Below are 57,671 nucleotides of genomic sequence, written 5' to 3'. Positions count from 1 at the left end.
TCCACATTGGTCAAAAGTTCCTTGGCTTCACTCTGAAATTGGTCCCTAAGCCTTATGACCGCTGTCAACAGCATTTCTGAATCGGACTCATCCAATTTTTTCTTCAATTCCACTGTTTTGGTCAAAATGATCGCCCCGTTTTTGATCTGCAGGTAATTGACATAGCCGATTTTGTCATCACTGACGATGGAGAAGATGTCAAGGTTTGTGACATTGGGACTGGTGACGAGTGATTTGGCCTGATACTTCTCCAATAGATCCAATTTGACTTTATAGCGCTGCGCCTTTTCATAGGCGTATTGCTCCGCAGCTTCCTGCATGTTTTGCTTGAAATAAGCTCTCGCAGAGGCCAGGTTCCCTTTTAGAATGTGTTTGGCATGTTCTATGTCTTTTTGATATTCGGCTTCCTCCTGCAAACCCACACAGGGCCCAAGACAGTTGCCAAGATGATACTCTAAGCAAACCTTATACTTGCCCTCGGCAACTTTTGAAGGGCTTAGGTCCAGCTTGCAGGTTCGAATGGTAAAAAGATTCCTGATCAACTCCAATACATTTTTCATACCCCCCACACTGGCAAAAGGCCCAAAATAGGTTCCCTTGGAGGGAATTACGGTGCGTGTGGGGTAAATTCTGGGGAAGTGCTCTTTGGTCAGGAGTATATAAGGATAGGTTTTATCATCCTTCAGTAGAATGTTGTATTTGGGCTGGGTTTCCTTGATCAGATTGTTTTCCAAAAGCAAGGCATCAAATTCGGAATTGACGATGGAGATCTCAATCCGGTCGATTTCCCTGACCATTCTTCTCGTTTTGTGGTTGAGGCCGTTGCCTTTATTGAAATAACTGGCAACCCTTTTTTTTAGATTTTTGGCCTTTCCTACATAGATGAGCACATTGTTTTCATTGAAATATTTGTACACCCCAGGCAATTCTGGGAGCTTGTTGGACTCTTGTGGTTTATAAGAAGGGGCCATCATCATGCTACAAATATAGAAAAAGCCCCTGCAATTCAATTTGGGAAAAGGAACGATTGAGGCTGAAACTTTGTCAATTTATAGTATAGATTATATATTGTTTTAAACTTTCAAATTTTGATTTATGGAAAAGGATACGTTGGAGAAAGTTGTTCAATTGCGCAAAAACTTGCATCAAGAGCCGGAACTGTCCGGGAAGGAAACCAAAACAGCGGAAAAAATCCTTTCATTTTTTGAACCTCTAAAACCTGATCGTACCATTGCCAAGCTGGGGGGGAACGGGGTTGTTTTTCATTTTAAAGGTGATGAAGCAGGTCCGAAAACCCTCTTTCGTGCAGAATTGGATGGTTTACCCATTCCGGAAAAAGGAAAAAGCAGCCATAAAAGCAAATTTGAAGGTCTTTCCCATACCTGCGGCCACGATGGGCACATGGCCATCATTGCAGGCTTGGGCTTATATCTTTCCAAAAACAGACCTCGAAAAGGGGAGGTGGTCCTTTTGTTCCAACCTGCCGAAGAAACCGGAGAGGGAGCAGAAAAAGTATTGGCAGACAAAAAATTCAAAGAACTAGAATTTGATTATGCATTTGCTCTGCATAATCTTCCCGGATATGACAAAAACCAAATCATCCTGAAAAAAGGAACCTTTGCAGCTGCCTCCAAAGGAATGGTGGTTGAGTTGACAGGAAATACTTCCCATGCTGCCCATCCCGAGGATGGCAACAGCCCTGCCGAGGCGATGAGCAAAATGATCGTGGCTCTTCAAAAGCTTCCCGATGCCATGAAGCATTTTTCCTTGATTACGGTTGTTCATGCAGTCTTGGGTGAAATAACTTTTGGCACTACCCCTGGAAAAGCGACCATTAGGGCCACTTTGAGAGCTTTTGATAATGAGGTGATGGAAAAGCTGCAGGATTATGCAGAAAAATTGATGATAAGTATAGCCAAAGACTATGGGTTGACCATTCAGGTGGGCTATACGGAAGAATTTGCCGCAACCATCAATGATCCTGAAGCTTGGAATTTTGCCAATGAGGCAGCCAAAAAACTTAAATTGAAAACCAAACACATCCGAATTCCTTTCCGTTGGTCCGAGGATTTTGGTCAGTTTTCTAAAGTGACGAAAACCTTACTTTTTGGGATCGGATCAGGTAAAAAGCACCCGCAACTCCATGATGGAAATTATGATTTTCCGGATGACATCTTGCCTACAGGCCTCAACCTTTTCACCCAAATCATCGAAGAGATCCACCAATAAATGTTTCTTTTGACCTCTTGTAGTTCCACCTTATAAATTTGTTCCTCCCCTAGAATCATGAAGCACACTTCTTTTATCGAAATCAGTAAATCTGCCTACAAAAAAAACATCCAATTTTTAAGGTCCCTGATTCCGGAACATACCAGCATTTCAGCGGTCATCAAAGGCAATGCCTATGGGCATGGAATTGAGAACATGGTGAAGATTGCAGAATCGGTTGGTTTGAGACATTTCAGTACTTTCAGTGCCGATGAAGCCTTCAGGGCATATCAAGTCAGTACCAAAAAAAGCCAAATCATGATCATGGGGATGATTGACAATGAGGAATTGGAATGGATCATCAAGGATGGGATTAGCTTTTATGTTTTCGAATTTGACCGATTGGAGGCCGCCATTCAATGGTCTAAAAAACTGTCAAAAAAAGCCAAAGTACATGTAGAAGTGGAGACGGGATTTCATCGGACTGGTTTCGAATGGAAAAACCGCGAAAGATTACTCCAAATCCTGCAAAAAAATCAGGAACATCTAGAGCTTAAAGGGCTGTGTACCCACTATGCGGGAGCCGAAAGCATTGGGAATTATGTGAGGGTGCAAAACCAGATCAAAAAATACCTGCAATTCAAAGACTGGTTCTTAGAGAATGACCTCCGATTTGAAATCTACCATACCGCATGCTCGGCCGCTACCTTGACTTATCCTGAAACCATCATGGATATGGTCAGGATTGGTATTGCCTCCTATGGATTTTGGCCCAGTCAGGAAACCTACATGCACAAATTCAAGCAGTTGGATGCAGGAAGCAAAAACCCACTGAAAAGACTGATCAGGTGGAAAAGCAATGTCATGAATATCAAGCAAGTGCCCATGGGAGAATTTATCGGCTACGGGACCAGCTACATGGCTTCCAGAAACATGACCATTGCTTTGGTTCCCATAGGCTATGGTCATGGTTTTAGTAGGGTTTTGAGCAACCTGGGCAAAGTCCTGATCCATGGAAAAATCGTTTCCGTGGTAGGCACTGTGACCATGAATGCCATTTCTGTGGATGTAACGGATCTACCAAGTGTCAAAAAAGGGGATGAGGTGGTCATCATCGGCAAACAAAAAAGCAATGAATTGACGGTTGCGTCCTTTGGGGAATCCACACAGCAACTTAACTATGAACTTTTGACCCGATTGCCAGAAAATATTCCGCGCAAAATCGTTACCTAGGGGATCGGGTGTTTTTTGTGTATATTGCCAGAAATACACCCAAAATGAAATCTTTTTCCAAGTTAACTTTGTGGCTGCTGTGGCCGATGCTGTTTTGTTTTTCCTGTGACATGGAGCGGGCTGATGAACAGCCTAACTCTGTAACTGGGATCACTGAAATCAGATTTACAAAAACGCTCAATCCGGAATTACCGGAGGACATCATTTTGGATGTTTTGGATCTTTCAGAGATATCTCCGATTTTACCTTTGGAAGCCAATATCAAAGCTTTTACAGCAGAAGTGATTTTTCAGGGAGATAGGCTTGAGATCAACGGATCTTCCCAAAACGAAGCCATTTTTGAAGCAGATTTTACCAAACCCATCCAATTATCGGTCATCAAAGCAGGTTCGGCTTCCTCGCCCCTCGCCATCCATGCCAAATACCTTTCGGATATTCCGGTGTTAAAAATTCAGGTCAGAAACAATGCCCCCATTGCTAACAAGGAGGATTATCTAGACGCAACCATGGAAGCTTTTGGAAACGGGCTGTATGAAACCGGTTTGTTCAATGGGTCTGTCAATATCAGAGGTAGGGGAAACTCCACTTGGGGCATGCCCAAAAAACCTTACAAACTCAGATTAAACCAAAGTCAGCCCATTTTTGATTTGCCGGAACACCGGCATTGGGTCTTGTTGGCCAATTATGCGGACAAAACCCTGATGAGGACACATGTGGCTACGTACCTTAGCGAGGGGTTTGGAATGGCCTATACCCCAAGGGAAATACCGGTCGAATTGGTGGTCAATGGGGTGCACCAGGGAAGTTACCAACTGATTGAACAGATCAGGATTGACCCCAATAGATTGAATATTGCTGAAATGACCAATCGAGCTGACCCAAGTCAGATCAGCGGAGGCTATATCATGGAAATTGATCAAAGGGCTGGAGAACCCTTTCATTTTACTACCCCGAGAGGGGCATTGGTAAACTTCAAAAGACCCAGTGAAGTGACCCAAAGCCAATTCGATTATGCCAAAAACTTTATAGAATCAGCTGAATCTGTCCTTTATAGTGATCAATTTGCTGATCCGGAACTGGGTTATCGAAAGTATTACAATGTGGAGGACTTTATCGATTGGTTTTTGGTCAATGAAATCACCAAAAACCAGGATGCCCGGGACTTTAGCAGCATCTATTTTTTCTTGGCCAACAATGACAAATTATCCATGGGTCCTATTTGGGATTTTGATCTCGCCATAGGGAATGTGGATTACAGTGTTGCCCAATATCCAACTGGATGGTGGGTGCGGGGAGGTCCTTGGTTTAGCCGTCTTTTTGAAGATCCTGCATTTAGGGCACAGGTAAAAGAAAGGTGGAATATTCATCAGCCTGTTTTGGCTAAATTACCTGAAGTCATTGATAACCGTGCACTTAAAATGGACTACAGTCAGGCCATGAATTTTGCCATTTGGCCGATTTTGGACACCTATGTCTGGCCAAATCCCGTGGTAACGGGCTCTTATGAGGGAGAGGTACAGTACATTCGGGAATGGTTGGAACAGCGCTTGAATTGGATGGATGGACAGATTCAAATGTGGTAATCCAATTCAATAAAAAATCACCGTTTTATTACCAAAGGCCAGCACTTTCCTTTCCAAATGGTATTTGATGGCTTTTGACAAAACGACTTTTTCCACATCCTGACCAATCTGCACCAAATCAGGAATGGTATTGTGGTGCCTGACCCGGGCTACTTCCTGTTCGATGATAGGACCTGCGTCGAGTTCTTCCGTCACATAGTGGGCAGTTGCCCCAATGATTTTGACACCCCTTTCATAGGCTGCATGATAGGGTTTGGCGCCTACAAAAGCAGGCAAAAAGGAATGGTGGATGTTGATGATCTTGTTTGGGTAAGCTTGGATAAACTTTCCACTGAGGATCTGCATATACCTGGCCAACACGATAAAATCAACTTCATGCTCCTGAAGCAAGTCAAGTTGCTTTTGTTCCTGTTCCGCTTTGTTGTTTTTATCGATGGGAATATGAAAGAATGGAATTCTGAAAGCCTCTACCACCCGTTTTAAATCCGTATGGTTGGAAATCACCAAAGGAATGTGCACCCCAAACTGCCCCGAATAATACCTGCTGAGGATATCAAAAAGGCAATGGGACAATTTAGATACAAAAAGGGCCATTTTCGGTTTGGGGAAGTTAAAGTGCAGATCAAACTGCATCTCAAAGCGGCCTGCTACTTTTTCGGCAAAAAGGCTCGAAATGTCGCTAGGCGGAATCGCAAAACTCTCCAGTTCCCATGCCGCCCGCATAAAAAACATGCCCAGTTCCTGATCCACATGTTGATCTATTTCAAGGATATTCCCTCTGTGGGCAAACAAAAATTCCGAAACAGCGGCCACGATTCCTTTTTGGTCTTTGCACTGTATAAGCAGGATAGCAGTTTTCACTAGGCTCTATTGATAAAATGTAAAGATAAGCGCAGTAAAATTATGGAAAATTTACTGGTTAAGGCAATTTTTTCATTTTGGATAGTGAATACTTTCCAACCCTGATAATCTGTATTCCGTTTCTATTACATGGATTATAAAGACTAATTTGACCATTAATCAAAAAAAGATTAGTTTTAACTGACAGAAATTTTATGCTCTTATCTAGTAAAACAGATTTTTTATTATAAAAACCAAAAGCAAGGAAAAATCAATGAAAACATCAAAGATTGAAGTTGTTGCCAGATTTATACCCATTATTCTGCTAAGTGGAATGCTAATCGCTTGTGAAAAAGAAATTGATGATACGCAATTACCAACCGTAACCACCGTGGAAATAATTGATTTTTTACAAACCAACGCTACAAGTGAGAGTACGATTACCTCAAATGGCGGTAGTGATATCACTGAGCGTGGAGTAAGTTGGAGTACCAGCCAAAATCCTACCATCGATGACTCAAGGACTATCGATGGGTCGGGCGAAGGCGATTTTTTAAGTGAAATAACCGGACTTGAACCGAATACCAAATATTACTTGAGGGCCTATGCCACCAATGTAAAGGGCACAGCCTATGGTGATGAGATTTCTTTTACTACGCTAAGGCCTTTTCCTGAACCTGGAAGCACGGTAAGCGACTTTGATAACCATATTTATCGCCCCTTGGTCATAGGTAGACAAGTTTGGTTAACGGAAAATTTAAAGACTGCTCATTTTAACAATGGGGAGCCTATTATTCAAGAAGCAGGAATTGTAGATGATGCAGGGAGTTGGGATTTCGATGACGATCCTGAAAATGGCATGATCTATGGCAAGCTTTACAATCACTTTGCAGTAACCGATGAAAGGGGCATCTGTCCTGACGGGTATCGGATTCCTACTGAGGAAGAATGGTTCGCATTAATTGATTTTTTGGGTGGCAACAGCATAGCGGGAGGAAAACTTAAGTATCCCGGATTGGAATTCTGGAGCAGTCCTAACGCTGACGCTACCAACGAAAGTGGTTTTTCTGCCTATGGGGCTGGGTTTCGTGAAATTGATGGGTCTTTTCAGGGGCTTGGTGGTGTGGCTTATTTTTGGTCATCAACGGCCGTTCCTACTTCCCTAGAAGCCAGTTCTTTTGTTGTAGGCACTTCAGATCCGACAGCGGGAAGATTTTTCGTCATGAAGCGGGCTGGATTTTCTGTTCGCTGCATCATGGAGCCCTATGATGCAGAGGACTAGGGCTGGAAAACTGAAAGTTTTTTACTCGAAACAAACGAATGGCTTTTCGAATATTTCGTATATTTGATTATTAAAGCAAGTTAATATGTACATTAATGAAAAAACGGAAAGACCATCCAAAGAAGAACAAAAAGTAGCAATGGAATCCTATGATGCCTTAGCCACTGCATTGGACCAAATTCATTCTGATTACCCTGAAATTGAAATTAAAGAAACGAATGAAAAGATAAAGGTTTCCTTGAAGGCATTGCAACTTCTGGCCAAAATACTAAAGGAAACCGGTAAGGGCAAACTGGTATCTATTGTGCCTGTAGCAACGGAAATTACGACTCAAGCAGCTGCAGAAATACTGGGTTGTTCAAGACCACATTTGATAAAACTTCTTGAAAGCGGGGAAATTGCCTTTGCAAAAGTTGGAAAACACAGAAGAATTAAATACCAAGATTTACTAGACTTCAAGAGAAAAATCAAACTAGAGCAACGGAAATTATTGATAGAAATCATGAAGTCAGACGAGGAATCAGGGTTGTATGACTCATAGTGTCAGGTTTACATGCGTTCTTGATACCAATGTAATTTATCCCATAGATATCAGAGATCTACTATTTTGGTTTGCTTCCTATGATCTTTTTACTCCAAAATGGACTAAACATATATTTTTGGAGTGGGAAAACGTCATGAAACATAAGGGTATTCCAGATGAAGAAATTAAAAAGAGACTGAACAAAGCCCAGCTTGCCTTCCCCGATGCCTTGGTCGATAATTATGAGTCACTAGTTGATTCTTTAGTATTGCCAGACGAGAAAGACAGGCATGTTTTAGCGGCTGCAATTAAAACGAATGCAAACATTGTCGTTACAAATAACCTGAAAGATTTTCCCGAAACGTATTTAGCTAGCTTTGGCTTATCGGCAAAAAACGCCGATGATTTTATCACTGATACCATTGACCTAAATAACGACATTGCATTGGAAGCTTTCAGGGCATTGGTAATGAACAGATCCAATCCAAATCTTGATGAATTTGAGATATTGGAGCGATTTCGCAAAAATGGACTGATTGATTCTGCAAATTACTTGCATTCGTTATTGTAAAAAATACATAAGCACGATTTTACATTGGATCCTATATTGGCCATTTTCAGAAAAAATGGAGGAGTTTTATTCAACGAAAACCACGTTTATTCGAGGCAAAAATTGTAACGTTTAATGCTTATTATACAATTGCTGAAACTCCCTTAAATTGAAGACAAAAAATCACAATTGTTAAAGCTATTGGATGGATTGGATGAAAAATTGACTTTCTCTAAAGGGGTAAAGATTGATAAGTGTTCAACTGATTCACCTATCCATGATATCAACATTTGATAGACAAAAAAATTCTCCAAAAAAAACTTCAGAAGGAAGAAGTGCCAATTATGGAATGAAAAATAAGCCCATCGAAAAAAACCATGATAAAGCTAATCTCCAAAGCAGCCATTCAAATTCAAAAACCGGTGGAAGTGGTTTTTGAAGGGATTGTAAATCCCGAAAAAATGACAAGGTATTTCATTTCTGAAAGCAACGGTCGAATGGAAACCGGAAAAGAGCTGATTTGGAAGTTTCCCGAATTTCCGGATCAATTCACTGTTAAAGAAATTAAGATAAAAACCAATCAATCAGTTTCATTTGTTTGGGACCAAGAAACCAAAGTAACGATCATCTTGGAAGAACAATCAGATAGCAGCACCTTGGTAAAGGTAACTGAAGACGGAAAGTCCTTTAATGAAGACAACCTGAAATGGCTGATCAGCAATACAGAAGGCTGGGCAAATTTTCTTGCATGTTTGAAAGCCTATCTGGAATATGGCATATCCCTTCGCAAGGGTGCATTTGATTTTATGAGGCCGAATGGAATCCTTGGAAAGGAATAAAAACGGTCAGTATTTAAAACATTGTTTTATCCATATCGATTTGGAAGGATTATAAAGTTTTTTTTCAATGCTTGTCAAAATATGCTGACCTTTATCCTGGACTCAAACCTATAAATCTATGGAGTGGACCTTCGAAAAAATTATCGGCACAGAGAAAGAACTCCGTGACATCATGGGATACCCCAATGAGGTGGTGATCAGGAAAACAATCAATTACATTGACACGCACTGCAAAAATTTTATTGAAAAATCACCTTTTATTACCGTGGCAACCGCTGACTCAAAAGGTAACTTTGATGTATCACCAAAAGGCGACCCTGCAGGATTTGTAAAAATTTTGAATGATAAGATGCTTGCTATTCCGGATCGACCAGGAAACCGTAAAGCAGATACTTTAAGTAATATCCTTCAGAATCCGAACATAGGTCTGATTTTTTTTATACCGGGTATCAAAGAAACCCTAAGAGTAAATGGTGAAGCCAAAATAGTGACAGATGACAGGGTTTTGGAGTTATTGTCCTGTCAAGGCAAAACACCCTCCCTTGCCATCATTGTGCAGGTAAAAGAGGCCTTCATGCACTGTGCCAAGTGTATCATCCGATCCAACTTGTGGATGAAGACCGATGACAACGTAGAGCGAACAGTATCTTCCTTGGCCAAAACCTTGATTGACCATGCAAAACTCGATATCTCTCAAGAAGAACTAGATGCAAGAATAAAAAATGATGAAAAGACCAATTTGTATTAATTGGATTTAAACCAAAGTTTTGGAGAGGCCCAGCCGGCTTTCTGTCAAAAAAGGGTTTTAATTTTTTTTATTAACTTGTTCTCAGTTGACAGGAAGTTGTATTTTTACCATCTGCACCTCACCTTGACCCTCATCCAAAGGAAAAAGTCAAAAAGGTATTGAAAAAAAATTTAAAACATATTGTATTTCTTGTACCTATCCTGGTTTTTTATGGCATTACACTAAATGCCCAAGATGAAAAAAAGTACAATTTCATCGGCATAAACCCGAGTTTGACAGTTGAGCCATTCTATGAGAAAGGAGAATTGGACATCAATATTTTGCCGCTTGTCTATCAAAGACCCCTAACCAAAAGAATGGACATCAGGTTTACATCGATATTAAATCTTGGGATAAGAAATGAAGGCAATGAAATAAGTCACTTTGGTTTCGAGACCGCGCTGCCCATTTTTTTTAAGTCAAAGGAAGTAGTAAAAGAAAGTTCACAAGGGTTTTTCGTTGCTCCTATAGTAAGCTTTACTAGAAACAGGATAGAAGAGCATAATAATGTTGGACTTTGGATTGAACCTGGCTATAACTTGCTATTTGATAATGATTTTGCCCTATCATTCGGGCTTCAGCTAGGAGGGACTTATTTCGCTTACGACAATGGCCACACTAAGTGGGGAAATCACCTCGGTATCAAAATCATTTTTGGTAGGTGGTTTTAAGTCTAAAATCCAGTTCAAATCAGAGCTAAGCACCTGGGAAAGCAATTCCTTTTACACGCCGATACAAAGAAAGCGCGTATTTATCCGTCATCCCAGAGATAAAATCAATCAGTTCCCTCAACAACATATATGGGTTGCCATGGATGTATTCCTCCTTGACCGGAAAATTTTCGGGAAGCAGTCTCAGGATGCTTTTGTCTTTTCCTGAAAACAGTTTGGTGTCAAAAAAGCGGTGGTATAGGCATTTCGAAAAGACCTCAAGCAGTCCTTCCAAGACCTGAAAACCCGCCGCCTCTTTTTCCAGGACGGATTTGGAACGGTAAATTTTTTGAATGGAAAGTGTGCTGATTTTCTGAAGGGCAGCAGCCGAAGGAATGATGTCGGTCAGTGCTTGATCGAACGTACCTTCTAGCATGGCCCATTCCTCCTGAATAAAGGCCTCCACCACTTCATTCACCAAAGTATTGATGGACATGGCCCTCAATATGGCCAGTTTTTCTGCCTGGGTTCCGTAAGATTGAAGCTTGGTGGGATCCAAAGTGTCTTTCAATATTTCCGATAACAATTCAATGGTTTCCTCCAAACTCACCAATCCCATGGTACAGCCATCTTCCAGATCAATGATACTGTAACAGATGTCATCAGCTGCCTCTACCAAAAAAGCCAAAGGATGCCGCAAATAGCAGTCTTGAGCCACTTCCTGTAGTCCCAACTGAACAGATAAGTCCGCATAAGTGCCTCTTTGATCTGTAAAAAATCCATATTTCTTTTGGCTTCTTCTTTTGGGATCCTGATGGGGGATTTGCGAAGGTCTTGGGTATTTGGTGAAAGCCGCCAAGGTGGCACTGGAAATTTTCAAGCCTTTGTTTTTGGCCACCAACAACCTAAATCCCTGCGCGTTGCCTTCAAATTGGCACATGTCCTGCCATTCTGCTGCTGTCAGGTGTTTTTGCCAAACTTGTCCATAAGGGTGGAATTTAAAGAAGTCGGAAATGGCATCTTCGCCTGCGTGCCCAAAGGGTGGATTGCCGATGTCATGGGTAAGGGATGCTGCGGCCACAATAGCGCCAAAGTCTGATGCGGTCAGGGATTGGTTTAAGAGTTCCGGATATTTTTGGATCAGGTGTTCGCCGGCGGTTTTTCCCAAAGACCTCCCCACACTCGATACCTCCAGGCTATGGGTCAAGCGGGTATGGACAAAATCATGTTCAGGGAGAGGAAACACTTGGGTTTTATCCTGAAGATTTCTGAAAGGAGCTGAAAAAATGATCCTGTCGTAATCCTTTTCAAACTCACTTCTGAAAGAATGCATTTCCTTTCCTTCCATTTGTTTGGGAGCTAATTTTTCCGAGCCCAAAAGTGTATCCCATTTCATCATGCCCAAAAATAGGGATAGGCTGGCTATTATTTAACTTCTAACTGAAAATATTCTGGCTACCTCATGTATGGCACATTCACCTTTGATGTAATTCACCATCCCACTTTTAGTTCTTTCAACTTTTTTAAATATATTGATTAAGATTAATCAATTATTGTAAAAATTAGTAAATGAAAGTTTGGATTTTTGTTTTAGCATGCTTGCTTCATTCCCTTTCTTGGGCCCAACAGGCCTCTGACCGGCAAAATTATGTGGCCTACAGGTCAGACAAGGGTTTGATCATGGATGGAAAGCTGGAAGAAAGCGATTGGCAATTAGCCAACTGGTCTGTGGATTTTGTAGACATAGAAGGGCAGCATAATCCTGCTCCTGCCTATGCAACAAGGATGAAAATGCTCTGGGATGCTGATTACCTTTATCTGGGAATATGGATGGAAGAACCCCACCTATGGGCCAAAATTGAAGAAGATGAGCAGGTAATTTACTACGACCCTGACATAGAAGTGTTTATAGATCCAGATGGGGACACCCATTTCTATTACGAATTGGAGATCAACGCATTGGGAGCAGTTTGGGATTTATTGATGAGCAAACCTTACCGAAATGGGGGAAAGGCCATCAATGGTTGGGACATCAAAGGGTTGAAGAAGGGGATCCATTTGGAGGGCACATTGAATGATCCCACTGATAAAGATGCCTATTGGAGCGTGGAACTGGCTATTCCCTGGAAAGCCCTGTCCCAACAAGGCCCGAACTTTTCAACCCCCAAAGATGGGGAACAATGGAGGATTAATTTTTCAAGAGTGCATTGGGAAGTAAAAATGGTGGACGGGGATTACCAAAAGGTTAGAGACAGTGAAACAGGAAAACCGCTTCCCGAACACAACTGGGTGTGGTCTCCACAAGGATTGATCAACATGCACGTGCCGGAAAACTGGGGTTTTGTTCAATTTGTGGATGCTCCTGTGGGAAGTCAAACTGTTGTTTTTCAGCCCCATCCAGATGAATACATCAAAGACGAGCTAAGGGTACTTTACCACCTTCAGCATGCTTATGCCAAGGAACATGGGCATTTCGCCTTTCAATTGAATGATTTACCCATGCCGAACCAGCCTCTTCGCATTAAACCGGAATTTGAGGTAAGTAAAACCCGCTTCAAAATATCTGCCCCATCCAATAATTCGGGTCAGATTTGGCACATTACAGAAGATAGTCGGATTTGGAAACAATAAATTTAACCATGAAGAAAAGAACCTTTATCAGAAATTTGGGATTGGGTAGCCTTGCACTTACAAGTCCCTGGATGTGGTCAGCCTGTCAAAATGCAAATGCAGATCACGGCACTAAAAACTGGATCTGGATGACTCCCAAAAATGGGCTAAGCAAAGATAATTGGAAAAGAGAGTTGGATAGGATAAAAGCCCATGGTCTGGATGCGGTGCTTTTTGAATCCTATAACGGAAGAAAAGCCAGCTTTGAGACGGATCGCTTGCCCATGGGTGAACCCATTCTTGAAATTTTGATCGAGCATGGCCAAAATATAGGCCTAGAAGTCCATGCCTGGATGTTTTCTATGCCCTGCAATATCCCGGAAATAGCAGAAAAACACCCTGACTGGTTTGCGGTCAATGGATTGGGACAACCATCCCATAGCCATCCCGCCTATGTGGATTATTACAAATTTTTGTGTCCGGCCCATCCGGAAGCCATGGAGTTTGTAAGAGGAACAGTTCAATCTCTCGCGGAAAAAGAAGGGCTTACCGGGGTGCATTTGGACTACATCAGATTACCGGATGTGATCCTAGCCGAAGCCCTTCAGCCCAAGTACAACATCGTTCAGGATAAAGAGTATCCGGAGTATGATTATTGCTATCATGAGCTGACAAGGGAGAAATTCAAAGCCATCAGAGGAATCGATCCCTTGAAAGATCTTGAAGATCCCACTGCCAATCAGGAATGGAAGCAATTCAGGCAGGATCTGATCACTGATTTGGTCAACGACACTTTTGCTCCTGAAATCAAAAGTCGACAAAAACAAGCTACGGCGGCCGTTTTCCCAAATTGGGAAAGTGTAAGGCAAGAGTGGAGCAAGTGGGAATTGGATGCATTTTTGCCGATGCTTTACCATAATTTTTACAATCAGGATATCCAATGGGTTGGAAATTCTCTAAAGGTAGAAATTGCAGCATTGAGTAAAGCAAAGCCCGTCTATGCAGGCTTGTTTGTTCCGGAACTTACACCTGAGGAACTGAATCATGCCATTGAAATCTCCCGAAATGCCGGAGGTGCTGGCATTTCCTTGTTTCAACATTGGAGCATGCAGGAGGGACATTGGGAAGCGGTACAAAAAAAGTGACCGTCGTTTTTTTTCACGAAAGGCGCGAGTGATTTTTGTTTTTTTTAAGCATAAACGCAAAGGGTTTTTAATGGACCATTATAAAAGCTTTACAAAAAATAACACATGTTTGAATAACCAAATAAACAATTCCTCTTTGCGCCTTGGCGTGCAATCCTTTTATTCCCGCAAAAGACGTTTTTCACGCAAAGGCGCAGAGGCGCAAAGGTTTTTTTATTGGACTCCTAGAAAAGCTTATGAATATTAGCGTTTAAAGTACCAAATCAACAATCTCTCTTTGCTCTTTAGCGTACAAAATTTATAGGAAAGAGCATGTCATAAATCTTTTATTGTCCCACCACGTTGTCTAATGGATTAATTGTTGATATTTTTGAATGCAATTTAGAATTAAAGTTTTGAAGAAAATCCTTTCCATTTCTATCGTATTATTGGGCCTTTTGCCTTTGGTTTCCTGTTTTAATGACGAAACCGAAAGGACAAATGCGCTTGTGAGTTTTTTGTTGATAGATGCCCCAGGGGACTTTGATAGGGTTTTTATCGAGGTTTTGGGTGTAGAATGTCAGCCTGCGGGAACGAGAGGGCAGGACAATGCCAATTCTGTGTTTTTTCCCTATTCTTCTTCCAATAAAGAAATTGAAGTATCTGTCTTGGTGGCTGGAAGTAGGGTGTTGATTGGTAGGGGAGAGGTAGGAGTAGGTTTGCTTTCCAGCGTCACCCTCCGACTTGGTGATGCCCATTTTGTAGAGGTTGGAGGAGTAAGGGTACCGCTCACTTTAAGCAATTCTGCCACAAACGAGATAAGGGTGGAAACTGATTTGGTATTGGATCCCGGGATTTCTTATGATATTTTTATTGATTTTGACATTCAACGGTCTATCCAGAGATTTCAGGACAATCGCTTCGAATTGAACCCTCAAATCAGGGTGTTTTTTCGGGGTAATACGGGTGAAATCAGTGGGAGAGTGACCCCGGTTACAGCCATTCCCATCATTTATGCCATTCAGGGACAGGACACCATCAGCACCTCCATCAATGCCACTAACGGCGACTTCCTTTTTATGGGCTTAAAAGAGGGGGATTACTCCTTGTTTTTTGAGCCGCTGCCTACTTTTCTGGATACGCTTTTCACAGTCCCCGTTTCGGAAAACTTCACAACTGAGGTAGAGCCCTTTGTTCTGAGAGCTCTAGGAGAAAATGATGGCAATGGTGATGAAGGAGAAGAAGACGGTGAAGAGGAAGAAGAGGAAGATGAAGATGACCCCGACGAAGGCTGATGACAGGGATCAACTTAGATAGAGACCATTTATACATGTTGAGGGCCCTTGAACTCGCCGAGTGGGGCAGAGGCATGGTCAGCCCCAATCCGCTGGTTGGATGCGTGATTGTTCACCAAGATAAGATCATCGGAGAGGGTTTCCATGAAAAGTATGGGGGACCACATGCAGAACCCAATGCCATAGGTAATGTCAGCGAACCATCGCTCTTATCAGAATCTACCTTGTATGTCACCTTAGAGCCTTGTTCCCATTTTGGGAAAACACCCCCTTGCGCGCCTCTCTTGGTAGAAAGGAGAATCAAAAGAGTGGTCATTGCGACCCTCGACCCCAACCCGCTCGTGGCCGGCAGAGGAATAGAGATGCTTCAAGCTAATGGGATAGAAGTTACGGTGGGAGTCATGGAAGCCAAAGCACGGCATCAAAACAGACGCTTTTTTACTTTCATGCAAGAAAATAGGCCATATGTTTTGTTAAAGTGGGCCCAAACCAGGGATGGTTTTGTAGCGAAGGAAAATTATGATTCCAAGTGGATTTCCAATACCCACAGCAGGCAACTGGTTCACAAATGGCGGGCCGAGGAGGATGCCATCTTGGTAGGAACCCGAACGGCCAAACATGACAATCCTTCCTTGACGGTCCGGGATTGGGATGGACGAAATCCAGTTCGGGTCGTGATAGATACGCGGCTTGAACTGGATCCTGACCTGTCTCTTTTTGATGGAAACCAAGCCACGATTTGCTATAATCTGTTCAAGAATGAAAGTCTTCCCAATCTGGAATTTGTCAAACTTGCGCAGGATTTTTCTATAAAAGACCTGTTGAATGATTTGCATCAAAGAAAAATCCAAAGCATCATGGTGGAAGGGGGCGCTTTTCTTTTACAAAAATTCATCGAAGCCGAACTTTGGGATGAAGCCAGGGTGTTTATTGGTCAGGTTAATTTCGACAAAGGTATTGTTGCCCCCAAGTTGGACCTTCAGAGGGCCAATGAATCCAAAGTTTCAGGTGACCGGCTCCTTACTCTCTATAGAAAAACCAAATAAGCTCAATTGATCAAAAATCCATCATGTCTGAATCTCTGTATTTTCCTGAAAGTGGGCTAAAATCCGATAAATATGAAGCTATTTTGCCTCAGATAGAAGCATTGGTTCAGGGTGAACCTGACCTTACGGCTAATCTGGCCAATGTGGCTGCGGTGCTTAAGGAAGCTTTCGGGTTTTTTTGGGTAGGTTTTTACTTGGTAAAAGAAAATCAACTGGTTCTCGGTCCATTCCAAGGGCCTATTGCCTGCACCCGAATTTCCATGGGCAAAGGCGTTTGCGGAACAGCTTGGAAAGAAAGAAAAACACAATTGGTGCCGGATGTGGATGCTTTTCCCGGCCATATTGCCTGCAGTTCTGCTTCAAAGTCTGAAATAGTGGTTCCAGGTTTTCAGGAGGACACCGTTTGGTGTGTTCTGGATGTGGACAGCGATCAACTCAATGATTTTGATGAAATAGACCAGCAGTACTTGGAAAAGTTGATGTCAAGGTTGGATGAATTGCTTTTTCGCTAATATTTTTCTGGCGGAAAAGAAATCATTTCACCTCCCATTTTTCAATGTATCTAGGTTCAAATGCCTTCATTCGGTCCAACAATTCCACGGGGTCATCAGAGACGATCAGTAGATCCACTTGGGCCTGATGCAGAAAACCGGCTTTAGTGGCATGCCGCAGAAAATCCAATAACTTATCGTAATACCCGTGGATGTTGTATAGGGCCAGGGGTTTTTGGATGTAGCCGAGTTGGTTGAGGGTCATGATTTCAAAAAGCTCCTCCAAGGTGCCGATTCCACCGGCCATGGCGATAAAACCATCCCCTTTTTCAGCCATCAGCCACTTTCGGTCGCGCATGGTTTCTACTATGGTCAATTCGGTGCAGCCCTGATGTGCCACTTCTATGTCCACCAGTTTTTGGGGAATGATGCCAAAGACATTTTTTCCCGCATGAATCATTTCATCCGCCAGAATACCCATTAAACCTACCCGGCCTGCTCCAAAAACCAGATCAAGATCTCTCTTGATCATTTCCTGGGCCAATTGGATGGTCCCTTCTTTGTAAGCGATGTCTTTTCCCGTATTTGACCCACAGTACACCGTGATTTTTTTCATACTTAAATTTTCTTTTAATGGATTAAATATATCCCATTTTTTCCTAATGAAGACCCTTCCAGGAAAAAAACAGATGAAGGTTTGTTATGGTTTTTGATGGGTTTTCTTTAAGATTACTATCAGAAAAGCCCAAATTAACTTAATTTTAAATTATGAAAATTTGTTTTGCCACCAATAACAAAAAAAAGATAGAAGAAGTAGTTGCCGAATTGGGAAGCTCACTGACCATTTTGTCCTTAGCGGATATAGGCTGTACGGAAGAACTACCCGAGACTGGCGCTACCCTTGAAGCCAACGCTCTGGAGAAAGCCCAATATGTAAAAGATAAATACGGCATTGATTGCTTTGCGGATGATACAGGTCTTGAAGTGTATGCATTGGGAGGCGCACCGGGAGTCTATTCTGGGAGGTTTGCCGGTGAACCCAGAAGTGATCAGCGTAACATGGATTTGCTACTGAAAAAACTGGATGGGCTCACTGAGCGGAAAGCAAGATTCAAAACGGTTTTTTCACTTATTTTAGGAAGCAATCATTATTCATTTGAAGGCATTGCAGAAGGGGAAATTACTACCGAAAGATCAGGAGAGGGTGGTTTTGGTTATGATCCTATCTTCAAACCCAATGGAATGGATAAAACTTTTGCCGAGCTAAGCATGCAGGAAAAAAACGAAATCAGTCATCGCGGAATGGCTGTTAGGAAACTGATTTATTTTTTGAGTAAGCTATAGTTTTGCTTGGTATATTGATGAATCTATAGAAAAGGCCAGCCCCAATAAAATAGCAAAGCACATCCCATAAATCTCTCGTATATCGGTCAGAAAGGTAGGGAAGGAAAACCTCAAAGATCAAAGAAATGTAAATTACTCCTACAATAACCTGGGTTTTGGTGAACACAAATAGGGATTTTTGGGGATGGATCCACCTGAAAACCTGAAGGGTGATGCCCAAGATTACCGGCATAGCCAAGAGATCATCCAAGTAGGCATGGACATAGGGGATAAAGAGGCCTTGGATTTTTTCCAAGTACTGATTGATCCAAAAAAGGAGACAGGGGATAAAAAAGAAAGGATTTTTAAGGACCGACATTATCCCGGTAATGCCGCCACGAGCCAGGCCAGAAAAGTCACAATACTCATGTAAATCACATAAAATACATTACCGATTTTTTTGAGGAGCTTGACAAATTCATTGTCATCTTCTTTGATGTAAAAGATCCAGTTTTCCTCATTTACTTTTTTATCGGAGGCACGTTGTTCCTCATACTTCAGGTCTTTTACACCCAAGGTCTTACCACAATGGTCACAGGTATCCCTGCTGTTGAGGTTCCAACTCGACCATTCTCCACAATGAGGACATTTTTTTTCTCCCATCTTCCAAAAATATGGCTTTATAATTCAAGTATCAAATATTTTGACGGGTCTTTGGGTGGATCATTATTGGCAAAAATCAATTTTATATTAAAATTATCTTAACCATGGACAGGAAGTGCTGGCGGGCCAATGGCCAAATTTAACTATCTTTGTACCCTAAATCTAAACCATGAAGCTTTATTCCAATACAGTCGAAGGGGTAATCAATGCCCTCGATGAGATTTTCAATCAGGGCAAATACGCAGACAAGGTGATTGAAAGAACCCTAAAATCCAATAAAAAATGGGGGGCTAGAGACCGCAATTTTGTAGCGGAGAGTATTTATGAAATGGTCAGATGGTGGCGACTGATCAATGAAGTAAGCCTGTCTACTGATCCTTATCACTTGTTTGGCACCTATTGGTTGCTGCAGGGGAATGCCCTGCCTACTTGGGAAGAGTTTAACCGGATCCACGCAGATAGAGTCAAAAGCAACTATGAGGCCATTCAAAGCAGGGCCATTTTACAATCCATTCCTGATTGGATGGATCAAATGGGAGAAAAGCTTCTTGGAGAAAAATGGGATGCAGAGATCAACGCCCTGAATGAACAGGCACAAGTGGTTTTACGCGTCAATACCTTGAAAACTACCCGAGAGGCCCTTAGAAATCAGTTGGCCTCAGAGGGAGTCGAAACTTATGCACCCAATGGATACCCATCTGCTTTGGTTTTGGAAACAAGACAGAATGTTTTTAGAACACAGGCATTCAAAGAGGGGCTTTTTGAAGTTCAGGATGCCTCTTCACAAAAAGTAGCCGTGGCCCTAGAAGTAGAACCAGGGATGCGGGTGATCGACGCCTGTGCAGGAGCAGGCGGTAAATCCCTACACATTGCGACCTTGATGGAAAACAAAGGACGTGTGCTTTCCATGGATGTAGAGGATTGGAAATTGAAAAACACCAAGCTAAGATCCCGAAGAAACGGAATTAGCATCATTGAACCCAAGCTGATAGAAGGATCCAAAACCACCAAGCGATTGAAAGAATCTGCTGATCGCCTACTGCTCGATGTTCCTTGTTCGGGACTCGGCGTCCTAAGGAGGAATCCGGATACCAAATGGAAACTCAGCCCTGAGTCGATTGACGAGGTAAGGGTGCTTCAAAAGGAAATTTTACACAGCTATGTGGATATGTTAAAACCGGGCGGCTTGTTGGTTTATGCCACCTGTAGCATTTTACCCACTGAAAATGAGATGCAAATCGCAGAATTCATGGAGAGTGAAAAAGGACAGGGGTTTGAATTGCTGGGTGATCAGAAGGTTTTGGCGCATGAAAGTGGCTTTGACGGGTTCTATATCGCCCGAATACAAAAAAAATAACCGCTTTTTTTTAAAGGAATTGGAATATCTTTAATTTTAATTCCATGATCTTTTGCTTGTTATGAATCCTGAACTGGTCTTTACCGTTTGTAGCAACATTGCCCTTGTGAGTTGGCTTGTGTTGTTTGTCTTTTATCACAAAGGCTGGGTTTATCCGTTGCTTTTTTCTGTGGTCCTCATCATCTTGTCCCTCTTTTACCTGTATTATATCATTCCCGGCATGACAGGTGATGCAGAAGGAGGCTTTTCCAGCTTAGCGGAAGTGGCTTTGCTATTTGGGAAAAAAGAGGCCTTGCTTGCCGGATGGATTCATTATTTGGCTTTTGATCTGTTTGTGGGCATGTGGATGGCATCAGATAGCCTTAAACTCAAACTGTCGAGGTGGATTTTGTTGCCTTGTTTGATCTTCACTTTTATGCTGGGTCCGGTAGGTTTTCTATTGTATTTCATCATCCGATCTATCAAACAAAAACAGGTATGGCAACCACCTTACACCCATTAAATTTTTTATCTGAGCTTTTCAGGCGAAACACCTTATTGGCTTGGTTTGGAAGTTTGAGTCTGTTGACCTTTTTTGTTCTATTGATTTTGTCTTTCTCGGAAGAACGCACTTTTGCCGGGATCAATATCTGGATCAAACCTATGAAATTCCTCATTTCATTGTGGATTTTTGCATGGACCATGGCTTGGTTGCTTTGGCATTTGCCTCAGAAAAGAAAAATAGGGACAATAAGTTGGGGCATCGTTTTCATATTTTTTGTAGAAATGGCCATCATCATCAGGCAAGCTGCCCGCGGAGTAGGTTCTCACTATAATGTCTCCACTTTTCAGGACATGATATTGTTTCAGATCATGGGTATTGCCATTGTTCTTAATACCTTATTGGTTTTTTGGGCTTTTATGCTCTATGCCAAAGTAGACAATCTGCCCAAAGGCTATCACCTGGCCATCAGGCTTGGGATGTTGATTTTTATTTTGGCAAGTTTTGAAGGTTTTTTCATGACCTCCAACCTAGGTCATACCGTCGGTGCCAAAGATGGTGTAGAAGGCATATTTTTTCTCAACTGGGCCAAAGCCTATGGCGATCTGAGGGTGGCCCATTTCCTCGGATTGCATGCTTTGCAGGTATTGCCTTTGGTCGGGTGGTTTTTTTTCAGACATAAAACCTTGCCCGTATGGATTTTTGGGAGTCTTTATTTTCTGTTTTCTTTTGCCATGCTATGGAATGCCTTGGCAGGGAGGGCTTTTTACGATTGGGGGATTTGAAAGAGTCAGAGCAAGGTTACTAAGCAACTTTAGACTCATTGTCATGGTAAATTTCATGTTGAAATTAAGCCTTCCATATCGATTTGTTTCCATTTCCTTGAAACAAACCAAACTTCCATTAAGCCGCTCACCCAAATAAAATTCCTTTTTTTCTTCTCGACAATGCCTTGTAAGTAATTTATTTTCTTTGGGATTTGATTAGCATATGAAAATGTTTGTATCTTTGACGGGCAAATAGGGTCACCTAACCTGATTTGCTATGAATCTCAATACTGATAAATTTCTTTTCGAAGCGCTCACCTACGATGATGTGCTATTGGTCCCCGGATATTCCGAAGTTTTACCGAGAGAGACCGACACCACCACCTTTCTTACCAAGAATATCCGCCTCAACATCCCTTTGGTGTCCGCCGCCATGGATACGGTGACTGAGGCCGAATTGGCCATTGCTGTGGCATTGGAGGGAGGTCTTGGTTTTATTCACAAGAACATGTCCATCGAAAAACAGGCTGCGCAAGTCCGAAAGGTAAAGCGGTCTCAAAGCGGGATGATTCTGGATCCCATCACCTTGCATGTTGATGCAAAAGTGAGGGATGCAGAACATATCATGAGTGAATACCACATAGGGGGAATCCCTGTGGTGGATGAGGACCGGACCCTGAAAGGCATCATCACCAACAGAGACTTGAGGTTTATCAAAGATCCCAATCGGGATATCAAAGAAATTATGACGGTGGAGAACCTCATCACAGCCAAGGCCGGAATCACCTTGGAACAGGCAGAGGAGATCCTACAGGAATACAAAATTGAAAAACTTCCCATCGTGGATGACAATTATAAGTTGACTGGTCTGATCACCTACAAGGATATCCTGAAGAGGAAAGACAAACCACACGCCTGTAAGGATGAATTCGGTAGATTACGCGTTGGGGCAGCGGTCGGAGTGACTCCGGATATTGTGGAGCGGGTCGAAGCCCTAAAGCAAGCTGGCGTGGATGTGGTGTCCATCGATACGGCTCATGGCCATTCCAAAGGAGTGATCGAAACCTGTAAAAAAATCAAAGCGGCTTTTCCCGACTTGGATGTCATCGTAGGAAACATAGCCACCCCAGAAGCAGCCATTGCTCTGGCAGATGCAGGTGCAGATGCGGTTAAAGTGGGTGTAGGTCCGGGAAGTATCTGTACCACCCGGGTCATTGCAGGGGTAGGGGTACCGCAGCTTTCGGCTGTATTTGAATGTGCCAATGCCCTGAAAGGAAGAAATGTTCCTGTCATTGCTGACGGTGGAGTAAGGTATTCCGGTGATGTGGTAAAAGCCATCGCTGGGGGAGCAAGCTCCATTATGATTGGGTCTCTATTGGCCGGTACTGAAGAGGCCCCGGGAGAGATCATCATCTTTGAAAGCCGAAAATTCAAATCATACCGAGGCATGGGTTCATTGGAAGCCATGGAATCTGGTTCGAAAGACCGGTACTTCCAGGATGCTGAAGACAACATCAAAAAACTGGTACCTGAAGGCATCGTAGGTCGGGTTCCATTCAAGGGTCTGGTTTCTGAGGTCTTGTACCAATTGGTAGGGGGACTTCAGGCGGGAATGGGTTATTGTGGGACCAAAACCATCGAAGACCTGAAAAACAATGGCAAATTTGTCAAAATCACTGCTGCGGGCGTACGGGAATCCCATCCGCATGATGTAAGCGTAACCCGAGAAGCCCCGAACTATAGCCCTAAAATGTAATTGAAAAAACACTAACAAGACAGAGCTAGATTTGATGTCATGCTGAGCCTGCCGAAGCCCGCCTGACTTTCGGGCAGGCATCTCTTCGAAAATACGAAGACTCTTCGCTCACAACCCCTTTCTCCACTTTTGGAGGCAAGGAATTTGAGGTCTTTTTTTGAATAAACAAGCCATACTTAATTTATGAATCATTTCGTTATTTTTGGGCCATGATTGAAATGAGGATCTTTTTGGTTGCCTGTTTATTGGGATTAAACTTACTGGTGGATCTTCAAGCCCAGACCAGTATAGGAATAAAAGGAGGGGTAACCAATTCCTCTTTGTCTTACAGGCACAGCCCAGGAAGTCCATCTGCCCGTACGGGTGCGGTCACCCAGCCCACTTTCTCTTTGGTCATAGAACATTTTGTGGCAAAGAACGCCGGCATACAATTGGAATTCCAGCAAATTACCTTGGGCTTTGTCGAAAGGGACACCCTGATGAGACAAAATGAAAGCCGTTTTGAATACCTAAAAATTCCCATTTTATCTAATTTTTACCTCGGAAACAGAGGAAGGTTTCACATCAAACTTGGACCTCATTTTGGGTTTTTGACCAATGCCACAGACATCAGCCGGGAATGGGAAAGCACATTTCCTCCTATATTGCCTGAATATGGGACCCCGGAGGTAGCTCCAAAAAATATGATGTATGGATTGACCGCTGGAGTTGGCATTTCCAACTTATTTGGGAAAAGCACGCTTCAGGCTGAACTGAGGTATTCCTATGAATTTGGGAGGCAGGAAAACCTGAACCGGATCTTTGACATGAATTTCACCAATACCGAATTGACGATTTCCTATTTGTTTCAGGTTTTGAAGTAGTTTTTTGAGATTAACTAAAACAGATATCCTGGTTTCCCTTTCTCTGATATCCGCTGCTATTTACTTTCAGCTTTCACCTTCGAGCTTCCAGCTGTTTCTCTGATATCCAGTTCTCTGTTCTCTCTTCTTTCACCTTCGAGCTTTCAGCTTTTCCTCGGATATCCAGTTTTCTGTTCTCTCTACTTTCACCTTTCACGCTAGAGCTTTCAGCATTTCCTCTGATATCCGGTTCTCTCTGCTTTCAGCTTTTACCTTCGAGCTTTGAGCTTTTCCTCCGATATCCAGTTCTCTGTTCTCTCTTCTTTCACCTTCGAGCTTTCAGCTTTTCCTCTGATATCCAGTTTTCTGTTCTCTCTACTTTCACCTTTCACGCTAGAGCTTTCAGCATTTCCTCTGATATCCGGTTCTCTCTGCTTTCAGCTTTTACCTTCGAGCTTTGAGCTTTTCCTCCGATATCCAGTTCTCTGTTCTCTCTTCTTTCACCTTCGAGCTTTCAGCTTTTCCTCTGATATCCAGTTTTCTGTTCTCTCTACTTTCACCTTTCACGCTAGAGCTTTCAGCATTTCCTCTGATATCCGGTTCTCTCTGCTTTCAGCTTTTACCTTCGAGCTTTGAGCTTTTCCTCCGATATCCAGTTCTCACTACTTTTACCTTTCACTTTCGAGCTTTCAGCTTTTCCTCTGATATCCAGTTTTCTGTTCTCTCTACTTTCACCTTTCACGCTAGAGCTTTCAGCATTTCCTCTGATATCCGGTTCTCTCTACTTTCAGCTTTCACCTTCGAGCTTTGAGCTTTTCCTCCGATATCCAGTTCTCTCTACTTTCACCTTTCAGCTTTCACCTTCGAGCTTTCAGCTTTTCCTCTGATATCCAGTTCTCTCTACTTTCACCTTTCACCTTTGAGCTTCCAGCTTTTCCTCCGATATCAAGTTCATCATTCAGCCACAGTCGCGGTAAGCGGATTGGATTGTCTGATCAGTCCATCGGGTAACTCTCCTTCCGTGCTGGCCACCACGGTACATACCGTCGCATCTCCGGTCACATTGACTACCGTTCTGAACATGTCCAGGATCCTATCCGGTGCAATGATGAGGGCTATGCCTGCTGCAGGTACTCCGATGGATTCCAAAACAATGATCAGCATGATCAGACCTGCACCCGGTACCCCCGCTGAGCCTATAGAGGCTAGGGTGGCTGTCAGGACAATCATCAGCTGTTGGGTCAAAGTCAATTCCATCCCCAAAGCCTGAGCGATAAAAACGGCTGCCACTCCCTGATAAAGGCTGGTGCCATCCATATTGATGGTAGCCCCAAGAGGAAGGACAAAACTGCTCACCTCTTCCGATACACCCAATTCTTCCTCCACCTGTTTCATGGTGACCGGAAGCGTTGCCGAACTGGAACTGGTACTGAAAGCCAACAGTTGGGCAGGCCGGATGGCTTTGAAAAAATCGATGTATCGGACTTTGGTAAACAATTTCAAAATACCAGGATAGATCCCCATGATCATCAACAACAAGCCTCCAATAACCACCAAACTGTATTTTAGCAACGCGAGCAAAAGGTCAACTGCAGAATCGGGGTCATCTCCCGTGATTTCCACAATCAATGAAGCCATCAAAGCAAAAACCCCATAGGGGGCAATCATCATGATGTAATTGACTATCTGTATGATCAGGTCATTGAAACCATCAAAAAAAGCAATCACTGGGGCGGCTTTTTCTTTGGGGATCTGCAATAAACCAATACCGGCAATGATGGCAAAAAAGACCACCTGAAGCATGCTGGTATTGTCTGTAGTAGCTAAAAAGAAATTTTGCGGGACCATATCCACCAAGGGTTGTAGTGGGCCTTGTTCCTTGAGCTCAGCCGCTTGTCCCATTTTGGTACCTACATCTCCTTCGAACTGAGCCATCAATTTTTCCCGTGTTTCATCAGGTAGGCTGTTTCCCGGCTTGAACAGGTTGACTAAGCCCAAACCCAAGGACACGGCAATAATGGTGGTAATCATGTAAGTGGCGATGGTTTTGCCCCCAATTCGGCTTAACTTGGAAATATCGCCCAAATTAGAGACCCCTACAATCAAGGAAGCCAACACCAAGGGGACGGCAATCATTTTTAGGGCATTGATAAAAATAGTGCCTACGGGCTTGATGAAGTTGATGGTGAAATCTTTAGAGAAACCAAACTTGACTACTACCAGTCCGAAGATCAGGCCCAATACCAAGCCGATGATGATTTGTGTATGAAGGGGTATTTTTTTCAACATATCTGGGAATTTAGTCAGGCTTTTATAGTTTGCTCAATCTGTTCAACAAGAGATAGTCTGCCAATACAAGGGCCGTCATGGCCTCCACAATCGGTACAGCTCGAGGCACAACGCAGGGGTCATGCCGACCTTTTCCTGATACCACCACAGTTTCACCAGCTTCATTGACACTCTCTTGGTCTTGCATGATGGTAGCCACAGGTTTAAAAGCTACCCTGAAATAAATGTCTTCTCCATTGGAAATCCCTCCCTGAATCCCTCCTGAATGGTTGGTCCGAGTGCGGACGGTATCGCCCTCCTGATAAAAGGCATCGTTGTGTTGGGAACCTCGCATGCGTACTCCTTCAAAGCCGCTACCGTATTCAAAACCTTTAACCGCATTGATGCTCAACATGGCTTTTCCCAATTCTGCATGCAGGCGATCAAACACAGGCTCTCCCAATCCGGGAGGGACCTGCTTGGCCACACAGCTTACCACACCGCCAACGGTGTCTCTGCTCTTTCGGATATCATCGATATAATCAATCATTGCCTCAGCTACCTTGGGATCGGGGCAACGAACAATGTTGCTTTCTGTTAGGCTTAAATCAAGTTCACCGTAAGCCTTATCCAAAACAATATCCCCGGTCTGACTGACATAAGCATGGATGGAAACGCCAAAATGTTTCAGCAGCATTTTAGCAACCGCTCCAGCCGCTACTCTGGCGGCTGTTTCCCTGGCACTGCTTCTTCCGCCGCCCCGATAATCCCGGATCCCATATTTCTCAAAATAGGTATAATCCGCATGGGAGGGTCTGAATTTATCTGCGATGTGGGAATAGTCTTTGCTTTTCTGATCCGTATTGTGGATAATGATGGAAATGGGAGTTCCCATGCTTTTCCCTTCAAAAACCCCGGAAAGAATCTGAAAATCGTCCTCCTCTTTTCTTTGTGTGGTGATTTTGGATTGGCCAGGTTTCCTCCTTTGGAGTTCTTCTCTGATAAAATTTTCATCTATCGAAAGGCCCGCAGGACAACCATCAATGATGACACCCAGCCCTTTTCCGTGAGATTCACCGAAGGTACTTATCCTAAAAACCCGCCCAAATGTATTCCCCATTATTTTCTTTTCACAAGCAAGATGACCAGCAAAATCACTGAACCAAGTAACAGCAAATTAATAAAGGCCGAAAAATAATACTTATATCTTGGGTTTAAAAGCTTATTGTCCTCTACTTCTATCAAATCATAGATCCCCCCTAGTCTAGTAGAGGAAATCGACTGGTTAAGTTTGCTCTCTCCCTCCGCAAGTACAACTGCCATTGGTCTCAGGGTGTCATAGCGTTCCTGTGTCGGATTGAAGAAAATAAATTCCAGGTTTTTGGCCAGCTGGTGTTCACCTGGCTCATTGATAGTCATGAAGTAATTGAATTCTTTGATCCCCCTGACCTTGCCCATTCCCCGGTTGATTTCTTGTCGCACATTAGGATCGTATGTGTTAAGTTTTTGACCTTGGATCAATCTCGGCTTTCCAATGGCGTTGATGTTTCCCTCTCCTGTGATGCCAAAATTATAGGTAAAACCCTCTCCGGTGCCCACTTCCTTTTGGGTGAAATTTTCCCTGAGCCGATAATCTCCCACACTCACTTCGTTTTTGAGCGGATGGGGTGGGAGTGGCTTCACTTTTACTGTTTTTGAAGAAGAGTAGAATGTCTTAAAGTCTTCCTGTCGGTTGCTTCCAAAGAAAGACGGGTTTTTGGCCACACGGTATTTGATCATCTCCCATCCGATCTGCGGAAGTTCTATTTCACCCTCTGAGAAGGGATAAAATGTAGCCTCATATACCTTGAATTTGGTCCAGCGTTTTCCATTGATTTCCACCGCTTCGGGTTGGATGTTGAAAATGTTGAAATTTTCCTCCCAAACATTGCTGGGTTTGATTTTTTTGAGAATGGATTCCAGCTGCTTGCCCGGTTCATGGAAGTTGAAGGGGGCTTGATTGGTTTCAGACATGAAAAATGCGAGTGAGACATTGAAGCCTTCGCCCACATATACCTCATTTTTGTCCAGCGACATGGAAAAAAACGCCTCATCTTCCAACTCTATATATTCCGGAGCCTCACCTCGTCCAAAAAAGTCATCAAAAGGATCCTGGCTTCTTGATCTGGACTGACCGGAAGCGGGATCCGTAATGGTGATGTTTTTTCCGGCTGAAGTATGATCCTCCCCGTTGATTTTGATGGTAAAAGTACCCAATGTATATTGACCTTTTCGTATGGGTTTGTAATACTGCATGATGCTGTTTGAACTGCTCATCTGTCCATTGATGAGGTTCATGGAGGAGGACTGGGAGATGCCCTGTTTTTGGAATCCGGGGATTTCAGGAAATTGATCGTAGGACTTTACTTTCTCATTGGAAATCGTTACTTTTATAAAGAACGTCTCATTGAGTGCCACTTCACTAGGACCCAATTCTACCCTAACTTCCTGTGCCAAGCAACAGGGAGCAATAAGCAAGAAAAAAAATGATAATAAAATGAGATAATATTTCGTTATTTCCATGACAGCGTCTTCACAATATTAAACGCAAATTAACAAGTATATTTTATAGGCAACAAATGTGAAGATAGTTCGTATTTTAAAAAAACGTGTTATTTATTGTTAAACTTTAAAAACCCTAAATCATGATAGAATATGTTAAGACCATCTTGATGAAAGTTAGTTTTGACGGAAGGCTCTTCGAGAAAGAGTTGCGCAAAGGGTTGAATCTCCTGGTTCCGGCTGAGATTCAGGAATTCAAAGAATGGTGTTACAAGACTTTTTCAAAAATTTATGAACCAGTGCTCAACAAATACTTTGTAAAGCTCGCAGTATAATACAAGAACCCCGAAGCCTCGGGGTTTTTTTATAAGCAACAATTCATTTTTTAAAGACCCCAATATTGTCTACTCTCCTTTGTTGAATTTGATATTTCGTCTTAGCCCTTCAAACTTGCTTCTTTTTACCGCAGAATGCTGAAAAACCTTATCAAAGGTTTCTTTGGTCAGCTCTTCCCAATCTTTGTTCTTAAAATTTTCCAGTTCTGGGTGGGGTAAGAACCCCGATTCCTGATGGGGCTTTGAAAACCGGTTCCAAGGACATACGTCCTGACAGATGTCACATCCGAATACCCAGTTTTCAAATTTTCCTTTCATCTCTGAAGGAAGGGCATCTTTGAGCTCTATGGTAAAATAAGAGATGCACTTAGAAGCATCTACTACCTGATTGGCGACAATAGCATCAGTGGGACAGGCATCCAAGCATCGCGTGCAGGTTCCGCAATAGTCTTTCGTGATCGGAGCATCAGGACTGACTTCCAGATCAATGATCAGTTCAGCAAGAAAAAAGAAGCTGCCTATTTTTGGATTTAGCAAAAGGCTGTTTTTTCCCAACCAACCCAAACCTGACCGTTGTGCCCATTGCCGCTCCATCACGGGAGCTGAGTCCACAAAAGCCCTTCCTGCAATTTCCCCAATGCTTTCCCTCAAAGCCTCCAAAAAACGCTTCAGCTTATCTTTAATCACAAAATGATAATCATCCCCATAGGCATATTTGGCCAATTTGTAATCAGAAGAAGACTCGGGTAATTTGTTTTTAGGGTAATAATTATAAACCAAACTGACCACTGTCTTGGCTCCATCCACCAAGAGGGTAGGATCAAGCCTTTTGTCGAAGTGATTGGCCATGTAGGCCATTTTGCCTTGGTAGTTTCGATTAAGCCATGCTTCAAGCCGGGGGGCTTCCTCTTCCAGAAACTCGGCTTTGGCAATGCCGCAAAGCTCAAATCCCAGTGCCTTGGCCTGGGCTTTGATGATCTGGGCATATTTTGCTGAATTTAAGTGCAATTAGATAAGGTAATGGTGGGGAGAAATAAGGTTTGAACCGCTTAGGAACCAAATAGACTTCCTGTACCTGCTCCAAAATTGGGTTTGATATTGAGGTGATTGAAGGCCATTTCAGTGGCCATTCTTCCCCTTGCTGTCCTTTTGATATATCCTTCCTGAATCAGGAAAGGCTCGTAAACCTCTTCGATGGTCTCTGCTTCTTCCCCACAAGCCGTGGCAATGGTGCTCAGGCCTACGGGGCCACCTTTAAACTTATCTATGATGGTCATCAGGATCCGGTTGTCCATTTCATCAAGACCGTTTTCATCTACATCCAAAGCATTCAAAGCAAATTTGGAGATGGCCAGGTCTATCTGACCGTTTCCCTTGATTTCTGCGAAGTCCCGCGTTCGTCTCAAGAGCATGTTGGCAATTCTTGGTGTACCCCGGCTTCTGCGTGCGATTTCATAGGCGGCAGGCTCCAGAATCGGGGTTTTCAAAATATCCGCTGAACGCAGCACAATGGTGGTGAGAAGTTTTGCATCATAGTATTCCAGTCTTGCGTTGATCCCAAAACGGGCCCTCAAAGGAGAGGTAAGGAGACCCGACCGGGTAGTGGCTCCGACCAGGGTGAAAGGATTGAGAGAAATCTGAACCGATCGGGCATTGGGTCCGGAATCCAGCATAATATCAATCCGATAATCTTCCATGGCCGAATAAAGATATTCTTCCACGACCGGATTGAGCCGGTGAATTTCATCGATAAAAAGCACATCCCCATCCTCGAGATTGGTCAAAAGCCCAGCTAGATCTGAGGGTTTGTCCAAGACTGGTCCAGAGGTAATCTTGATTTCTGAATCCAGTTCATTGGCAATGATGTGACTCAAAGTGGTCTTGCCGAGTCCCGGAGGGCCATGCAGTAGTACATGGTCCAAAGGTTCACCCCTGCGTTTGGCCGCTTGGACGAAAATTTTCAGGTTTTCCACTATTTTAAACTGCCCTGTAAAATCATCAAAACTAAGCGGTCGCAGGGCTTTTTCTACCTCCCTGTCCGAGTCGCTCAACCTCTCGTTTTCCCCACTTAAATAATCTTCTCTCATGATGTACTTTTTCGACGCTTACAAATATAGAAAAATCTTTCCCCCTTCAGACATGTTCCATTTCTTTAAAAGCGGTTCTGCCATCAAATAAAAAAATATGAATTAACTTTCGGAAAAATCGAATTCCCTATGCGTCCAAATGCCAGAAAAAACATCATTTATTCGATCATTCTATTGATCATCGTTTTTATGGTTTACCTATATCGGCAAAATCAAAAACCCCAGGAAACTGTGGAGGTGGTGCCCGATACCAAGATTTCATTTTCTGGGTCTACCATGGGCACTTCCTACAATGTTGTTTATCTGGATGAGAAAAGGAGGAATTTTAAGTCATCTGTCGATTCTCTTCTGGTTGAATTGAACAAGTCATTGTCCACCTACATACCAAATTCCGAAATAAGCCGGTTCAATCAACAGGATAGTTTGGTGTATGCTTCCCCCTTTTTCTTTCCTGTCTTGGAAAAAAGCCGAGACATTTATCAATGGTCTGAAGGGGCTTTTGATCCCACTGTTGGGCCTTTGGTCAATTTATGGGGTTTTGGTCCTGAGGGGCCGGAGAAAAAAGAGGATGCCTCTGTCTATGAGCGACTTAGACTGGTAGGGTTTGACCAATTGGAATTTGACCAAAAAGTTGTCCGCAAAAACAGACAAGGTCTTTACTTAGATTTCAGTGCCATTGCCAAAGGCTATGGAGTAGATTTGGTGGCAGAATTTCTGAAGCAAAAAGGCATCGCAAACATGTTGGTGGAAATCGGAGGTGAATTGGTGGGCAGAGGAGTCAATGACAAAGGTGAAATCTGGAAAGTGGGCATCAATCAGCCTGATGAAGGAGCATTGAGAAATGACCTTTATGCCATTCTTGCTTTGGACAACAAAGGAATGGCCACTTCCGGAAATTACAGGAATTTCTATGAAAAGGACGGAAAGAAGTATTCCCATACGATAGATCCTGCTACCGGTTATCCGGTTCAGCACGAGTTGCTCAGTGCGACTGTTTTGGCCAAAGATTGCATGACCGCAGATGCCATAGCCACCGCCGTGATGGTGATGGGGAAAGAAAAAGCCATTCAGCTCAGGGAAAAAAATCCCGATTTCGATCTTTTCCTAATCTACACCGGAGAAAGTGGAGACCTGGAGTTCTATGCCAATGAGGAGATTAAGCCTTATTTATCTAATTTGCCCAGCCCAAACCAGTAATTCAAAGCACTTAAATCAACGATCCCAATAACAATCCGGTCAAATTCAGCTTATTTAGTAGGATTGTGCCACTCTATAATCAAACAATCAAGGGATAGGCTTATCTTTAGAGCCAAATAATCAACTTCATGCTCACCAATTTTCTGATTTTGTTTTTTTCAGCGTTCCTGGCAGGGCTATTGGCTTATTTTACGCCATCCTGGGAGGAAAAAAACTTCAAACTGGTATTGGTTTTTGCGGGCTCTTATCTTTTTTCCATCACAGTACTGCATATTCTTCCTGAACTTTTTGCCAATCCCAACCATGCCTATTACATGGGACTTTACGTGCTTCTGGGATTTTTATTGCAACAGGTGCTTGAATTTATGTCCTCGGGCATAGAGCATGGCCATATCCACCACCATCAGGGCAGCAGCATCAAAAACTCCGTTTGGACTTTGATGATTGGCTTGTTTTTGCATGCTTTTCTGGAGGGGACTTTGTTGTCTCAGCAACCCAACCTCTCTGGACACCAACACGGTTCAGAGACCCTTTTGATGGGAATAGTCATCCATAAAGCCCCAGCAGCTTTTGCCCTAGTCACCGTATTGTTGTTGAGCCTTAATAAGAAAATGGTATTCTTTCTCTTGGTTGTATTTGCTTTGGCTTCCCCGGCAGGTATGTTAACCAGCAATTTGCTGTATCAAAATGCCATCATCGATCAAGGGGTCATTCAGGTATTGTTCGGGTTGGTAGCCGGTGGGTTCCTCCACATATCGACCACCATATTTTTCGAAAGTAGTCCACACCATAAGTTTCAGCTCAACAAGTTGTTGATCAGCGTTTTGGCAGCTGGTTTAGCGATTTTATCAGAGTATGTGATTTAATGAAAATCATTTCCGCTCCTTTTTAGATCGAGTTTTATTTTTAAAATTCCAAAGTGAATTTTGTATAAATCCTTTTTTGAAATTAGACAATTTGGCTGCTTAGGTTTAAAAATTGCCAAAATTGGCCTTAACTTGTGTTGCTGAAATCAATAAAAAAACCCTCAACATGGAAAACAATAAATTGAAGGCTTATTGGAGACAAAACTTAAAAATACTTCTGATACTCTTATCGATCTGGTTTATAGTATCTTTTGGGTTTGGGATACTTTTGGTCGAACAGCTCAATCAAATTAAAATCGGAGGGTTTAAACTTGGCTTTTGGTTTGCCCAACAAGGTTCCATCTTCGCTTTTGTGATATTGATTTTCGTGTATGTGTTCTTAATGAATAGATTGGATCGGAAATTTGATGTCAATGAATCCTGATTTTTTCAACACCTGATCTTTCTATGGATATTTTAACCTGGACCTACGTATTGGTAGGCTTGTCTTTCGCCCTGTACATAGGTATTGCCATTTATACCCGGGCGGGATCTACCAAAGAATTTTACATCGCAGGAAGTGGTGTTTCACCCTTGGCGAATGGCATGGCCACAGCAGCTGACTGGATGTCCGCCGCCTCTTTTATTTCCATGGCTGGCATTATAGCTTTCTCAGGATACGATGGTTCTGTGTACTTGATGGGTTGGACCGGTGGCTATGTATTATTGGCGCTGTTGCTGGCTCCATACCTAAGAAAATTCGGCAAGTTCACGGTTCCTGATTTTGTAGGAGATAGATATTACTCCAACAAGGCCAGAGTGGTGGCGGTCATTTGTGCCTTATTCATTTCCTTCACCTATGTAGCAGGGCAAATGAGGGGAGTAGGGATTGTTTTTTCCAGATACCTGGAGGTAGACATCAATACCGGTGTGATCATCGGCATGTGCATTGTCTTTTTTTACGCGGTCATGGGGGGGATGAAAGGAATTACTTATACACAGGTTGCCCAATATTGCGTATTGATATTTGCCTATATGGTACCAGCCATATTTGTGTCCATGCAGTTGACAGGTAATCCGATTCCGCAGTTGGGATTAGGGGACACGCTTTCTGATGGAACCTACCTGCTGGATAAATTGGATGGTGTTTTGGTAGATCTGGGTTTCAATGCCTACACTGCAGGAAGGAAGAGCACCATGGACATGTTGGCCATCACCTTGGCCTTGATGGTCGGTACAGCTGGGTTACCCCATGTGATTGTCCGGTTCTTCACCGTGCCCCGCGTCAAGGACGCCAGATTATCCGCGGGTTTTGCTTTGGTTTTCATCGCCATTCTTTATTCCACCGCACCTGCAGTAGCTGTTTTTGGCATATACAATTCCATTGAAACTGTGGCTGGTCAACGCGTAAAAGAACTTCCCGAATGGGTGGCAAACTGGGAAAAAACAAATCTGATCATCATAGAGGATAAAAATCAGGATGGTGTCGTGCAGTTTACTCCGGATATAGAGACCAATGAATTGATCATTGATAAAGACATCATGGTACTGGCCAATCCTGAGATAGCCCGCTTACCAAACTGGGTGGTGGGATTGGTGGCAGCTGGAGGCATGGCGGCTGCCCTTTCCACGGCGGCTGGCTTGCTGTTGGTGATTTCCACCTCGGTATCCAGAGATCTTTTTCGAACCTTCAAACCCTCCATGACAGAAAAAAGAGAATTGCTTATTGCAAGGATCTCGGCTGCAGGAGCAGTGATTTTGGCAGGATACTTTGGCGTAAATCCACCTGGTTTTGTGGCTGAGGTGGTAGCTTTTGCTTTTGGACTTGCGGCGGCTTCTTTTTTCCCTGTGATCATCATGGGGATCTTTTCCACGAGGATCAACAAAGAAGGGGCCATAGCCGGGATGGTTTCTGGACTTGTTTTTACACTTGCGTATATCACCTATTTTAAATTTGGAGTCAACCTTTTCGGTTTATCCCCAAGTGCGGTTGCTGCAGATCATTGGTGGTTTGGGATCTCTCCAGAAGGAATAGGAAGCATAGGCATGCTCATTAATTTCGTGGTATGTTATGTAGTATCCAAATTTACCCCTCCTCCTCCGCAAAAGGTTCAGGATTTGATACAGGACATCCGGATCCCTCGTGGGGCAGGTCAGGCCATAGATCATTGACAGGGTATGGCAGGCTGGAAAGGATAAAAAATGCCTTCGATGGAAATTATTCATATGTCCCATCAAATCCTTGATTTGCCCTTACCTGTTGATATTCAGTTGCAAATAATGGGAAACTCTTGATTTTCCTAGCCAAGCCTTTAAAGACCTTTGGGATACCACTGCGAAAGATGTTCAGAAATTGGTAATTTTAAAGAAGCTTAAACCAAAATTCTAAGTATGGGGTGTTATCTTAAATGTCATTTCCAATAGAAATGAAGCATCAGTCACTTGAACTACTTAACCTTAACCAAACATACTACCTTTAAATCAATTAACTTAACCCATAAAAAAAAATTGTCATGAGTGATAGGTTACATACCCTCAGCGGTTATTTTCATGAGTATCAAAAAAGTGTCACAGAACCTGAAAAATTCTGGGCACGAATAGCGGATTCTTTTCATTGGCAAAAAAGGTGGGATAAAGTGTTGGAATGGAATTTTGATGGACCGGATGTCAAATGGTTTATCAACGGAAAATTAAACATTACCGAGAATATCCTTGAACGGCACCTCTACACCATAGGAGACAGACCTGCCATCATCTGGGAACCCAATGATCCCGAAGAAGAAAGCCGGACGCTTACTTACCGGGAATTGTACCATGAAGTCTGTCGCTTTTCCAATGCATTAAAGGCTAAGGGAATTGGCAAAGGAGATAAAGTGATCATTTACATGCCAATGGTACCCGAAGCCGCTGTGGCGATGTTGGCTTGCGCTAGGATTGGTGCGGTACATTCCGTGGTTTTTGCGGGCTTCTCCAGCAATGCCCTTTCTGACCGGATTTTGGACTGCGGAGCCAAAGCGGTTTTGACTTCGGATGGCAATTTCAGAGGAACCAAGAAAATTGAAATCAAAAAAGTAGTGGACGAGGCCTTGGAAAGGGCTCCCGTAGAAACGGTCATCGTCTACCAAAGAACCCATCAAGAAGTAGTCATGCAATCAGGCCGCGACCATTGGTGGCATGAAGTCATCGCCGAGGAATCCGATACCAACAAGGCTGAAATCATGGACAGCGAGGACTTGCTTTTCATCCTTTACACCTCTGGCTCCACCGGAAAACCCAAAGGTGTGGTACATACTATCGGAGGTTACATGGTATATACCAAATATTCATTTGAAAATGTATTCCAATACTCTCCTGGAGATGTATATTGGTGTACTGCAGACATTGGCTGGATCACCGGCCACTCTTACATTGTTTATGGACCACTATTGGCCGGCGCCACATCTATCATGTTTGAAGGCGTGCCTACTTATCCAGATGCAGGGAGATTTTGGGCAGTGGTAGAGAAGTATAAGGTGAATCAATTCTATACTGCCCCAACTGCCATCAGGGCTTTACAGGCTTATGGTACTGACCCCATTCAGCCCTATGACCTGAGTTCCCTTAAGGTGCTTGGCTCCGTTGGAGAGCCGATCAATGAAGAGGCGTGGCACTGGTACCACACGCATGTGGGCAAAACCAAGTGTCCCATCGTGGATACCTGGTGGCAAACCGAAACCGGGGGCATCATGGTGTCACCCATTGCGGGTATCACCCCAACCAAGCCGGCATATGCTACACTTCCATTACCCGGAGTACAGCTCTGTATTGTCGATCCGGAAGGGAATGAACTTACTGGTAATTCTGTGGAAGGCAACCTGTGTATCAGATTTCCTTGGCCTTCCATGATCAGAACCACTTACGGAGACCATGAGCGTTGCAAGCAAACCTATTTTTCCACCTACAAAGGGATGTACTTTACCGGAGACGGTGTAAAAAGGGATCATGACGGGTATTATCGTATTTTGGGCAGAGTGGATGATGTGATCAATGTATCCGGCCACAGAATGGGTACTGCGGAAGTGGAAAATGCCATCAATGAACATCCTTTGGTGATAGAATCAGCAGTAGTGGGATATCCCCATGAAGTCAAAGGACAGGGAATCTATGCCTACGTGATCTGCGAAATGAAAAACAGAACCGAAGAAAACCTGACCAATGAAATCAAAGATACGGTCACCAAAATCATAGGGCCCATCGCGAAGCCAGACAAAATACAAATCGTGCCCGGACTACCCAAGACCCGTTCGGGAAAAATCATGCGTAGAATCCTGAGAAAAGTAGCCGAAGGAAACTTAGACAGCATGGGTGATACTTCCACGCTTTTGGATCCGGAGGTAGTCAGCCAAATCATAGAAGGCAGGAAATAATTTCCCGCAATATCCCACCATGGCCAATGTCATTGTCAATAGGGTAAAGGAATTTCTTAGGAGATTTCCTCCCTTCAGCTTCCTTTCAGAACCCTTGCTGCTTTCGGTAGCAAGGGAGGTTGAGGTGCAGTTTTATGCCAAGGGGGATTTCTTGTTCCACAAGGATGATTTGCCCAGAAAACATTTTTTTATTGTTAAAGAAGGCTCTATCCATCTCACGGAGAAACGCGAGGGAAAATCAGTTGTTCTTGAGTTTTGTGATGAAGGAGATGTATTTGGGGTATTGGCTTTGCTGGGGAAAAGGCCATATATTCTGGATGCTTGTGCGGCAGAAGACAGTTTGGTTTACGGTATCCCCGTGTCGGTTTTTGAAAAAATATTAGAAGAAAACCAGCGCGTTAGCCTTTATTTTGCAGCAGGATTTGCTTCTGGTCAGGTGGTGGTGAGAACCGATCTTTCTCAATCCCAAAAAGCCCGTAAACTTTTCAGTCTGCCTTCCCAAGACAATGGACTGCTGATATTCACGGGACAGTCTGACCTCAATTATTCCAAAAATGTATTGACTTGTGAAGTTGGCATTTCTGTCGGCGAAGCCGCAAAAATGATGAAGGAAAAGGATGTAAGTTCAATAATCATAACAGATACCAGCAAGTTTCCAATAGGGATCATTACGGACAAAGATATCCGCAACCGGCTGGTGGCCGAAGGTAAAAACTTTGACATTCCAGTGGAAAGCATCATGACCCAACCTGTCATGACCATGCAGGAGAATTCAGGTTTTTCTACCCTGTATCTTGCCATGATCAAAAACCGCCTGCATCACCTGATCATCACAGCAGATGGCACTGACAAGAGTCCCATCACCGGGATACTTTCGGATCATGACATCCTCCTTTCTCAAGGCAATAGTCCCTCAGTAATCATTCATGCCTTATTGAATACCTTGGATGTCAAAGAAATGGCCAAACTCAGGGACAAAGCCGAAATTCTGCTCAGCTATTATTTGGAAAATGAGGTTGCCATGGATTTTGTAGCCAATATCATCTCTGAAATCAATGACCTCATCATCAAAAGGGCCATCTTGATTGCCAAAGAAAAACACGATCCTGCTCATCCTGCGGAAAAGAATACCAAATTCTGTTTCCTCTCCCTTGGCAGTGAAGGTAGGGAAGAACAACTGCTCCGTACCGACTTGGACAATGCTTTGGTTTTTGAGGATGTTCCAACAGAACGCCTAGCGGATGTCAAATCTTATTTTTTACTCCTTGCCGAAGAGGTCATAGAAATCCTGTTGGCCTGTGGTTTCCATCCCTGTCCGGCAGATATGATGGCCAATAACCCAAGATGGTGCCTTCCACTATCCGAATGGAAAGGGCAGTTCAGTAGCTGGATATTGAGTCCCAATCAGGAGGCACTGATGCATGCCACTATCTTTTTTGATTTTCGGGCGATTGCCGGACAAAAAGACCTTGCAGAGGCTTTGTCCTTTCACATCTATGATCAAATCAACGAAAAAAAAATCTTTCTGAATTTCTTTGCCAAAAATGCCTTGCTGAATCCACCTCCTTTGGGTTTTTTCAGAGATTTTATCGTGGAAAAGACAGGGGAACACCGGGATAAATTTGATATCAAACTGAGGGCCATGATGCCATTGGCAGATGCCGCAAGACTCTTGTTACTCAGTCATAGGGTAGTAGGAATCAACAATACCTTCAGAAGGTTTGAAAAGCTGGCCGAACTGGAACCTCAACACGAATCCTTGTTCTTGGAAGCTGGTAAGGCCTATGAGATTTTGATGCGGATGCGCGCACTGGAAGGGTTCAAAAGTCAGGGTTCAGGGCGATACATCGCTCCGGGTAGTCTTGGAAAATTGCAAAGGCAATTGTTGAAAAATACCTTTGCCCCGATAGACGAAATCCAGAAAATCATCCGGGTAAGGTTTCAGGTAGATTATTTACTCAGTTAGGCATGGGTTTTTGGAACCTTTGGAGGCGGGAAATCGGACCCAAGACAGCTTTTGTGTCGGACTATGAAAAGGGCTTTAAAAAGCGAATCCCAAACATAAGAGCCATTGAGCACCTTGATTTTGTGGTGTTGGATACAGAGACCACAGGTTTGAATCCAGCAGAAGACTTTATTGTATCCTTTGGAGCCGTTAAGGTGCGGGGTTATGCCATACAGGTGGAAAGTGCCCTTGAGTATTATTTGGACACTCCGAAAAAAGGGAGGGAAGCCATTAAGGTCCATGAAATCCTGTATCATTATGAGACTTATCCTATAAGGGATTTTGGTAGGGATGTTTTGCAGTATTTGGGCAATTCGATCGTGGTGGGGCACCACATCGGATTTGATGTGGCCATGTTGGAAAAGACCTTTAAACCATTTGGTTTAAGCCGACTCCAAAATCCCATATTGGATACCTTAAACCTTGCTGTAAGACTGGAAAAAGGACCCCATTATGATATCCGAGGGGCAAAGCCAAATGAATACAGCTTGGATTCGATATGCATGCGATACCAAATACCTTTGGATGATAGGCACACTGCCCCTGGAGATGCTTTTCTGACCGCCCAGTTGTTGCTCAAGCTTCTTAAATTGGCTGAAAGCAAAGGAATCAGGGACTTTGAGGCATTGATGCGATAAACAATTTGGGTAGATGATGAAAGGTTTGGCCTTCATTCTTGTACTTGAAGTAAAATTCTCAAAGACTTCAGAATTGAGAATAATCTTGCTGCCAATTTTAATCCTTGTGGCAGAAGCTGAAAATTTAGCTTCTTGCCATAATACCCCCATCTATCGTAAAGACAGACCCTGTGATCCATGAGGCATCTTCGGAGGCCAGGAAAAGCGCCAATTTGGCAACATCTTGGGGTTGACCCAATCTTTTCAATAAAGTGGCCTTTTCTGCATTTTCGAGGGCTTTATCCGGTTCAGGAAAAGCTACTGCTGAGTCATGCAGCAGTGGGGTATCCACTGGCCCGGGGCAGATGCTGTTGACCCTTATATGTGGGGCATAGTCCAAGGCAAGTTGTTTTCCCAAAGCCACTAAGGCAGCTTTAGAGGCGCAATAAGCAGGATGCTCGGGAAAGGATTTGAATGCAGCAATGGAGGCATTGAGGATGACCACACCACGAGTATTTTTCTCCATGACCGGCAAGGCTTGCCTCAGTAGAAAAAATGCCGCATCCACATTGGTCCCAAAGGTTTCTCTCCATGTTTCTTTGTCCAATACCGTCAGTTTCCCCAAGCCCAGCATACCGGCATTACAGACCACACCATCCAGTTTTCCGAATTTCTTTTCTGCTTCCATAACAAGCAATTTATTGTAATCCGGATCATTTACATTTCCTGGAAAATAGAAGGAATGTCCTCCTCTTTTCTGAATGGCCGAGACAAGTTCATTTCCTTTTTCCTCGCTTCGCCCACTGAGCACGAGATGAGCACCTTGGTGGGCAAACTCAAGGGCAATTGCCTTTCCCATGCCACTGCTGGCTCCTGTAATGATAAATGTTTGGTTGTGTAGTTTCATATTCAGAATTGCTTGAGCCTGACATCAAGCTGTCCCGTGGATCGCAGGTAGATCCGAATGTCTTCCTCTGTTGTGTAGATATCCTCTACTTCCAGATCCGGGTTCATCAACCTGAAAGAGGCATAGTCTGTTTCGAAATAGCCCAGCTTCTGCAACTCCCTGCGTGAATCCCTTAGCAGCCCGCCAATAGGATAAACAGACATTTTTCTGATTTGGTTGAGGACCTGCCCCTGCTTCATCCAACTTGCAGTAGAGGCCAATAAGTTTTTGCTGTTGAGGTCAAAATCTATGTCCTCAAAGTATATGGCCTCCATCTCATGGTCAAACTGGGGCTTGCCGACCAGGAATATGTCCCCACTGATGTCTTTTTTGTCCTTTCTGATGGCCCTAAAACCCATTTTGACCAGAGCCCTGTCTCCAAAACTTTGGGATTCAAAGGTGCCTGGGATCAATTTGGTCGATTTGTCCAATGCAAATACCTTACCCTTAAAATTGTCATTTAAATACCTGTCCAGGTCTTTGTAAGACAGGCGCAAGGGCAACACCACATCCACAAAGCTATCCTCCATGTCATTGAAAAATAAGTTGGGAAGAGGGCTTGGTTTGATATCCGGTTTGGAGCCGATTTGGGTAAAAACTTCTCCTTCCAAACCAATGTAAAGTCGGATATGCTGATCGTTGGTGATGACCTCTTTTACCTTGATTTTCTGAGGGATAGTATACACATAGGCTTCGATTCCTTCCTGATCCACTTTGTAAGGTTCTCCATATACTTCCCAGGTTTCTTCCATAAAATGCTTGAAGCTGAGCCTGTTTAAGTTACCTGATAGGATTTCCTTGTTTAGGATTTTCTGTAATTGCCCTCTGATCAAAGGATCGAGATCAATTTCATATCCCAAAAGGTTGTATTTCATGGACCGTCCCCAACTTACGATTTCCAGATTTTTAAGGGAAAGATCCCAATTTTTACCGATTTCTGGCTCAAAACTGATTTCAGGAATCAGTTGCTCATCAAAGGGAATATTGGTACTGATCAGCTGACCAAACACTTTTTTCTCCACTTTTAAAATGCCTTTCAAATCCAAAGGCATTTTGATCAGAAGTTGGTTGTTTTTGGCAGAAAGAGAAACCTCACCTGTCCTTTTTACGCTTAGGTCAGAACTCAAGCCATTGCCAAATGGAAGGCTTTGACCTTCAAAGAGCTGTTCGCTAAGTTCTCTGTTCAAATTGTCCTGAATGTAGATCAAGGGGATATCAAGGGCCACATTGACCCTGGAAGTAGCTTTGGGCAAACTGATGGGATCACCACTGTACTTTGGCTTCTCGGGATTTATTTTCTTACATGCGGAAAGTGCAAGGATCAGAAGGATCAGAAACTGAATGCGTCTCATGGGTAAAGTGATTAATTTACAAGGTTAACGAATCGTAGGGGATAAATGGTGGAAATTTGGGATTTGTTTGGTGAAAGGAGGGTTAATTTTGGTGAAAAAATCTTTTCTTGTTGAAACTTTAGAGATCAAGTCTAGGTTATTAGTTGGATTATTTAAACAAGTAGAAATGAGTTGGAATACCTTGGATCGTTTGGATCAAATTACTGAATTAAAGTTGCTCAGTCAGGAGAAGCCTGTCTTGATATTCAAGCACTCCACCCGATGTTCCATCAGTAGCATGGCCTGGAATAGGCTCAAGAGAAATTGGAAGGATGATGATGCCCATAAGATCCAACCCTTTTTCCTTGATTTGATCAGGTTCAGGGAAATTTCTGATCAGGTGGCACAGGAGTTTCAGGTTTTTCATGAATCCCCGCAGGTTATCCTAATCAAAGGAGGTAAGGCGGTATATAATACCAGTCACTTGGGAATCCAGTACCAAGAAATCATGGATAAAATTTAGAAATACCATTAATAAGATCTTGTTTTTTTAACACCGAAAATAACCATCTAAAACTTTATATTTCCTTTTAAAACTTTGCTCAAAACAGCATTAAACTTTATTGATAGGGTAAAGTCTAAAGGGGGTATTCAATCAGGATGGCATGAAGATTTCTACTTTAAAAATTATTTTAAGCCTGTTTTTGGCTTTTTTTTCTTTTCTAGTAACTGCCCAGCAACGGGGGCAAGAGCGGAAAATCTCAGGAAGGGTTGTTGTAGAGGAATCACAGGAAGGCATGATCGGTGCCAATGTGCTGATCAAGACCCTGGCAGACTCGATTCTGGTATCCACCGTTTCCGGTGCCAATGGAGCTTTTGAAATCCTCAGACCAGATATTCCCACTGTCATTCTGGAAATTTCCTTTTTGGGTTACCAAAGAATCAGAAGAACCCATAACAGGGGTGATGGACTTATTGTAGGAGATTTGGTATTGGTGGAAGACAGTAAATTGCTGGGTGAAGTCACCATTGAAGGGCAGGTTCCGGTGGGAGAAATGAAAGGCGATACCACTTCATTCAATGCGAACGCTTTCAAAACCCAGGAAAATGCTGTTGCCGGAGACCTAATCCGAAAAATACCGGGGATTACCTTTCAGGATGGTGCTATTCAAGCCCAAGGCGAACAGGTTCAAAAAGTATTGGTGGATGGTCGTGAATTTTTTGGAAGTGACCCATCCCTTGCCCTAGCCAACTTGCCGGCAGATGCAATAGATAGAGTGGAAATCCTGGATCAGAGGACGGACCAATCCAGATTAACTGGTTTTGATGATGGAAACTACGCCAAGACGATCAATATCATCCTAAAGGATGACAAAAGAAATGGACAGTTTGGTCGCTTGTATGCAGGTTATGGAACCCAAAACACTTACTCCGCTGGGGGCAACCTGAATTTCTTTAAAGGTGACAGAAGAATCTCCATCATAGGGCTTTTCAATAACATCAACCAACAAAATTTTTCCTCCCAAGACCTTATCGGCGTAGGGGCCGCAGCAGGGGGAGGTAGAGGTGGATTTGGAGGAGGAGGAGGACGTCCCGGTGGTGGAGGTAGACCCGGTGGAGGAGGACCCGGTGGGGGTGGAAACAACTTTCTCGTGGGACAAGACCTAGGCATCATCACCACCAATTCGGTCGGACTGAATTACAGTGACCGATGGGGAAAAAAGATCAATTTTACTGGCAGTTACTTTTACAACAGCTCAGTAAACAGCCTGCGTCAATTGACCAACAGGGAAACGATCATCGGCGAAGATTTGAGGCAGTTTTACCTTGAAAACAGAATCAGTGCAGTGGAAAACCAAAACCATCGGATCAATGGCCGATTGGAATACGACATCAATGATAAGAATTCCATCATCATCACCCCAAACATCAACTTTCAAAACAACGCCAGTTTTACCGATACAGATGCCTTGAACCTGAATGCTAATTTGGATTCCCTGAGTGCCTTGAGGTCCATTTCTGATGGCACCACCGCAGCTTTCAACCTATCAAATAATATATTATACACCTACCGCTTTGACAAAAAAGGAAGGACCATCACTTCCACGCTTTTCACAGCCTTTAATCAAAGAGACCAATTTACAGACCTTTTGGCAGCCAACAGGGACTATGTCAGAAATGTGGCGGATACCATCATTCAAGAGTCTTTTGGACTAGCAGATGGGTTCAATTATAGGGCCAATGTGACCTACACAGAGCCATTGGGGGAAAATGCGATTGGTACTTTGAGTTATCAGATCGGTAACAACAAAACTACCTCAGATCAAAAAACATTTCAGTTGGCTGCCGAGCAGGGAATCATGGTTTTGGATACCGCACTCAGCAACCAATTTGACAACACCTTCATCACCCAGCGATTAGGGACTGGATATCGGCTCAACAAAAACAACTGGAATATCAACCTAAACTTGGATTACCAAAATGCTGCCCTGGACAGCAGGGTAATTTTTCCAACAGAAGAAGAATTTGACAGAACCTTCCACAATATTCTGCCCACTGCGAATATATCCTACAGAAACAGGGAAACAGGCACAAGCTACAGGTTCCGATACAGAACCATGACCAATGAACCATCGGTGGATCAGTTGCAAAATGTCATCAATAACAATAATCCATTGAACTTGTCGGTAGGAAATCCTGATTTAGGTCAAAGTTTCAATCACATGGTTTTTGCCAACATTGCCAAGGTTAATTTGGAGAAATCACGGACCTTTTTTATGTTTATCATGGCCTCTTTAACAGAGGATTTTATCGGTAACAGCACCTTTATCGCCCTTCAAGACACTGTATTGAACGGAAACATCTTCTTACCTACCGGAGGTCAGCTTTCCCAGCCCATCAACTTAAGCGGTAATTTCAATTCCAGGATGTTTATGACCTATGGAGCTCCGATTACCAAAATAAAATCCCAGTTCAACTTGAATTCCAGTATAAGTTTCGCAAGAAATCCAGGCCTGGTCAACAATGAAAAAAACTTCAATGACAACATCGGACTAAGCCAAGGATTTACACTGAGCAGCAACATCAACAAAAACATCGATTTCACCTTATCTACCACAGGCGTTTATACCATTGTCAATAGCAGTTTGCAAACCAACCTTGACAACAACTACTACATTCAAACTTCCAACATTAGGTTTTACTACTCTCCAAATGATGGAAAAGCCTTTATCGGAAATGGGGTGAGCAATTCCCTGTATAGAGGCCTTTCTGAAGGCTTGGATCAGTCTGTATGGCTTTACAATGTGGAAGCAGGTTACCGCTTTTTGAAAAACAACAAAGGAGAACTCAAACTGATGGTTTTTGATCTACTCAATCAAAACAACAGCATTTCAAGGACTGTCACCGATGTGGGAGTCACTGATGTATTCACCAATGTCTTGACTCGATATGCCATGCTTTCATTTACCTACATCCTGGGCAATTTTAAGAAAGAAGAAGAACCGGAAAACCCATGGCAAAGAATGCGACCTGCTGGAGGAAGATCATGGTAAAAAAACAGAGACTTTCAGTATGGAAAGCCTCTGTTGAACTAAACGCAGGAATCAAAAAATCATTTGGGTAAGATGACCGTATCCACTTCGTGGATGACCCCATTGGATTGAAATACATCTGCGATGGTCACTTTGGATTTTCCTCCGTTTTCATCTGTGATGTAAAGGTCTTTACCTTTCATCCAAGCCGTGATCGTTCCGCCCTGTACAGTGGTGAAACTGGCTTTTCCATCACCTTTTTCGATAGCGGCAGCAATTTCTTTGGAGCCTAACTTACCTGCGACCACATGGTAGGTAAGAATGCCTGTCAATGTGTTTTTGTTTTCTGGCTTCAATAAAGTTTCTAAAGTACCTTCAGGTAGCTTTTCAAATGCCGCATTGGTCGGGGCAAATACAGTAAAAGGGCCTTCACCCATAAGTGTTTCCACCAGTCCAGCTGCCTTCACGGCTGCCACCAAGGTGGTATGGTCAGCGGAATTGACCGCATTTTCCACGATGTTTTTAGATGGATACATGGGAGCTCCTCCCACTTCTACGGTTTTTTCCATTTGGGCATTCACCTGTGTGGCTGCCGTGATCAATAAAGCCACTAGGGCCAACTTAAATAATTGAATCGTTTTCATAAAATTGTCTTTTAAAGGTTTGCAGGGATATACGGAGGCCAAACCAATCTTGGATTGGAGGTGTAAAAAATTTTAAACGTTCTCTAAGTGGGCTTTGTAATGTGGTAAAAAAATACACCTGCAACTTGATCGACATTCAGTCAACCGGAAAGGGGTGCAAGTTTTTAGGTTTATTCTAAAAATTCTCCTACCCAAAACGGAACCTGACAGGTTAGGATATGATGACCTTCTTCCAGATCGATAAAGGTGGCGTGTTGGATTTGGATCACCTGGGATTGATCCGGTGATTTGATTTCTATCAGGCTGTTTTCCGGTGCATGGAGTTGAATGCTTCCTTTGGGAAACCACTTTTTGATTTGTCCGTTTTTCGCTGGGAAATAGCGCATTGGACCGTCAAAAAACACCAAATCCATCAGAGGCAAAAAATCAGACAACTCAGGGGTTTTTTGGTGATCATAACCCACAAGGTTTACCGCATGGTGTTTTGAAGCCAGCAGATAGTGCAAGCCTTCTTCTAAAAATCTGTTCTCCGTGACGGTAAGAAATCGAACAGGATACTGCTCTTCCAAAAGTTGGAGGTGGGTTGATTGAAAATCTTGAGGAGCCAAAATCACATCAATCTTGATGCCCCAGGCCTGCACAGTTTCCAAGGCATTTTCAGCCACCAAAACCGTAGGTACCCATTCCAACAGTGCCCCCACTTTTTCAAAACCAATCCCTTCCGTGTCCAAAACCAAAAGGGCAGGTTCCTGCTGTTCTTTGACAAAGTGGTGGGAAGACATGGTTTACCTATTTTTTGAATTCTAAGATAATCCCAATTGCTTTATTTTTTCAATGGATTTACTAATTTATTCCCTTTCCTTGTGGTCTTACCGGGCCGTATGTTACCTTTGGGCATGCCTAGGTACTTTGTTTTATTTAAGCCTTTTGGTGTACTGAGCCAGTTTTCCGGTGATGGCGAGACCCTCAGATCTCTTGGGGATTTTCCGGAATCTGTCTATCCGGTTGGAAGGTTGGACAAAGACAGTGAAGGCCTTCTTTTGCTCACCGATGACAAGCCGCTGAACCATTATCTGCTCAATCCCCGTTTTGCCCATAGCCGGACTTATTTGGCTCAGGTCGAAGGCATTCCCACTAGGCAGGCCCTTGAGCAGTTGGAGCAGGGGGTTGAAATCCAAGTGGAAGGAAAAATGTACCACACCCGACCGGCTAAGGCAGATTTATGTACCATGGATCCAGATTTGCCGGACCGTAATCCCCCCATTCGCTACCGTAAAAATATTCCGGATAGCTGGATCAGATTGACCTTGACTGAAGGTAAAAACAGACAGGTGCGAAAAATGACGGCAGCAGTTGGGTTTCCAACCCTGAGATTGGTCAGATGGTCTATGGAAAAATTGGATATCAAAGGGTATGCCGTGGGGGAGTTCAGGGAATTTGAGCAACAAACTGTTTACCAGCTTTTGAACATAGACCCCAATAGTGCCCAAATAAGAGAAAAGAGAGGAACTAAAAAATCTTTTAGGAGGCCTGCCGTTAAGAAAAGGAAATAAGGGTTATTTATTTCACAACTTTTGTAAAGACTTGAATTGGGTTAAAAGGGTTTTTGTCCTAATTTAGCCCAATTGAAATTTTAAAAGTAAATTTGAGATAGACTAAGGTCTTTTTCGGTAAATCTAGGAAAAAATCTAAACCAACATGCATCAGGAAAAAATTCAGCAGGTCATAGAAGAAGTGAAGAAGGTCGTAGTAGGCCAGGATAAAATGGTCAACAGACTGTTGATCGGACTGTTTACCAATGGACACATCCTGCTTGAAGGTGTACCGGGTTTGGCCAAAACGCTTACGGTCAATACCTTGGCTCAAGTCTTGCACCTGGATTTCCAAAGGATTCAGTTTACTCCCGATCTTTTGCCTTCGGATTTGATTGGTACCATGATTTATAACCAGCAAAACGGGGATTTTGAAGTCAAAAAAGGGCCCATTTTTTCCAATATCATCCTAGCGGATGAAGTCAACCGGTCTCCTGCCAAAGTACAGTCGGCTTTGCTGGAAGCGATGCAGGAAAAGCAGGTCACGATAGGTGAGACCACTTTTAGCCTTGACCGGCCATTTTTGGTTTTGGCCACGCAAAACCCTGTGGACCAAGAAGGCACCTACCCTTTACCTGAAGCACAGGTGGATAGATTTATGATGAAAGTGCACATAGATTATCCATCAAAATCAGATGAAATGGAAGTCATGCGCCGCATGTCCAACATGCAGTTCAAATCCGAGGTCAATTCCATTCTTTCCAAGGAGGAGGTTTTCGCTATTCGGGACGAGATCAACAAGGTCAAAATCGCCGAACCTTTGGAGCATTATATCATCGAATTGGTTTTTGCGACCCGTTTTCCGGAGCGATATGGCCTAAAGGAGGAAGCGAAGTACATCCAGTTTGGCGCCTCTCCCAGAGCGAGCATCAACCTAAATGTGGCGGCTAGGGCCGCGGCGTTTATGGATGGAAGGGACTATGTGTTGCCTGAAGACATCAAAGCCATGGCCGAAGATGTGATGAACCATCGAATTATCCTTAATTACGAGGCAGAAGCCGACAATATCAACACAAGAAACTTGGTCCAGATCTTATTGGATAAAATCCCAATTAACAAATCCGTAACATTAAAATAACATAAAACTAGGTTATTTTGACCATTTTAACCTCAAGTTGACCAAAGCTTGATGAAACAATTGTGAAGCTCCGTGGTTGCGGGGCTTCTTTTTTTAACCATTTGGTAATCATTTATACCTCACCAATTCACATTGTAAGTTGACCTTTGTGGCGTTCGTTTAAAATACGTTTAGTCACATGAAGAAAACAGTTGTTTTATTGTTATTGTCCTTTCTTACCATTTCGGGTCTGTACGCCCAGTCTGGTATCGTTAGGGGGGTAGTTTCGGATGCTGTAACCGGAGAAACCATTATCGGAGCCAATGTCAGGATTGAAGGTACCACTATCGGTGCAGTTTCTGACTTTGATGGCGCTTATGAATTGAAGAATGTGCCCAATGGCAGTCAAACCTTAGTGGTTTCATTCATCACCTTTGCCACTGAAAAAGTACCCTTTGAATTGAATGGAAGCGGAAATCCAGTGGTTATAAATGTAGCCTTAAAGGAAGACATTTCCGATTTGGAGACTGTAGTAGTTACCGCTGTAAGAGAAACAGCTACCGATATTGCCTTGCTGAGGGATATCAAAGAAAGCATGCAGGTGGTCAGTGGTCTATCCGCTGAATCAATCAAAAGAACATTAGACAGTGATGCCTCACAGGTTGTAAGGAGAATTCCTGGTGTTTCTGTTATCCAGGACAGGTTTATCGTGATTAGGGGACTCAATGAAAGGTACAATACTACTTTGCTACACAACGTCAACGCCCCTAGTATGGAACCTGATGTCAGATCTTTTTCTTTTGATGTCATTCCCAGTAATATCATTGACCAGGTTTTGATTTACAAAAGTCCCGCACCGGAATTGCCCGGTGATTTTTCTGGAGGTATGGTCAAGATTTTCACCAAAGGAATACCTGATGGGACCGTCACCACCTTGGATGTCTCGACAGGCTATAGGCAAGGGAGCTCGATGAGGGGATTTTTTGGTGAGGAGCGGAGATCTGCTCATTGGACCGGAATCAATGACGGAGCCAATGATCTTCCAGATTTCTTTCCTGAACGCCTTACAGGCCTTCCTGCAGCGGAAATTGATCAGGCAGGTCGCTCACTACCAAACAACTGGAGAGAGCGGGAATACAATTCAGGAATGGATTATAGAGTTGCGTTGACCCATTATTTTAGAAAAGACATTGGGAATAAAGGGATGCAGTTGGGTAATACCACAAGCATTCAATACAACAACTCAAAAACAATATTCAATGTGCTAAATCAAGCCTTTGAAGCGTATGATTTTGCAGCTGACGAAGAAAAAATCCGATTCACGTTTGAAGATGTGGAATTTGGCCAGGAAATCATGGCAGGAATAGTCCATAACTGGGCCTTCAGATTGAATGACAACAACTTTTTTGAGTTTAAAAATTTATACAATCAACTGACCACATATGATTTTATTGATCGATTTGGGGATCAGGTAGCACAGGGTTTCCGACAAAATAATTTTGCCTTTTTTAATGAATATAGGGGATTGTACTCAGGGCAATTGGTTGGGAACCATAAATTTTTAAATGAAAGTGGAAAATTGGAATGGGTAGCAGGTTATGGATTTTCTTTCAATGATCTGCCTGACTATAGAAGGTATCGGACAAATATTGTGGATGCAGGGACCAATGAATCAGTCCTGTTTATCCCGCGAGGGCAAACCCCTGATTTTCTAGGTAAATTCTATTCAGAAATGAATGAGGATATTTACTCTGGCGCAGTCAATTTTGAACAAAAATTCAATACTGGGAAAGAAACCAATTTCAAGCCGGTTCTTAAGGCAGGTGTATTTCTTGAATCAAGAAACAGATCATTCAGTGCCAGGAACCTCGGTTTTAGCCGGTCTCCCAATTTCTCGGAAGAACTCACCGGTTTAGAAATCGAAGAGCTTTTTAGGGAAGAAAACATAAACAGCACGAATGGGATAAGGCTTGGAGAGAATTTCTCCACAGGCAATTTCTACGAAGCGACCAATGACTTGAGAGCGTATTACCTTTCACTCAATTTCCCAATTGGCAATTTCAATATATCCGGCGGAGTCAGAGTGGAGGATAATATTCAGCAACTAAGAAGCCCGGACAGGTTTGTCGAGGGAACTGCCACACCTCCCATTGAACCTGTCATCATAGATCAAGTTTCCATTTTACCTTCAGTGAACTTGGCCTACAATATCAATAAGAAAATGGTGGTTAAAGGGGTCTATGGCAAAACGTTGAACAGACCGGAATTTAGAGAGATCGCTCCTTTTGGATTTTATGACTTTATTTTTGATGCGACCGTCACAGGTTACACTTTCCTTCAAAATGCGGAAATTCAGAATTTTGATTTAAGGTGGGAAATGTACCCTAGCCTTACTGAGACCATCTCCTTGGCTTTCTTTTACAAAGACTTCAAAAACCCCATTGAATCCCTTTACGGTAATTTTGGTAGTGAACAGACTACATTTCTTTTTAGAAACACCGAAAGAGCCTATGCAAGAGGGATTGAGGTTGATCTTAGAAAATCAATGGCTAATATAATCAAAACCAAGTTTTTCAGTAAAATGAGTGTTTTAGCCAACGTATCTTTTATAGATAGTGAAGTAAGATTGGGGGAGGATTTGTCAGAATTGCTTAGGGCTGTAGACAGACCCCTTCAGGGACAATCAAATTTCATTGTCAATTCAGGGCTCTTCTATGATGATGAGCTTAAAAACCTACAAGTCAATGTAAACTACAATGTGATCGGCAAAAGAATCCTATTTGTCGGAGGGGGCGCCATACCTGACACGTATGAAATGCCTAGAAATGTTTTAGACTTATCTGTAAGAAAAGGCTTAAGTGAAAAATTATTCTTGAAAGTCGGTATAAAGGATCTTCTAAACCAAGAGTTTTTATTGCTTCAAGATGGAAATGAGGATGGAGTTTTTGATCGGAGAAACGATCAGATTTTCAGACGATTCCGACCTGGCACCACCTATACCATTGGCGCAACTTATCAATTCTAACCTAATCATATACCTTAAAAATTTTTAACAAATTAATTACTAATTATCAAAAAAATGAAGACAAACAATGTTATGGGCTTTCTAAGCAAGCGTTTTAGATTGTTCACGCTGATGGCCTTGGCCACCACATTCATCATGGTCACTTCTTGTGGTGATGACGATGATATTCAACCATCGGGTCCCGCCCCTACGGTTTCTTTGGAACCTAGTTCTGCGTCTGGGATACCCGGAGCCACTGTTTCCACTAGGGTCAATGTAAGTGCTCCTGCGGGTGCAAAATCACTGAGAATATTGAAAAATGGTGCACCAGATAGTGCTTTCCCAGATCAAGCCATTAGTGGAACCTCTGCTAGCTATGATTTGTCTTACACCATTGAAAACCTATCTTCAGGATCTATTGTAAACTTCACCTTTGTGGCAACTGATCAATTGGATAGGGCTGTTACTTCTGAGCCTTTTAGGGTAACAGTATCTGATCAACCTGCCAAATTAAGGGTACAGGTTGGTGGTACCACTATGTTGCCTGGATATGACGAACATATTGCCGGCGTGGCCGTGACTGGTTTGGAAGGTACTTATTTGGAGGATAGGGATGTCACCCTGACAGCTGATAAAGATTATTATCTGATCAGTTTTGTAAGGGTAGGTCCAATCCCTGCAGCAGGTCAAACTCCACAGACAGATGATGGAAGAACTGAAGGTGTTTTAACCATTGAGCCTGGAACTGTGATTTTCGGAGACCAAGCCACTAAAGGTACTTTGGTAATTCAAAGAGGTGGTAAGTTGATTGCTGAAGGTGAAGTAAACAATCCCATTGTATTTACCTCTACCAGAGCTCCTGGAGAAAGAACTCCTGGTGATTGGGGTGGTGTCGTACTTTGTGGTCGCGCCAGAAACAACGAAGGACCAAATGTTCAGCTTGAAGGGGGTTACGCTGCCTGGCATGGTGGAACGAATGAAGATGATGATTCCGGAATCATGAAATACGTGAGAATTGAGTGGGCAGGTATTCCTATCAATCCTAATGAGGAAGTAAATACCCTTACTATGGGTAGTGTAGGAAGAGGCACTCAAATAGAATATGTACAAGCCTCTTTTGGTTTGGATGATCAGTTCGAATGGTTCGGGGGAAATGTTGACGGTCGTTATCTGATTGCCTACAGAGGACTTGATGATGATTTTGACGTGGATTTAGGTCATAGCGGTAACATTCAATTTGGAATCGGTATCAGAGATGCCAAAGATGCTGATCAGTCTGGTTCCAATGGGTTTGAAGTGGATAACAACGGAAGCGGTGAATTGAGAGAGCCTTTCACTTCAGCAGTATTCTCCAATATCACGATCATAGGACCTAAGAAGGTGAGGGAAACTTCCATTTCAGCTGAATTCCAGCATGGAGCGCAATTGAGAAGAAGCAGCAAGTTGAGAATTTATAACTCTGTCATCACTGGCTATCCTATGGGTATATTTATTGATGGAAACAGCACAGCTGGTTTTGCTGAAACTGATGAACTGCAACTTAGAAACGTATTTCTTGCAGGTGTAAGAGGATGGGGCGGAAACGGATTCGGTAAAGCCTATGATCCTAGCAGAGCATTTGATCATCAGAGTGCATTGAATTCAGCCAGTTATCCCGATCCATCTGCTGATGGTCTTCCTTTCCTGGATGGAAGTGGAAATCCAAGAGGAAACCACCCTGGTGCAGAACCTAGAGGACATGCCATTCGTTGGACATTAGCTTCTTTCTCAGCTCTGGATTGGTTCAAGACTCCAGCTTACGGAAACCAAATGGTGGCTGCTTGGGATGAATTGGGAATAGATGAATCAGTTTTTGATTTGGGTGTTCCTACCTTTACCATCGAATCAGGTAGCATGCTAGCTGACGGTGCTGCATGGGACAATGTGCCTTTTGTACAATCCAGTACAAAAAGTGATTGGTTTGGTTCCTTTGAGCAGGTTCCTTTTGCCGGTGCATTTGGCACAGGCGAAGACTGGACCGAAGGATGGGCTAATTTCAGCAGAAACACAGTTTACAGAGATTAATTTAAAGATAATTAGCTTAATGAAAGGCAAGTCAGTTTTCACTGGCTTGTCTTTTTCTTAATACAGTATTATGAGAAATTTCCTTTTTGTTGTTATGGCAGTCTTTGTATTTGCCTCTTGTGAAAAAAGAGATAAATATGATGTGGATCAATACTTCAGTAAAGCGGAGCAAGACACCATCATGACCAATATCGTCACCTATATTTATAAAGTACCTAGAGGTGTTGATCCCAAAAACAAACATGATCTAGCCTATCGAAAACTGTATGTTTCTCAGATCAACCAATTTGAGTTTGTCAATTATCACATTGATGCAGTTGACAGTATCCATTATTTTTTTCTTATCCGTCCTGCCCGAAATGTCCATAACCATAAAAGAGGGGTACTGGGCAAATACAAATTGGGTAAAGAGCTTCAATTGCTGGACTTTGAAGAAATTGCCAATACTCCTATGCTGGCTGTAGATGAAATTCGGGAGAAAGGGGCCTATTTATGGGAGGACTTAATGTATTTTGGAAATCTGGATAGGTTCTACCTCAACAAAGCTTATGTGGAGTTTCCCGATGAACGAACAAGATATGATTTCGACAAAAAAGTTTGGACCTATGAAAAACTGTAAATTTAAAACCGGAGAGAAATGCTTCGGTTTTTTCTTTTTAAAGGGAACTCAACACAAACATAAAAAGTGTGACCCTAATAGACTTTTAAAGCACCTACTATCCCTAATAACAACATCTTTTATTTATGTTTTCATATAATCTAAGCGCTATTACTAATTCATAAGACCTAAAACTAAAATAGTTTTTTTATTTCTGAAATATTAGTTTGTATTTCAGAATTTGTTTTTTATTGTTGCTAAATCTTTTTAAAACAAACCTTGATCGCTCAATTTTTAATCACCCAAAACCCAAAAAATGAAATATATCTTTTCAGGATTAATGCTAATCCTCCTTGCCCTATCAGCGAATGCGCAAAGTTACGCTACCCTCGGCCAAAATCCCTGCTATGGAGGGACCACAGCTGGGCCAAAATTTGGACTGACCTTTCAGGCAAGCAATCCCATCAGAGATACGCAGGTGGGCTGGTTTGACATTGACAATGAATCCTTTGATAACCACAATGTCAGAGACAATTCCTTTGCTTTGGGTTTGCTATTCCAATATAGGATGGAGGATGCCTATTTGCGGTTGAGGGTCAATTCCACAAAAATCAATATTCTTGAGTACCATGATAACCAATCAGATCAATATCGAAATGTGACTAATGTTCATGGCCGTCAAAATAAAATAACCCTTGCACCCGGGATCACTTGGCTTTTAAATCATCGGAATTTAGACCTATACTTTGGTTTTGAGTTGCCACTGACACTTCACGGTGTTTTTACTTTAGACAATCAAACCATTCGAACAGGATCAACTGCTGATGAAATCTTGTTTAAAGGTGATATTTACTCTGAAATTCCCAGCGGATATTCAGTAGGAGTAGGGGGTATTTTTGGGTTTAACTACTTTTTTCACCGTAAATTTTCTGTGGGTGCTGAATTTTCACCTTCCCTGTTGTATGCAAAGCTTGGAGGACAAACTGATATCACAATGGATATAACCCATCCAGAACCAAGTTTCTTCAGCGAATCCAACTCCCAAGATGCCCTTTATGGATATACTTTCTATGAAAACCGCTTTTCCTTTGGATTATCTGTTTGGTTTTAAAATTCTTTTTTTCTGAAAAAGATCAGCGTAAGGGAAGGGTAATTGAAAACTGAACCAGCCTCCAAAGACCGGAACGGGAAGAGGTGAAAATTAAAAGTAAGCAGGGTAAGGTGACCCAACTATTGAAGATATTTAATACCTCCACTTATTGGCCAGTGCCACCAAGCTCAGCATAACCGGGACTTCTACCAATACGCCCACCACGGTAACCAAGGCTGCGGGACTTTCGAGGCCAAACAAAGCAATGGCTACCGCTACGGCCAATTCAAAAAAATTGCTGGCTCCTATCATGGCGGCAGGAGCGCAAACGGCATGGGAAAGTTTAAGCTTTCTTCCACCAAACCAGGCAATAAAGAAAATAAAATAGGTCTGAATGATCAGGGGAATGGCAATCAGCAAAATGATCAGCGGATTGTTAAGGATATTGGGCCCCTGAAAAGCAAACAGCAAAATCAAAGTCAATAATAGGGCCATGATGCTGACTGGCTTGAATTTGGGTAAAAATTCATTTTTAAACCATTCCTCTCCCTTTTTATGGACCAGGTATTTATTGGTGATCACCCCGGCAACCAATGGAATGACCACAAATATCAGCACAGAAGAAACTAGGGTTTCATAGGGGATAACTACATCTGTAATCCCCAGCAACAGGCCAACCAAAGGGACAAAAGCCACCAGAATGATCAGGTCATTTACCGAAACCTGCACCAATGTATAGTTCGGGTCCCCATCCGTCAGGTAAGACCACACAAAGACCATGGCAGTGCATGGCGCCACGCCCAAGAGTATCGCACCAGCAATGTATTCACCTGCCAAATCCGGATCAATATATGCGGAATACAGTTTGTCAAAGAAAATCCAAGCAAAGAAAGCCATGGTGAATGGTTTGATCAGCCAATTGATCACCAAAGTCAAAATCAACCCTTTAGGAGCCTTTCCTATCCCTTTGATGCTGGAGAAATCAATCTGCAACATCATGGGATAGATCATCAACCAGATCAATATCGCGATGGGGATGTTGACATTGTAGATTTCCAGGTCTGAAAGAAATGACATCTTGTCTCCTGCAAGGTGACCGATCAGCACCCCTCCTGCAATACACAGGGCAACCCACACACTGAGGTACCTTTCAAAAAAGGCCATTTGTTTTTTACTTTTTGACATATTTTCTGGTTAAGGGGATTTAGGCTATTTGAAATAAGATGGAAATATGGTAGAAAAACAATGGAAATAAGGTTGA

52 protein-coding genes (1 of these 52 only partly in view) are annotated in these 57,671 nt (G+C 42.9%); 36 read left to right on the top strand and 16 right to left on the bottom strand.

Annotated elements, in window-relative coordinates; all coding sequences use genetic code 11:
* Positions 1-974, bottom strand: partial view of an excinuclease ABC subunit UvrC gene (gene uvrC / locus H1A14_RS13165; RefSeq protein WP_194776806.1) — the 5' portion only. The gene continues 829 nt to the left of window position 1, outside the view; the window shows 974 of its 1,803 coding nt (coding positions 1-974); the start codon lies at positions 972-974; its stop codon lies beyond the left edge, outside the window.
* A 121-nt stretch (positions 975-1,095) separates the two neighbouring features.
* Between uvrC and H1A14_RS13160 the strand changes: the two genes are divergently transcribed.
* The 3 genes from H1A14_RS13160 to H1A14_RS13150 are packed head-to-tail and all read left to right on the top strand — an operon-like array spanning position 1,096 to position 5,024.
* On the top strand, positions 1,096-2,229 hold the full coding sequence (locus H1A14_RS13160) for an amidohydrolase (RefSeq protein WP_194776729.1): 1,134 nt from the start codon (positions 1,096-1,098) through the stop codon (positions 2,227-2,229).
* A 57-nt stretch (positions 2,230-2,286) separates the two neighbouring features.
* Complete coding sequence (alr, locus tag H1A14_RS13155; protein WP_194776728.1) at positions 2,287-3,441, top strand: alanine racemase; 1,155 nt, start codon at positions 2,287-2,289, stop codon at positions 3,439-3,441.
* A gap of 44 nt (positions 3,442-3,485) precedes the next feature.
* Positions 3,486-5,024: a CotH kinase family protein gene (locus tag H1A14_RS13150; protein ID WP_194776727.1), complete on the top strand. Its 1,539-nt coding sequence runs from the start codon at positions 3,486-3,488 to the stop codon at positions 5,022-5,024.
* Positions 5,025-5,030: 6 nt separating this feature from the next.
* Here the strand turns inward: H1A14_RS13150 and purU are convergent, their stop codons facing one another.
* The gene (gene purU / locus H1A14_RS13145) at positions 5,031-5,885 is read right to left on the bottom strand and encodes a formyltetrahydrofolate deformylase (protein WP_194776726.1); all 855 of its coding nucleotides are present in this window, start codon (positions 5,883-5,885) and stop codon (positions 5,031-5,033) included.
* A 253-nt stretch (positions 5,886-6,138) separates the two neighbouring features.
* Here purU and H1A14_RS13140 point away from each other — a divergent pair, with 253 nt between their 5' ends.
* The 6 genes from H1A14_RS13140 to H1A14_RS13115 all read left to right on the top strand — a co-directional run bounded on the left by H1A14_RS13140 (position 6,139) and on the right by H1A14_RS13115 (position 10,516).
* A complete protein-coding gene (locus tag H1A14_RS13140) occupies positions 6,139-7,146 on the top strand; it encodes an FISUMP domain-containing protein (protein WP_194776725.1) in 1,008 nt (335 codons plus the stop codon).
* An 85-nt stretch (positions 7,147-7,231) separates the two neighbouring features.
* Complete coding sequence (locus H1A14_RS13135) at positions 7,232-7,687, top strand: excisionase family DNA-binding protein (protein WP_194776724.1); 456 nt, start codon at positions 7,232-7,234, stop codon at positions 7,685-7,687.
* A complete protein-coding gene (locus tag H1A14_RS13130; RefSeq protein ID WP_194776723.1) occupies positions 7,677-8,240 on the top strand; it encodes a PIN domain-containing protein in 564 nt (187 codons plus the stop codon). Before H1A14_RS13135 ends, H1A14_RS13130 begins: the two co-directional genes overlap by 11 nt.
* Positions 8,241-8,596: 356 nt before the next feature.
* Positions 8,597-9,058 carry an SRPBCC domain-containing protein gene (locus H1A14_RS13125; protein ID WP_194776722.1) on the top strand — a complete coding sequence of 154 codons (462 nt, stop codon included), beginning with the start codon at positions 8,597-8,599 and terminating at the stop codon, positions 9,056-9,058.
* Between the two features lie 118 nt (positions 9,059-9,176).
* Positions 9,177-9,806 carry an MSMEG_1061 family FMN-dependent PPOX-type flavoprotein gene (locus tag H1A14_RS13120; RefSeq protein WP_194776721.1) on the top strand — a complete coding sequence of 210 codons (630 nt, stop codon included), beginning with the start codon at positions 9,177-9,179 and terminating at the stop codon, positions 9,804-9,806.
* 158 nt (positions 9,807-9,964) lie between these two features.
* Complete coding sequence (locus H1A14_RS13115) at positions 9,965-10,516, top strand: hypothetical protein (RefSeq protein ID WP_194776720.1); 552 nt, start codon at positions 9,965-9,967, stop codon at positions 10,514-10,516.
* 25 nt (positions 10,517-10,541) lie between these two features.
* Here the strand turns inward: H1A14_RS13115 and dgt are convergent, their stop codons facing one another.
* Positions 10,542-11,894 carry a dGTP triphosphohydrolase gene (gene dgt / locus H1A14_RS13110; protein ID WP_194776719.1) on the bottom strand — a complete coding sequence of 451 codons (1,353 nt, stop codon included), beginning with the start codon at positions 11,892-11,894 and terminating at the stop codon, positions 10,542-10,544.
* A gap of 170 nt (positions 11,895-12,064) precedes the next feature.
* Here dgt and H1A14_RS13105 point away from each other — a divergent pair, with 170 nt between their 5' ends.
* The 5 genes from H1A14_RS13105 (at position 12,065) to H1A14_RS13085 (ending at position 17,082) form a co-directional block, all read left to right on the top strand.
* Complete coding sequence (locus tag H1A14_RS13105; RefSeq protein ID WP_194776718.1) at positions 12,065-13,126, top strand: carbohydrate-binding family 9-like protein; 1,062 nt, start codon at positions 12,065-12,067, stop codon at positions 13,124-13,126.
* An 8-nt stretch (positions 13,127-13,134) separates the two neighbouring features.
* The gene (locus H1A14_RS13100) at positions 13,135-14,250 is read left to right on the top strand and encodes a family 10 glycosylhydrolase (RefSeq protein ID WP_194776717.1); all 1,116 of its coding nucleotides are present in this window, start codon (positions 13,135-13,137) and stop codon (positions 14,248-14,250) included.
* 374 nt (positions 14,251-14,624) lie between these two features.
* Complete coding sequence (locus H1A14_RS13095; RefSeq protein WP_194776716.1) at positions 14,625-15,524, top strand: DUF4382 domain-containing protein; 900 nt, start codon at positions 14,625-14,627, stop codon at positions 15,522-15,524.
* Positions 15,524-16,570: a bifunctional diaminohydroxyphosphoribosylaminopyrimidine deaminase/5-amino-6-(5-phosphoribosylamino)uracil reductase RibD gene (ribD, locus tag H1A14_RS13090; RefSeq protein ID WP_228527769.1), complete on the top strand. Its 1,047-nt coding sequence runs from the start codon at positions 15,524-15,526 to the stop codon at positions 16,568-16,570. The genes H1A14_RS13095 and ribD overlap by 1 nt, the downstream gene beginning before the upstream one ends.
* 23 nt (positions 16,571-16,593) lie before the next feature.
* On the top strand, positions 16,594-17,082 hold the full coding sequence (locus tag H1A14_RS13085) for a GAF domain-containing protein (RefSeq protein WP_194776715.1): 489 nt from the start codon (positions 16,594-16,596) through the stop codon (positions 17,080-17,082).
* A gap of 22 nt (positions 17,083-17,104) precedes the next feature.
* On the opposite strand, the gene H1A14_RS13080 is transcribed toward H1A14_RS13085, so the two are convergent.
* On the bottom strand, positions 17,105-17,677 hold the full coding sequence (locus tag H1A14_RS13080) for an LOG family protein (protein ID WP_194776714.1): 573 nt from the start codon (positions 17,675-17,677) through the stop codon (positions 17,105-17,107).
* Positions 17,678-17,829: 152 nt separating this feature from the next.
* On the opposite strand from H1A14_RS13080, the gene H1A14_RS13075 reads away from it, so the two are divergent.
* Positions 17,830-18,405, top strand: coding sequence for a non-canonical purine NTP diphosphatase (locus H1A14_RS13075; protein WP_194776713.1), 576 nt, complete (start codon positions 17,830-17,832; stop codon positions 18,403-18,405).
* Here the strand turns inward: H1A14_RS13075 and H1A14_RS13070 are convergent.
* The gene (locus H1A14_RS13070; RefSeq protein ID WP_228527768.1) at positions 18,371-18,700 is read right to left on the bottom strand and encodes a magnesium citrate secondary transporter; all 330 of its coding nucleotides are present in this window, start codon (positions 18,698-18,700) and stop codon (positions 18,371-18,373) included. The two genes, H1A14_RS13075 and H1A14_RS13070, sit on opposite strands and share 35 nt — an antisense overlap.
* Before the next feature lie 62 nt (positions 18,701-18,762).
* Positions 18,763-19,047 carry a hypothetical protein gene (locus H1A14_RS13065; RefSeq protein ID WP_194776711.1) on the bottom strand — a complete coding sequence of 95 codons (285 nt, stop codon included), beginning with the start codon at positions 19,045-19,047 and terminating at the stop codon, positions 18,763-18,765.
* Between the two features lie 169 nt (positions 19,048-19,216).
* Between H1A14_RS13065 and H1A14_RS13060 the strand changes: the two genes are divergently transcribed.
* The 5 genes from H1A14_RS13060 (at position 19,217) to H1A14_RS13040 (ending at position 24,271) form a co-directional block, all read left to right on the top strand.
* Positions 19,217-20,404 carry an RsmB/NOP family class I SAM-dependent RNA methyltransferase gene (locus tag H1A14_RS13060; protein WP_194776710.1) on the top strand — a complete coding sequence of 396 codons (1,188 nt, stop codon included), beginning with the start codon at positions 19,217-19,219 and terminating at the stop codon, positions 20,402-20,404.
* A 61-nt stretch (positions 20,405-20,465) separates the two neighbouring features.
* Positions 20,466-20,906: an ABA4-like family protein gene (locus H1A14_RS13055; RefSeq protein WP_194776709.1), complete on the top strand. Its 441-nt coding sequence runs from the start codon at positions 20,466-20,468 to the stop codon at positions 20,904-20,906.
* Positions 20,882-21,670, top strand: a complete 789-nt coding sequence (locus tag H1A14_RS13050; protein WP_194776708.1) for a hypothetical protein — start codon at positions 20,882-20,884, stop codon at positions 21,668-21,670. Before H1A14_RS13055 ends, H1A14_RS13050 begins: the two co-directional genes overlap by 25 nt.
* 259 nt (positions 21,671-21,929) lie before the next feature.
* Entirely contained in the window at positions 21,930-23,408 is a 1,479-nt protein-coding gene (gene guaB / locus H1A14_RS13045) for an IMP dehydrogenase (protein ID WP_194776707.1), read from the top strand.
* Positions 23,409-23,626: 218 nt separating this feature from the next.
* On the top strand, positions 23,627-24,271 hold the full coding sequence (locus tag H1A14_RS13040; RefSeq protein ID WP_194776804.1) for an outer membrane beta-barrel protein: 645 nt from the start codon (positions 23,627-23,629) through the stop codon (positions 24,269-24,271).
* Between the two features lie 933 nt (positions 24,272-25,204).
* Here the strand turns inward: H1A14_RS13040 and H1A14_RS13035 are convergent.
* Genes H1A14_RS13035 through H1A14_RS13025 form a run of 3 tightly spaced genes read right to left on the bottom strand, consistent with a single transcriptional unit; the run spans position 25,205 to position 29,080 of the window.
* Positions 25,205-26,539, bottom strand: coding sequence for a dicarboxylate/amino acid:cation symporter (locus H1A14_RS13035; RefSeq protein ID WP_194776706.1), 1,335 nt, complete (start codon positions 26,537-26,539; stop codon positions 25,205-25,207).
* 22 nt (positions 26,540-26,561) lie between these two features.
* Positions 26,562-27,638 (bottom strand): chorismate synthase, encoded by a 1,077-nt coding sequence (gene aroC / locus H1A14_RS13030; protein WP_194776705.1) that lies wholly within the window; start codon positions 27,636-27,638, stop codon positions 26,562-26,564.
* Positions 27,638-29,080 carry a BatD family protein gene (locus H1A14_RS13025; RefSeq protein ID WP_194776704.1) on the bottom strand — a complete coding sequence of 481 codons (1,443 nt, stop codon included), beginning with the start codon at positions 29,078-29,080 and terminating at the stop codon, positions 27,638-27,640. The genes aroC and H1A14_RS13025 overlap by 1 nt, the downstream gene beginning before the upstream one ends.
* Positions 29,081-29,202: 122 nt before the next feature.
* Between H1A14_RS13025 and H1A14_RS13020 the strand changes: the two genes are divergently transcribed.
* The gene (locus H1A14_RS13020) at positions 29,203-29,394 is read left to right on the top strand and encodes a hypothetical protein (RefSeq protein ID WP_194776703.1); all 192 of its coding nucleotides are present in this window, start codon (positions 29,203-29,205) and stop codon (positions 29,392-29,394) included.
* Positions 29,395-29,463: 69 nt separating this feature from the next.
* Here H1A14_RS13020 and queG read toward each other — a convergent pair whose 3' ends face one another.
* Together queG and ruvB are read right to left on the bottom strand one after the other, a co-directional pair.
* Positions 29,464-30,402 (bottom strand): tRNA epoxyqueuosine(34) reductase QueG, encoded by a 939-nt coding sequence (gene queG, locus H1A14_RS13015; protein ID WP_194776702.1) that lies wholly within the window; start codon positions 30,400-30,402, stop codon positions 29,464-29,466.
* A 41-nt stretch (positions 30,403-30,443) separates the two neighbouring features.
* Positions 30,444-31,481 (bottom strand): Holliday junction branch migration DNA helicase RuvB, encoded by a 1,038-nt coding sequence (gene ruvB / locus H1A14_RS13010; protein ID WP_194776701.1) that lies wholly within the window; start codon positions 31,479-31,481, stop codon positions 30,444-30,446.
* A 129-nt stretch (positions 31,482-31,610) separates the two neighbouring features.
* On the opposite strand from ruvB, the gene H1A14_RS13005 reads away from it, so the two are divergent.
* From H1A14_RS13005 to H1A14_RS12975, 7 genes are all read left to right on the top strand, one after another.
* Positions 31,611-32,678, top strand: coding sequence for an FAD:protein FMN transferase (locus H1A14_RS13005; protein ID WP_194776700.1), 1,068 nt, complete (start codon positions 31,611-31,613; stop codon positions 32,676-32,678).
* A 128-nt stretch (positions 32,679-32,806) separates the two neighbouring features.
* A complete protein-coding gene (locus H1A14_RS13000) occupies positions 32,807-33,544 on the top strand; it encodes a ZIP family metal transporter (RefSeq protein WP_194776699.1) in 738 nt (245 codons plus the stop codon).
* Between the two features lie 166 nt (positions 33,545-33,710).
* Positions 33,711-33,968 (top strand): DUF4212 domain-containing protein, encoded by a 258-nt coding sequence (locus tag H1A14_RS12995; RefSeq protein WP_194776698.1) that lies wholly within the window; start codon positions 33,711-33,713, stop codon positions 33,966-33,968.
* 23 nt (positions 33,969-33,991) lie between these two features.
* Positions 33,992-35,695: a sodium:solute symporter family protein gene (locus tag H1A14_RS12990; RefSeq protein WP_194776697.1), complete on the top strand. Its 1,704-nt coding sequence runs from the start codon at positions 33,992-33,994 to the stop codon at positions 35,693-35,695.
* 341 nt (positions 35,696-36,036) lie between these two features.
* On the top strand, positions 36,037-37,929 hold the full coding sequence (gene acs, locus H1A14_RS12985) for an acetate--CoA ligase (RefSeq protein WP_194776696.1): 1,893 nt from the start codon (positions 36,037-36,039) through the stop codon (positions 37,927-37,929).
* Between the two features lie 19 nt (positions 37,930-37,948).
* The gene (locus H1A14_RS12980; protein WP_194776695.1) at positions 37,949-39,895 is read left to right on the top strand and encodes a DUF294 nucleotidyltransferase-like domain-containing protein; all 1,947 of its coding nucleotides are present in this window, start codon (positions 37,949-37,951) and stop codon (positions 39,893-39,895) included.
* A 2-nt stretch (positions 39,896-39,897) separates the two neighbouring features.
* Entirely contained in the window at positions 39,898-40,572 is a 675-nt protein-coding gene (locus H1A14_RS12975) for a 3'-5' exonuclease (protein ID WP_194776694.1), read from the top strand.
* 124 nt (positions 40,573-40,696) lie between these two features.
* On the opposite strand, the gene H1A14_RS12970 is transcribed toward H1A14_RS12975, so the two are convergent.
* Positions 40,697-41,458, bottom strand: a complete 762-nt coding sequence (locus tag H1A14_RS12970) for an SDR family NAD(P)-dependent oxidoreductase (RefSeq protein WP_194776693.1) — start codon at positions 41,456-41,458, stop codon at positions 40,697-40,699.
* Between the two features lie 2 nt (positions 41,459-41,460).
* Positions 41,461-42,849, bottom strand: a complete 1,389-nt coding sequence (locus H1A14_RS12965; RefSeq protein ID WP_194776692.1) for a DUF4403 family protein — start codon at positions 42,847-42,849, stop codon at positions 41,461-41,463.
* 166 nt (positions 42,850-43,015) lie between these two features.
* Between H1A14_RS12965 and ytxJ the strand changes: the two genes are divergently transcribed.
* A complete protein-coding gene (gene ytxJ, locus H1A14_RS12960) occupies positions 43,016-43,351 on the top strand; it encodes a bacillithiol system redox-active protein YtxJ (RefSeq protein ID WP_194776691.1) in 336 nt (111 codons plus the stop codon).
* A gap of 142 nt (positions 43,352-43,493) precedes the next feature.
* The gene (locus H1A14_RS12955; protein ID WP_194776690.1) at positions 43,494-46,382 is read left to right on the top strand and encodes an outer membrane beta-barrel protein; all 2,889 of its coding nucleotides are present in this window, start codon (positions 43,494-43,496) and stop codon (positions 46,380-46,382) included.
* 59 nt (positions 46,383-46,441) lie between these two features.
* On the opposite strand, the gene H1A14_RS12950 is transcribed toward H1A14_RS12955, so the two are convergent.
* Positions 46,442-47,005 (bottom strand): fasciclin domain-containing protein, encoded by a 564-nt coding sequence (locus H1A14_RS12950; RefSeq protein WP_194776689.1) that lies wholly within the window; start codon positions 47,003-47,005, stop codon positions 46,442-46,444.
* A gap of 170 nt (positions 47,006-47,175) precedes the next feature.
* Positions 47,176-47,787, bottom strand: coding sequence for a thiamine pyrophosphokinase (locus H1A14_RS12945; RefSeq protein WP_194776688.1), 612 nt, complete (start codon positions 47,785-47,787; stop codon positions 47,176-47,178).
* A gap of 114 nt (positions 47,788-47,901) precedes the next feature.
* Here H1A14_RS12945 and H1A14_RS12940 point away from each other — a divergent pair, with 114 nt between their 5' ends.
* The 6 genes from H1A14_RS12940 (at position 47,902) to H1A14_RS12915 (ending at position 56,431) form a co-directional block, all read left to right on the top strand.
* Positions 47,902-48,558: a pseudouridine synthase gene (locus H1A14_RS12940; RefSeq protein WP_194776687.1), complete on the top strand. Its 657-nt coding sequence runs from the start codon at positions 47,902-47,904 to the stop codon at positions 48,556-48,558.
* 145 nt (positions 48,559-48,703) lie between these two features.
* Positions 48,704-49,675, top strand: coding sequence for an AAA family ATPase (locus H1A14_RS12935; RefSeq protein WP_194776686.1), 972 nt, complete (start codon positions 48,704-48,706; stop codon positions 49,673-49,675).
* A gap of 178 nt (positions 49,676-49,853) precedes the next feature.
* Positions 49,854-52,679 carry a TonB-dependent receptor gene (locus tag H1A14_RS12930; RefSeq protein ID WP_194776685.1) on the top strand — a complete coding sequence of 942 codons (2,826 nt, stop codon included), beginning with the start codon at positions 49,854-49,856 and terminating at the stop codon, positions 52,677-52,679.
* Positions 52,680-52,733: 54 nt separating this feature from the next.
* Positions 52,734-54,722: an Ig-like domain repeat protein gene (locus H1A14_RS12925; protein ID WP_194776684.1), complete on the top strand. Its 1,989-nt coding sequence runs from the start codon at positions 52,734-52,736 to the stop codon at positions 54,720-54,722.
* A gap of 70 nt (positions 54,723-54,792) precedes the next feature.
* Entirely contained in the window at positions 54,793-55,341 is a 549-nt protein-coding gene (locus H1A14_RS12920; RefSeq protein WP_194776683.1) for a hypothetical protein, read from the top strand.
* 295 nt (positions 55,342-55,636) lie between these two features.
* Positions 55,637-56,431 (top strand): hypothetical protein, encoded by a 795-nt coding sequence (locus H1A14_RS12915; RefSeq protein ID WP_194776682.1) that lies wholly within the window; start codon positions 55,637-55,639, stop codon positions 56,429-56,431.
* Positions 56,432-56,563: 132 nt separating this feature from the next.
* On the opposite strand, the gene arsB is transcribed toward H1A14_RS12915, so the two are convergent.
* Positions 56,564-57,595 carry an ACR3 family arsenite efflux transporter gene (gene arsB / locus H1A14_RS12910; RefSeq protein ID WP_194776681.1) on the bottom strand — a complete coding sequence of 344 codons (1,032 nt, stop codon included), beginning with the start codon at positions 57,593-57,595 and terminating at the stop codon, positions 56,564-56,566.
* Positions 57,596-57,671 lie beyond the last annotated feature (76 nt).

Origin of the sequence: Pararhodonellum marinum, from assembly GCF_015354735.1 — a bacterium.
GTDB lineage: Bacteria > Bacteroidota > Bacteroidia > Cytophagales > Cyclobacteriaceae > Pararhodonellum > Pararhodonellum marinum.
The sequence above is the reverse complement of the archived record's forward strand: the minus strand, read 5'-3'. Positions and strand labels throughout refer to the sequence as shown.

Bases quoted from the DNA above. Each gene is read 5' to 3' on its own strand.
- H1A14_RS13105 (WP_194776718.1), top strand. From the start codon at position 12,065: ATGAAAGTTTGGATTTTTGTTTTAGCATGCTTGCTTCATTCCCTTTCT.
- dgt (WP_194776719.1), bottom strand. From the start codon at position 11,894: ATGATGAAATGGGATACACTTTTGGGCTCGGAAAAATTAGCTCCCAAA.
- H1A14_RS12920 (WP_194776683.1), top strand. From the start codon at position 54,793: ATGAGAAATTTCCTTTTTGTTGTTATGGCAGTCTTTGTATTTGCCTCT.
- H1A14_RS12955 (WP_194776690.1), top strand. From the start codon at position 43,494: ATGAAGATTTCTACTTTAAAAATTATTTTAAGCCTGTTTTTGGCTTTT.
- arsB (WP_194776681.1), bottom strand. From the start codon at position 57,595: ATGTCAAAAAGTAAAAAACAAATGGCCTTTTTTGAAAGGTACCTCAGT.
- H1A14_RS12915 (WP_194776682.1), top strand. From the start codon at position 55,637: ATGAAATATATCTTTTCAGGATTAATGCTAATCCTCCTTGCCCTATCA.
- H1A14_RS13125 (WP_194776722.1), top strand. From the start codon at position 8,597: ATGATAAAGCTAATCTCCAAAGCAGCCATTCAAATTCAAAAACCGGTG.
- H1A14_RS13095 (WP_194776716.1), top strand. From the start codon at position 14,625: ATGCAATTTAGAATTAAAGTTTTGAAGAAAATCCTTTCCATTTCTATC.
- H1A14_RS12990 (WP_194776697.1), top strand. From the start codon at position 33,992: ATGGATATTTTAACCTGGACCTACGTATTGGTAGGCTTGTCTTTCGCC.
- H1A14_RS12975 (WP_194776694.1), top strand. From the start codon at position 39,898: ATGGGTTTTTGGAACCTTTGGAGGCGGGAAATCGGACCCAAGACAGCT.
- H1A14_RS12930 (WP_194776685.1), top strand. From the start codon at position 49,854: ATGAAGAAAACAGTTGTTTTATTGTTATTGTCCTTTCTTACCATTTCG.
- guaB (WP_194776707.1), top strand. From the start codon at position 21,930: ATGAATCTCAATACTGATAAATTTCTTTTCGAAGCGCTCACCTACGAT.
- ruvB (WP_194776701.1), bottom strand. From the start codon at position 31,481: ATGAGAGAAGATTATTTAAGTGGGGAAAACGAGAGGTTGAGCGACTCG.
- H1A14_RS13060 (WP_194776710.1), top strand. From the start codon at position 19,217: ATGAAGCTTTATTCCAATACAGTCGAAGGGGTAATCAATGCCCTCGAT.
- H1A14_RS13120 (WP_194776721.1), top strand. From the start codon at position 9,177: ATGGAGTGGACCTTCGAAAAAATTATCGGCACAGAGAAAGAACTCCGT.
- H1A14_RS13140 (WP_194776725.1), top strand. From the start codon at position 6,139: ATGAAAACATCAAAGATTGAAGTTGTTGCCAGATTTATACCCATTATT.
- H1A14_RS12980 (WP_194776695.1), top strand. From the start codon at position 37,949: ATGGCCAATGTCATTGTCAATAGGGTAAAGGAATTTCTTAGGAGATTT.
- H1A14_RS12925 (WP_194776684.1), top strand. From the start codon at position 52,734: ATGAAGACAAACAATGTTATGGGCTTTCTAAGCAAGCGTTTTAGATTG.
- H1A14_RS12995 (WP_194776698.1), top strand. From the start codon at position 33,711: ATGGAAAACAATAAATTGAAGGCTTATTGGAGACAAAACTTAAAAATA.
- H1A14_RS13160 (WP_194776729.1), top strand. From the start codon at position 1,096: ATGGAAAAGGATACGTTGGAGAAAGTTGTTCAATTGCGCAAAAACTTG.
- H1A14_RS12945 (WP_194776688.1), bottom strand. From the start codon at position 47,787: ATGTCTTCCCACCACTTTGTCAAAGAACAGCAGGAACCTGCCCTTTTG.
- H1A14_RS13135 (WP_194776724.1), top strand. From the start codon at position 7,232: ATGTACATTAATGAAAAAACGGAAAGACCATCCAAAGAAGAACAAAAA.
- ribD (WP_228527769.1), top strand. From the start codon at position 15,524: ATGACAGGGATCAACTTAGATAGAGACCATTTATACATGTTGAGGGCC.
- acs (WP_194776696.1), top strand. From the start codon at position 36,037: ATGAGTGATAGGTTACATACCCTCAGCGGTTATTTTCATGAGTATCAA.
- H1A14_RS12935 (WP_194776686.1), top strand. From the start codon at position 48,704: ATGCATCAGGAAAAAATTCAGCAGGTCATAGAAGAAGTGAAGAAGGTC.
- H1A14_RS13050 (WP_194776708.1), top strand. From the start codon at position 20,882: ATGGCAACCACCTTACACCCATTAAATTTTTTATCTGAGCTTTTCAGG.
- H1A14_RS13005 (WP_194776700.1), top strand. From the start codon at position 31,611: ATGCGTCCAAATGCCAGAAAAAACATCATTTATTCGATCATTCTATTG.
- H1A14_RS12965 (WP_194776692.1), bottom strand. From the start codon at position 42,849: ATGAGACGCATTCAGTTTCTGATCCTTCTGATCCTTGCACTTTCCGCA.
- alr (WP_194776728.1), top strand. From the start codon at position 2,287: ATGAAGCACACTTCTTTTATCGAAATCAGTAAATCTGCCTACAAAAAA.
- H1A14_RS13040 (WP_194776804.1), top strand. From the start codon at position 23,627: ATGAGGATCTTTTTGGTTGCCTGTTTATTGGGATTAAACTTACTGGTG.
- H1A14_RS12950 (WP_194776689.1), bottom strand. From the start codon at position 47,005: ATGAAAACGATTCAATTATTTAAGTTGGCCCTAGTGGCTTTATTGATC.
- H1A14_RS13065 (WP_194776711.1), bottom strand. From the start codon at position 19,047: ATGGGAGAAAAAAAATGTCCTCATTGTGGAGAATGGTCGAGTTGGAAC.
- H1A14_RS13100 (WP_194776717.1), top strand. From the start codon at position 13,135: ATGAAGAAAAGAACCTTTATCAGAAATTTGGGATTGGGTAGCCTTGCA.
- H1A14_RS13025 (WP_194776704.1), bottom strand. From the start codon at position 29,080: ATGGAAATAACGAAATATTATCTCATTTTATTATCATTTTTTTTCTTG.
- H1A14_RS13000 (WP_194776699.1), top strand. From the start codon at position 32,807: ATGCTCACCAATTTTCTGATTTTGTTTTTTTCAGCGTTCCTGGCAGGG.
- ytxJ (WP_194776691.1), top strand. From the start codon at position 43,016: ATGAGTTGGAATACCTTGGATCGTTTGGATCAAATTACTGAATTAAAG.
- H1A14_RS13055 (WP_194776709.1), top strand. From the start codon at position 20,466: ATGAATCCTGAACTGGTCTTTACCGTTTGTAGCAACATTGCCCTTGTG.
- H1A14_RS13085 (WP_194776715.1), top strand. From the start codon at position 16,594: ATGTCTGAATCTCTGTATTTTCCTGAAAGTGGGCTAAAATCCGATAAA.
- H1A14_RS13150 (WP_194776727.1), top strand. From the start codon at position 3,486: ATGAAATCTTTTTCCAAGTTAACTTTGTGGCTGCTGTGGCCGATGCTG.
- H1A14_RS12970 (WP_194776693.1), bottom strand. From the start codon at position 41,458: ATGAAACTACACAACCAAACATTTATCATTACAGGAGCCAGCAGTGGC.
- H1A14_RS13130 (WP_194776723.1), top strand. From the start codon at position 7,677: ATGACTCATAGTGTCAGGTTTACATGCGTTCTTGATACCAATGTAATT.
- H1A14_RS12940 (WP_194776687.1), top strand. From the start codon at position 47,902: ATGCCTAGGTACTTTGTTTTATTTAAGCCTTTTGGTGTACTGAGCCAG.
- aroC (WP_194776705.1), bottom strand. From the start codon at position 27,638: ATGGGGAATACATTTGGGCGGGTTTTTAGGATAAGTACCTTCGGTGAA.
- H1A14_RS13035 (WP_194776706.1), bottom strand. From the start codon at position 26,539: ATGTTGAAAAAAATACCCCTTCATACACAAATCATCATCGGCTTGGTA.
- H1A14_RS13020 (WP_194776703.1), top strand. From the start codon at position 29,203: ATGATAGAATATGTTAAGACCATCTTGATGAAAGTTAGTTTTGACGGA.
- H1A14_RS13080 (WP_194776714.1), bottom strand. From the start codon at position 17,677: ATGAAAAAAATCACGGTGTACTGTGGGTCAAATACGGGAAAAGACATC.
- H1A14_RS13075 (WP_194776713.1), top strand. From the start codon at position 17,830: ATGAAAATTTGTTTTGCCACCAATAACAAAAAAAAGATAGAAGAAGTA.